This is a genomic window from Buchnera aphidicola (Kurisakia onigurumii) (genome assembly GCF_039394605.1).
In the GTDB taxonomy this organism is placed as follows: domain Bacteria; phylum Pseudomonadota; class Gammaproteobacteria; order Enterobacterales; family Enterobacteriaceae; genus Buchnera_I; species Buchnera_I aphidicola_B.
The window spans coordinates 403700-461370 of the sequence record NZ_CP135033.1 but is presented as its reverse complement, the minus strand read 5'-3'; the positions used below and the strand labels follow the sequence as shown (position 1 = coordinate 461370).

The following is a 57671-nucleotide window of genomic DNA, read 5'->3' as shown; positions in this document are numbered from 1 at the left end:
AATCTTATTAAATGTATGTTTTTTCAAAAAAAATCTTTTTAATTTTATAAAATTAGATTTATTTAAAAATAAATTATTATGAATAATTTCAAAAAAAATAAGAATTTACTAGAAGAAATACATAAAAGACGTACTTTTGCTATTATTTCTCATCCGGACTCAGGAAAAACTACCATTACAGAAAAAATATTATTTATTGGAAAAGTAATACATAATACTGGAAGTATTAAACCTAAAAAAAATAAAAAATATACTAAATCAGATTGGATGCATATAGAAAAAAAGCGAGGAATTTCTATTACTACTTCAGTAATGAGATTTATTTATAAAAATAAATTAATTAATTTATTAGATACTCCCGGACATTCGGATTTTTCTGAAGATACATATCGAATTTTAACAGCTGTAGATTGTTGTCTTATGATTATAGATGCTAGTAAAGGAGTTGAAGAACAAACACGTAAATTACTTTCCGTTGCTCGTATGTATAAAAAACCTATCATTACATTTATTAATAAAATTGATAGAGATTTTAAAAATCCAATTAAATTATTAGAAGAAATAGAAAGTGAATTCAACATTATTAGTTCTCCTATAACATGGCCCATTGGAACTGGTTCATTTTTACAAGGAATATATAATTTAAAATCTGAAGAAATTAATTTTTATTCTTCATTTTTTAATAATAGAAGTGATTTAAAAAAAATTACAGGTTTATTTCATCCTCATTTAAAAAATTTTTTTGATTATAATACTATATTAAATATAAGAAGAGAAGTACATTTTCTTAAAAAGAATTTTTTTATTTTTAATAAAAAAGAATTTTTACAAGGTAATTTAACACCAGTTTTTTTTGGAACAGCTTTAAAAAATTTTGGAATAGATCAAGTACTACAAGCTTTAGTAGAATGGGCTCCTAATCCATTATATAGAAGAACAAATATACGTAAAATTTATCCACAAGAATCTAAGTTTTCAGGTTTTATTTTTAAAATACAAGCTAATATGGATTTAAAACATCGAGATAGAATAGCATTTATGAGAATTGTATCAGGAAAATATTTTAAAGGAATAAAAATTAAACAAACTAGAACTTTAAAGAATTTAATCATCAGAGATGCATTTTATTTTTTAGCAGGAGAAAGATATTTTATACAAGAAGCATATCCAGGAGATATTATTGGAATTCATAATCATGGAAATATTCAGATAGGAGACACTTTTACTGAAGGAGAAAAAATAAAATTTTTAGGAATTCCTTATTTTTCTCCAGAAATATTTCGTAAAATTAGATTAAAAAATCCTTTACAACAAAAAAAATTGCTAAAAGGTTTATTTCAATTATCTGAAGAAGGATCTGTGCAGATATTCCGATCCATTCAAAATAATAGTTTAATAATAGGTGTAATTGGTATATTACAATTTGAAATTATTTCAGATCGATTAAGAATGGAATATAATATAGAACCAATTTATGAAAATATTAATATTTGTTGTATTAGATGGATAAGTTCTAAATATGTTGATAAATTAAATTTTTTTAAACAACAAAATGAATCTTATTTAGGTTTAGATAAAGATAATTTATTAATTTATTTTTTTCCAAGTATGATTAATTTAAAAATTATTACTGCTAGAAATAAAGATATTATTTTTTCTAAAACTAGAGAATATCAAATTATGTAGTTTTTAATTTTTATGTTTTTAAAGAATAGTATTTTGATATATTATAATATATTAAAATAAAAAAATAATTAAATAAATATATTATGAAAAAAGTAATTATATTAATACTAGATTCTTTTGGAATAGGATCAACAGAAGATTCTTATAAATTTAGTGATCATGGATCAAACACTTTTGGTCATATTTCTCAATTTTGTCATATGCAATATTTATATGGAAAAAGGAATAAATTGCATATTCCTAATTTAATTTCTCTAGGTTTAGGTTTGTCTTATAAATACATACATTCTGAATTTCCTACTGGAATAAATAATTGTAATAAAAACATTATCGGAAGTTATGGTTATGCAAGTGAAATTTCATCTGGTAAAGATACTATTTCTGGTCATTGGGAAATAGCAGGTGTTCCTGTTTTGTTCAATTGGGATTATTTTAAAAGCACAGAAAATAGTTTTCCTAAAGTTTTGTTAGAAAAAATATTATTTTCTGCAAAAATTAAGGGTATTTTAGGAAATTGTCATTCATCTGGAACGGAAATATTGGAATATTTAGGAGAAAAACACATAAAAACAAAATATCCTATTTTTTATACTTCCTCTGATTCTGTTTTTCAGATAGCATGTCATGAACATATCTTTGGTTTAAAAAATTTATATGAATTATGTTATTTGGTAAGAAAAATTTTAGATGAAAATAATTATAAAATAGCGCGTGTTATTGCTCGTCCTTTTATAGGATATGAAAAAAGAAATTTTATACGTACAAATAATAGAAAAGATTTTTCGATTCCTCCTAGTGATATTACTGTGATGGAAAAACTAATTACTGAACGTCAAGGTTCTGTTATTTCTGTAGGAAAAATATTTGATATTTATTCTGGTGTTGGTATCACAAAGAAAATACAAGCATATGGTAGTAAAAATCTTTTTAGTTCTACTATAAGTGCAATTAAATCATGTAATAAAGATTCAATTATTTTAACTAATTTTGTAGATTTTGATTCTGTATGGGGTCATAGACGTGATGTTTTAGGATATGCTAATGAATTAGAAAAATTTGATGAAATGTTGCCTAATTTATTAAAATTAATTACAAAACAAGATTTATTAATTATTACAGCTGATCATGGTTGTGATCCAACATGGATTGGAACAGATCATACCCGTGAATATATTCCTATATTAATATATAAAAAAAATAATTTGCCTATTTTTATAGGACATAGAAAAACTTTTGCAGATATTAGTCAAACTATTGCAAAATATTTTTGTTTAAGCAAAATGAATTATGGGAAAGAAATAATAATATAAAAAAATATAACATAAAAATAAATGTTTTTATTGTCAATAAATAAGAGAATTTTAATGTCTTCAAATCATATAAATGCTCAAAAAAAAGATATTTCTGATAAAATAATCATAGCAGGAGATCCTGTTAGAGTAAAAAATATAGCATATAATTATTTGCAAGATGTAATTAAAATAAATACAATACGTTATATGTTAGGGTATACTGGTTATTATAAAAATGTTCGAATATCTATTTTAAGTCATGGAATGGGGATCCCATCTGTATCAATTTATTTAACGGAATTAATAGAATTTTATAATGTAAAAAAGATTATTAGAATAGGAACATGTGGAAGTGTATTACATAATATACAATTAAATGATATTATAATTGCAATAGGGGCATGTACGGATTCTAATATAAATCGAATTAGATTTAATAATTATGATTTTTCTGCAGTAGCTAATTTTAAATTGGTTTTAGATGCATATAAGATATCAAAAAAATTAAATATACCTGTACATATAGGAAATGTGTTTACCACTGATTTATTTTATCAGAAAGATAAAAAAATTATAAATATAATTAAAGAACACCGTATTTTAGGTATTGAAATGGAAACTGCAGGAATTTATTTTTTATCATCTTTGTATAATATAGATTCTTTATCTGTTTGTACTGTTTCAGATCATATTGAAAGTGGTGAAAAATTGAGTTATAAAGAAAGGGAATCTATTTTAAATAAAAGTATACAAATAGTATTAGAAACAATTTGTAAATAATTTTTTTTTAAAAATATTTTAATGAATTTTATTTTTATTGTAAATTGGTGGTGAGAAAGGGATTCGAACCCTTGATACGAATTTTATTCGTATACACACTTTCCAGGCGTGCTCTTTCATCCTCTCAGACACCTCACCTGTTTACATATTTTAGTTTTAAATTAAAAAATAGCAATAATTTATATTTTTATATATACAGTAAATGTATTGTTTAGTCAAAACTTTCTTGAAATAATAATAAAAAAAATTTAAATATTTTTAATACATAAAGAATTAATTTTGCATATAGTTTATATATAAATTACGTTTTTAATTCAAAAATTTAATCACACATTGTATTGTATAAATAATAAATGAAAAAATATGATAGAAAAAAAAACATTTTTTTAATAGGTCCTATGGGAGCTGGAAAAAGTACTATTGGTCTTTATTTATCTAGAATTTTAAATATGGATTTTTATGATTCTGATAAAGTCATTGAGAAAAATACTGGTGTAGATATAAGTTGGGTGTTTGACATAGAAGGAGAATCTAAATTTAGATTACGAGAAGAAAAAATCATTAATGAGTTAACTCAAAAACAAGGAATTATTTTAGCAACAGGAGGAGGTTCGATACTATCTTATATCAGTAGAAAAAAATTATCTTCTAGAGGTTTAGTAATATATTTATCTACAAGCATTGAAAAACAATTTATACGTACTAAAAATGATAAAAAAAGACCTTTATTAAATTCAAAAAAATCTGTAAAAGATGTATTGAAATATTTATCTTTGGAAAGAAATCCATTATATGAAAGTATTGCTGATGTAACTTTTAGTACTGATTATAAGAACATAAAATCCATTATAAATGATATTTTGAACTATATTCAATATAAATAGTTTATTTGTAATCGAATAAATTAACTTTTTAAAATAGAAAGGTGAACAATATGATTCATAAATTACAGTTAAATTTAAAAAATAATACAGGTTATCCTATTTTTATAGGATCGGAAATATTAAATGATGATATTTTAATAAATTTTTTTACTAAAAAACAAGTATTTGTATTGATAACTAATACTACTATTTCTTCTTTATGGAAGAATAGTTTTGTTGATTTTTTTAAAAAAAATGAAATTAAATTATATGAAATTATTATAGAAGACGGAGAAAAATATAAAAATATAAATGAAGTAGAAAAAGTAATTACTTTTTTACTAAAAAATAATTGTAATAGAAATACTGTTTTAATAGCATTAGGAGGAGGGGTTATAGGAGATTTAACTGGATTTGTTGCTAGTATATATCAAAGAGGTATTAAATACGTTCAAATACCTACTACTTTATTATCTCAAGTAGATGCTTCTCTTGGAGGTAAAACCGGTGTAAATCATGTTTTAGGAAAGAATATGATAGGTTCGTTTTGGCATCCTATGGTTGTATTTTCAGATATTAAATTCTTAAATACTTTACCTCGTCATGAGTTAATTTCTGGAATAGCAGAAATAGTTAAATATGCAATATTATTTGATGAATCATTTTTTCAATGGATAGAAGAAAATTATTTAAAAATAATTAATTTAGATGCATATTATTTATCCTATTGTATTAAAAAATGTTGCGAATGGAAAATTAAGATTGTTTCAGAAGATGAAAGAGAAAATAACAATCGTGCTTTACTTAATTTAGGTCATACATATGGTCATGCTATTGAATCTTATATGAATTATAAAAAGTGGCTTCATGGAGAAGCGGTTTCAGTAGGTATGGTAATTGCAGCTCGTACTGCAGAAATTTTAGGTGTAATTACATCTAAGCATGTTAATAGAATTATATTTTTACTTAAAAATATTGGTCTTCCTGTAAGAGCTCCAAAAAGAATGAATATAGAAGATTATATGATGTATATGATTAATGATAAAAAATTATTGTCGAATAAAAAAATTAGATTAATTTTACCAACAGGAATAGGAGTAGCTAAAATTTTTAATGATGTAGATCATAATACTATATTTAAAGCAGTAGAATTATCTAAATTATAAAATTATAATTTTTAAATTATGGTAATATATTTTTATGTATAAATTGTATAAGTAAATTTTGTATAATTTAATATTTCATATTTTTAATAAGTACAATAATTATGGTGTTTCATAATATGAAAAAATTTTTAATAGCGCCTTCAATTTTATCTGCTGATTTTTTTAGGTTAGGACAAGAAATTCAATCTGTTTTAGATGCAGGTGCAGATATGATTCATTTTGATGTAATGGATGGTTTTTATGTTCCTAATTTAACATTTGGGCCTCTTGTTTTACATGCGTTAAGAAAAAATAATATTACTGCAATAATTGATGTACATTTAATGGCTAATCCTAGTGATAAATTAATTATGGATTTTATTTATTCCGGAGCAGATTATATTACTCTTCATGTAGATTCTACCAATCATCTTGATCAAAAAATTTCTCTTATAAAAGATAATGGATGTAAAGCAGGTATTGCTTTTAATCCAGCAACTTCTATTTTTTGTTTAGATTATATTATAGAAAAAATAGATTTAATATTATTAATGTCTGTTAATCCTGGTCTTGGAGGACAAAAGTTTATCAATTCTATTTTAAAAAAAATTGTATTAGTTAATAAAATTATTAAAAAATTCAATAAAAGAATATTATTACAAATAGATGGAGGAATAAATTTAAAAAACATTCAAGATATTGCTTTAGCAGGTGCAGATACGTTTGTGATAGGATCTTCTATTTTTAATTCATCTAATTATGTTAATATAATTCGTGAATTTCGAAAAAAATTAAATTTAATTTAGTTTTTTTATATTAATTATATATATTTTAAAGTTTTTAATATTAGGATAATGTTTATGGAGAATAAAAAAATAGTATTTAGTGCTATGCAACCTTCTGGAAAATTAACTCTTGCTAATTATATTGGAACTCTTAGGTATTGGAAAGGTATGCAAAAAATATACCAATGTATTTATTCTGTTGCTGATTTGCATGCTATTACAAATAGTGATAATAAAAATAATTTACACAATAATGTTTTAGATATATTAGCTTTTTATTTGTCTGTTGGTGTAGATCCTAATAAATCTATTATATTTGTGCAATCAAATATTCCTGAACATTGTCAACTATATTGGATATTAAATTGTAATACGACATATGGAGAATTAATTAGAATGAATCAATTTAAAAGTCGTATTAAAAATTCTAATACTAAAAAAATTAGTGCAGGAATTTTAAATTATCCTATATTAATGGCATCAGATATATTATTGTATAATACTAATATGGTTTTAATTGGAAGTGATCAAAAACAACATATAGAATTAACAAAGAAAATAGCTATACGTTTTAATTTTTTATGTAAAAAAAATATATTAAAGATTCCTAATTACTGGATTCCTACTTTTGGTTCCAAGATTATGTCTCTTGCAAATCCAATGGAAAAAATGTCTAAATCAGATAAAAAAAAATATGGTACAATTTTTCTATCTGATTCAAAAGATGTAGTATTTCGTAAAATCGGAAAGTCAATTACAGATTCAGATCAATCATCATCTATTTATTATGATAAAGAAAATAAACCAGGTATTTCTAATTTATTAGAAATTTGTTCTATATTGTCTAATATTTCTATTTCTAATTTGGAAAAAAAATTTTTAGGTTATTCATATAAAAATTTTAAAATATATATTGCTGAAATTGTTTCATCTTGTTTATGTAAATTACAACAAAAATATCAATATTATAGAAAAAATGAAAAATTATTATTAGAAATATCTAAAGAAGGTACTAGAAAAGCAAGATTAATTTCAAAAAATACTATTAAATTTGTACATAAAAACTTTTTTTAATAATAAAATTATTTATTTTTTATAAAAAATTTTTTTTGTGTAAACTAAAAAAACCGAATATGTAATTTAAAATTAATACTAGCAAATATAATAAATTAGAAAAAAATAAAGCATTTTCAATATTATAATGAACGACAATTGGTTTAGTAATTATAAAAGTTAATAATGTTCCAATTGTTCCTGCTATTAATACAGAATTTACTACTTTAGAAGAAGGTATTTTAGTTTGAAGTGAAGCTAAAGTAATTATATTTGTATAAATAGCGCTTGAAAAAAATCCTAACATTATAATAGAACAATACAATATTTTTATATTATTTGAGTGAATAAAAATATACATAGAAATAGAAGAAATTAATAATAAAAAATTTTGTAATTTTTGTATATTATAAAATTTTAAAAAAAAACTAAAAAACCACATTCCGATCATATAAAATGTCCAAAATGTACTAATTATATTTCCTGATCTCTCAAGAATTATTTTTTTATTTTTTAGTAAAAATTCAGGTGTCCAAGATATAAATGCTAATTGAGCCAAAATATAAAACATCGCACATATTGATAGTATTATCGTATTTAATTTGATTGGTATACTATTATACATGATTTTTTTTTCTATTTTTTTTGATATTTTTAATTGATAAAAATTGGTATTTAAAGTTAGAAAAAAAATAACTATATATATTGTACTAATTAAAATATATATCCAATACCATTTTATATTTAAAGATAACATTTTTATTGATAATATCGGTATAAATATTCCAGATAAACTAAAAAAAGAATCAGTAATAAGTAATTTTACACCTCTTTCTTTTCCATTATATAAATTAGTAATAATATATGTTCCAATAGACATAATAATACCGCTGACTATACCAATTAAGAACATATTAATAGAGAAATGTATTAAATTATTAGACAATATTAATCCTATTATAGAAATAAAAAATATAATAAATCCAAAAAATATTTGTTTTTTTATAGAAATTATTTCTATTATCCATAAGTTTGTAAATATTGCAGTTAAAACCCCTGCATTTAAAAAAGTAAAGGAGGTGCTTGTTTCTTCGATCGAAGAATTAAAGTATCGTGATACATTTCCTAATATTGTTCCTGTAACTATTATCAATGATCCAGTTAAAAAGTAAGATAAAAATCCAATCAATGTCAACTTATTTTTATTTTTTGTAAACATAAACTATTTTCCTAAAAAATAAAGTTTATACAGAATAAATAAAAAATTTTTTTATAATTATCTTTATATAATAATTTAATTTAATGCGTATTTAAAAATGTAATTAAATACAGTAATAAGAAGTTTATGAATATTTATTTAATAGAAAAAATGTAATTATATGTATTTAATGTAATATAAATTTTATTTTTAATAAAAATTTTTTAATTATTTTAAAAATTTTTAATTGTGTTAATAATACATAAAATTTTTACGAAAATATCATTTTATTAAATTGTTTATTCTTTAGTATTTTTCTTTATATTTAGTAGTATAATAATTAAAAATACTGAAATTAAAATTAATTATGTAAAATATAAATTTTATTGTTATTTTATTTTTTTATTGTAGTAAAAATTTTATACATTTTTCAAAATTATATTTTTATAATTTTTTTTATATTTTTTTAAGGTTTACATAAATGAAATTTACGATAATAGTTAGTAGTGGTATAGAAAAGCAAGGTTTAATCAGCGCGTATTTATTTTCTTATCATTTACTAAAATTAAAACATAAATTAATAAGTGTTTTTTTTTATTCAGAAGGAGTTTTAAATTCTAATTCTATGATTTTGAAAAAAGAAAAAAAATTAGATGTTATTTGTAAATGGGAATTTTTATCTAATAAATTTCATTTTCCTTTACATATTTGTAGTAATGCTGGATTAAGAAAAGGAATATTATCCAATGTTGATGCTGGTATTTTAGGTTTTCAAGAAGGTAATTTAAGAAATAGTTTTCAATATTCGGGTTTATCTGAATGGTTTGCGTTAGTTTCAAAATGCGATAGAATGATTCATTTTTAATATTAAAAACTTATTTTATAAAAATTATTATATGAAATCTTTTTGTGTTTTATTTGTACATCCTCCTTACGGTAGTAATATTGTACGAGAAGGATTAAATTTTTCTTTAAACATTTTTTCCTATACTTCTAATATCAATATATTTTTTTTAGGAGATGGTATATTCCAAATTATTAAAAATCAGTATTCTGAAAAAATTTATTGTAATAATAATTCTTTTAATTTTTCTTTTTTTGAAAAATATCATGTTAAAAATATTTATGTTTGTTCCAGATCTTTACATGAAAGAGGTTTTTTTAACAAAGATTGTTTTTTAATTAAAGTAAAAATTATTGATATAAATCGTATACGAAAAAAAATTAAAAAATGTAATTTTATTTTACGTTTTTAGGTTAAAAATATGTTACATGTATTAACACAATCTCCTTTCGTTAGTGATATTAATTTAATTATTAATATGATAGATAAAAATGATTATTTTTTAGCTATTCAAGATGGAGTAATTATTAGTTTAAAAGGAAATATTTTTATAAATTTATTAGATTCTACTCGTTGTTCGTTATTTGTTTTGCAAGAAGATCTTATTGCTCGAGGTATTATGCATTTAGTTTCTAAAAATTTTAAAATTATAAATTATACGGAATTTGTTCATTTAACTATACAAAAAAGAAAACAATTAAAATGGTGAAAATATTATATATCAATAATTAATATTGTAAATGTTTTATTTTTTATCTGATTTTAAAAAATAATTAAGGATAAAATAATGTCAACTGTTAATCAATTAGTTAGAAAAGCACGTGTTAAAAAAATTGTTAAAAATAATGTACCAGCTTTAAGTAAATCTCCGCAAAAAAGAGGAGTATGTATTAGAGTATATACTACAACACCAAAAAAGCCGAATTCAGCTTTAAGAAAAGTTTGTAGAGTGCGGTTAACAAATGGATTTGAAGTAACGGCATATATAGGAGGAGAAGGACATAATTTACAAGAACATTCTGTAATTTTAATTAGAGGAGGAAGAGTAAAAGATTTACCTGGTGTGCGATATCATGTTATTAGAGGTGCTTTGGATTGTGCAGGAGTAAAAAATAGAAAGCAAGGTAGATCTAAATACGGTATGAAAAAATCAAAAAATTAATTTTATCTAAATTTTTTTAAAAATATACAATGAATTTAAATTTTTTTATTAAAAAATTAAAAAAAAAGGAGAGTATATGCCTCGAAGACGTGTTATTGGATCTCGTAAAATTTTACCTGATCCAAAATTTTTATCGGAATTATTAGCAAAATTTATTAATATACTGATGGTTGATGGAAAAAAGTCGATTGCTGAAACGATTGTATATTCTGCATTATCAGAATTATCAAAAAAATTAGGTAAAAAAGAAATAGAATTATTTGAATTAGCTCTTGATAAAGTTAAACCAACAGTAGAAGTTAAGTCTAGACGTGTTGGTGGTTCAACATATCAAGTTCCAGTAGAAGTTAGACCTGTTCGTAGAAATGCTTTAGCAATGAGATGGATTATTGAAGCTGCTCGTAAAAGAACAGATAAATCTATGTCTTTACGGTTATCAAATGAATTACATGATGCTATAGAAAACAAGGGATTAGCTGTTAAAAAAAGAGAAGAAATTCATCGAATGGCAGAAGCAAATAAAGCTTTTGCACATTATAGATGGTAATTTTAAAAAAAATAATTTGATTTTTTTATTTTTTATTTTTCACAAATAAAAAATTATCATTCATAATTAAAAATAGAGAAATATAATGGTTCGAAAAACACCTATTACTCATTATCGAAATATTGGAATTAGTGCACATATTGATGCAGGTAAAACTACCACTACTGAGCGAATACTTTTTTATACTGGAATAAATCATAAAATAGGAGAAGTTCATGATGGTGCTGCAACAATGGATTGGATGGAGCAAGAACAAGAAAGAGGAATTACCATTACTTCCGCAGCTACTACTACTTTTTGGTCTGGAACAGATAAACAATTTGATCCACATAGAATTAATATTATCGATACTCCTGGTCATGTTGATTTTACTATAGAAGTAGAACGATCTATGAGAGTCTTAGATGGAGTAGTAATGGTTTATTGCGCTGTAGGAGGAGTACAACCACAATCCGAAACAGTGTGGAGGCAAGCTCAAAAATATTGTGTTCCTAGAATAGCTTTTATAAATAAAATGGATAGAATGGGAGCAAATTATTTAAAAGTGATTTCTCAAATACGAGATAGGTTAGGAATACATCCAGTTCCAATACAAATTCCTATTGGTTCAGAAGAGGGATTTCTTGGAGTGGTTGATTTAATAAAAATGAAAGCTATTTATTGGAATGACGAAGATCAAGGTTTAACTTGTGTGTATAAAAAAATACCCAAAAATATTGTTTCAGAAGCAAAAAAATGGCATTCAAATTTATTAGAATGTATATCTGAATTTGACGATTTTTTAATGAATAAATATTTATTAGGTGAATTATTTTCTGAAAAAGATATTAAAGAAGGATTAAGAAAATGTGTTTTACAAAACAAAATTTTATTAGTTACTTGTGGATCGGCATTTAAAAATAAAGGTATACAATCTTTATTAGACGCAATAGTAGATTATTTGCCATCTCCAGTTGATATTCCTTCTATTCAAGGAATTTCTTTGGAAAAACATGATAAAATAGAAATTAGACATACCAAGGATCAAGAATCTTTTTCTGCATTAGCGTTTAAAATTGCTAATGATCCATTTGTTGGTAATTTAACTTTTTTTAGAGTATATTCTGGTATAGTAAAAACAGGAGATGTAATCTTAAGTACAGGGAAATTAAAAAAGGAAAGATTAGGTAGAATTGTACAAATGCATGCAAATAAAAGAGAAGAAATAAAAGAAGTAAGATCTGGGGATATTGCTGCAGCTATTGGTTTAAAGGATGTTATTACAGGAGATACTTTATGTAATCCAGACAATCCTATTATTTTAGAAAAGATTATTTTTCCAGATCCTGTTATTTCAATTGCTGTTGAACCAAAAACTAAATCAGATCAAGAAAAAATGGGTTTAGCTCTTTCTCGTTTAGCTAAAGAAGATCCTTCTTTTAGAGTAAATATTGATCAAGAATCTAATCAAACAATAATTTCTGGTATGGGTGAGCTCCATTTAGAAATTATTGTAGATAGAATGAAAAGAGAATTCAATGTTGATGCGAATATAGGAAAGCCGCAGGTTGCATATCGTGAAACTATTAAAAATAGAATCAATAATGTTGAAGGTAAATATATTAAACAATCTGGAGGAAGAGGACAATATGGACATGTTGTAATTGATATTTTTCCATTAAATTCAAAAGATTCTTCATATACTTTTTTAAATGAAATTAAAGGAGGTGTGATTCCTGGAGAATATATTTCTTCTGTAGATAAAGGAATTCAAGAGCAATTAAAATCAGGTCCTTTGGCTGGATATCCAGTAGTAAATATTGGAATAAGATTGCATTTTGGATCTTATCATGATGTAGATTCTTCTGAGATTGCATTTAAATTAGCAGCTTCTTATGCTTTTAAAAACGGTTTTAAAAAAGCAAATCCAGTTTTGTTGGAACCTATTATGCAAGTTGAAGTGGAAACTCCAGAATCATATATGGGAGATGTAATTGGTGATTTAAGTCGTAGAAGAGGTATAATAGAAGGTATGAATGAAGTTTTAAATGTAAGAATGATTAAAGCAAATGTACCTTTATCAGAAATGTTTGGATATGCAACAGATTTACGATCAAAAACACAAGGTAGAGCTTCATATTCTATGGAATTTTTAAAATATGTAGAAGCTCCAGAAAATATATCAAATGATATAATTAAAAAAAGAATGTAATATAAAAACGATATTTTATGTATTTTATTTATTTTTTTTTGTAATTCTTTATTTATTTGAATTTATTAAAAATAAGCTAAATAAGAGGAATATATTGATGTCAAAAAAAATTTTTGAACGATCAAAAGTTCATATAAATGTTGGTACAATTGGTCACGTTGATCATGGAAAAACTACTTTAACAGCTGCAATTACTACAGTATTAGCAAAAAAATATGGAGGTTCAGCTCGTGCTTTTGATCAAATAGATAATGCTCCGGAGGAAAAAGCAAGAGGTATTACAATTAATACTTCGCATGTGGAATATGATACTGAAAATCGTCATTATGCACATGTAGATTGTCCCGGTCATGCTGATTATATAAAAAACATGATTACAGGTGCAGCTCAAATGGATGGAGCTATTTTAGTAGTAGCTGCTACAGATGGTCCTATGCCACAAACAAGAGAACATATTCTGTTAGGAAGACAAGTAGGAGTTCCATATATAATTGTTTTTTTGAATAAATGTGACATGGTGGATGATGAAGAATTGTTAGAATTAGTTGAAATGGAAGTTAGAGATTTATTAACTCAATATGATTTTCCAGGAGAAGATACTCCTATCATCAGAGGATCTGCTTTAAAAGCATTAGAAGGTGATTCTGCCTGGGAATCGAAAATTATTGAATTATCAAATTTTTTAGATACTTATATACCTGAACCTAAAAGAGCGATTAATAAACCTTTTTTATTGCCTATAGAAGATGTTTTTTCTATATCAGGTAGAGGTACAGTAGTAACTGGTCGTGTTGAACGAGGTATAATAAAAGTAGGTGAAGAAGTAGAAATTGTTGGTATTAAAAATACTACAAAAACAACATGTACTGGTGTTGAAATGTTTCGAAAATTGTTAGATGAAGGAAGAGCAGGAGAAAATGTAGGAGTATTATTACGAGGTACTAAACGTAATGAAATAGAACGAGGTCAAGTTTTATCACAACCAGGAACTATTCATCCACATACTAAGTTTGAATCTAAAGTATATGTTCTTTCAAAAGAAGAAGGAGGTAGACATACTCCTTTTTTCAAAGGTTATAGACCACAGTTTTATTTTCGAACAACAGATGTTACAGGTTCTATTGAATTTTTAGAAGATGTGGAAATGGTAATGCCTGGAGATAATATAGATATTATTGTTACATTAATTAATCCTATTGCTATGGAAGAAGGACTAAGATTTGCAATAAGAGAAGGTGGTCGTACTGTAGGGGCTGGAGTAGTTTCTAAAATTATTGATTAATATTAAATTTGTTTTTGTATTATTTTTTAATATATATAAAATATATTTTTTAAATTTAACATCATTTATTATCAAGAAGAGATTATTTATCTTTTCTTGATTTTTTTTAATTATAATCAATATAATTATTATCATTTGGATATAAATATATAAATTATGTTATTATACATCGTTTTATAAAAAATTTTTAAAATAATTAGCATAAAAAAAGGAAAAATATGTAAATAAAAAATTAATTTTATTTTTGTAACAATACTCTTTATTCAAGAGTTATAGATTATCATTTTACAATAGTTTGTACTGGTTAAGTACATCTTTTGTATTTATTTTTTTTATTTTTATATTATTGGAGTTTTGGTCTTATGCAGAACCAAAGAATTCGTATACGATTAAAAGCTTTCGATCATAGATTGATTGATCAATCTACTACTGAAATTGTAAATACAGCAAAAAGAACAGGAGCTCAAGTTAAAGGACCGATTCCTTTACCGACTCGTAAAGAAAGATTTACGATTTTAGTATCTCCTCATGTTAATAAAGATGCTCGTGATCAATATGAAATTCGTACACATAAACGATTAATTGATATTGTTGAACCAACAGAAAAAACTGTAGATGCATTAATGAGATTAGATCTTGCAGCAGGGGTAGATGTACAAATTAGTTTAGGTTAACTAAAAGATTTAAAAATAAGGAATAAGTGGTAAATATAGAGGTATAATATGATCGGATTAGTTGGAAAAAAAATTGGTATGACTCGAATTTTTAATTCAGAAGGTGTTTCCATACCTGTAAGTATTATTAACATTGAAAGTAATCGAATTACACAAATAAAAAAAAATTTAAATAATAAATTTACATCGGTACAATTAACAACAGGACGAAAGAAAATAAATAAATTGAATAAACCAGATTCAGGACATTTTTTAAAATCTGGAGTATCTCCTGGAATTGGTTTATGGGAATTTAAATCATATAAAAATAATATATTTTCTGTAGGAGATATATTAAAAATAGATTATTTTTCAAAAATAAAAAAAGTAGATATAACAGGTTTTTCTAAAGGTAAAGGTTTTTCAGGTACGGTAAAAAGATGGAATTTTCGTACTCAAGATGCTACGCATGGAAATTCTTTGTCTCACCGTGTTCCAGGTTCTATTGGTCAGAATCAAACTCCAGGAAGAGTATTTAAAGGAAAAAAAATGGCAGGTCATTTAGGAAATTGTAAAGTTACAATTCAAAATTTATCTGTTATTCAAATTGATTGTGATAAGAAAATAATGTTTGTAAAAGGTGGAGTTCCCGGTTCGATAAATAGCAACCTTATTATTAAACCAGCCATTAAGTTGTGATAGAATTAAGGAGATTATATTGTGGAATTAATACTACAAGACGTAAAAGATATTTTTACTGTATCTAACATAGTATTCGGAAGAGATTTTAATGAATCTTTGGTACACCAAGTTATTGTCGCTTATTCTGCAGGCGCTCGTCAAGGAAGTCGTGCGCATAAAAATAGATCTGAAGTTTCTGGTTCAGGAAAAAAACCATGGAGACAAAAAGGAACTGGTCGTGCTCGTGCAGGTTCAATAAGAAGTCCGATATGGAGATCAGGAGGGGTTACTTTTGCAGCTAAACCTCAAAATCATTCACATAAGGTTAATAAAAGAATGTATAAAGGTGCAATGCAAAGTATTTTTTCTGAATTAAATAGACAAAATAGAATTTTAGTGTTTAAAGACTTTTTTATAGATAAACCAAAAACTAAATTTTTATTAGATAAACTAAGACAAAATAATGTTAAAGAGGTATTAATTATTACAGATTGTATAAATAATAATTTACAACTTGCTTCTAGAAATTTACATAAAGTAGATGTAAAAGAAGTATTTTCTGTAGATCCTGTAAGTTTAATTTCTTTTGAAAAAGTAATTATAACGTTTAAGGCAATAAAAAAAATTGAGGAGATGTTATCATGACTTTAAAAGAAAAAATGTTAACAATATTAATAGCTTCTAAAGTATCGGAAAAATCTTCTTTATTTTTAGAAAAAAATAATACTATTGTTTTTAAAGTATTAAAAAATGCTACTAAATTTGAGATTAAAGAATCTATAAAAAAAATATTTTCTGTACAAGTAAAAAATGTTAATACATTAATAGTCAAAACTAAAAGAAAAAGAAATAAAGGTAAGTTGAGCAAAGTACATAAATGGAAAAAAGCATATATTACTTTAGCACCTAATCAAAAAATAGACTTTATAAAATAAAAATAATGAGAAAAGACATTTTTTTTAATTAGAAGGAGAATATATGTCAATCATTAAATGTAAACCAACATCTCCAGGTCGACGTCATGTAGTCAAAATAATTAATAAGAATTTATATAAAGGAAAGCCTTATCATTCTCTTATAGAAAAAAATAAAAGAACTGGAGGAAGAAATAATTTAGGTAGAATAACTACTCGTCATATAGGAAAAAGACATAAAAGATCTTTTAGAATTATTGATTTCAAACGTTCTAAAGATAATATTACTGCAGTTGTAGAAAGAATCGAATATGATCCAAATAGATCTTCTAATATTGCTTTAGTATTATATCAAGATGGAGTTAGAAAATATATACTAGCTTTTAAAAATATAAAAGTAGGTGATACAATTATTTCAGGTATTAATTCAGATATTAAGATCGGAAATTCTTTACCTATGTATAAGATACCAGTTGGTTCAAATATACATAATATAGAAATAAAACCTGGAAAAGGAGGTCAACTATCTCGATCAGCTGGAAGCTATTCTCAATTAGTAGCAAAAGAAGAAAATTATGTAACTATTAGATTACGTTCTGGAGAAATGAGAAAAATTGAATCTAAATGTCGTGCAACTATAGGTGAAGTTGGTAATTCGGAACATATGTTACAGGTTTTTGGTAAAGCAGGAGCTTCTAGATGGAGAGGTATTCGTCCTACAGTGAGAGGAACAGCTATGAATCCTGTTGATCATCCTCATGGTGGAGGTGAAGGAAGAAACTTTGGTAAACATCCAGTAAGTCCATGGGGTGTACAAACTAAAGGAAAAAAAACTAGAAATAATAAACGAACTGATAAATTTATTATAAATAGAAGAAAAAAATAAATAAATTTTTATAAAAAAGGTAATTTATATGCCAAGATCTCTTAAAAAAGGTCCTTTTATCGATTTTAAACTGTTTAAAAAGGTTGAAAAAGCTATTTCTACTCAAGAAAAAAAACCAATTCGAACATGGTCTCGTCGTTCTACTATTTTTCCAAACATGATAGGGTTGACAATTTCTGTCCATAATGGAAGAAAACATATTCCTATTTTTATTACTGAAGAAATGGTAGGTCATAAATTAGGAGAATTTTCTTTGACTAGAACATATAGAGGGCATACTTCAGATAAAAAGATTAAAAAAAAATAATTTTTATTAATGTGTAAATGAGAGATAAATATAATGAATACTGTATCCATTGAAAATAAAGAGGTACATGTTGTAGCTAGTGCTAAACAAGTTCGTTCTTCTCCTCAAAAAGTCAGAATTGTAGCTAATTTAATTCGTGGAAAAAAAGTTTCATATGCTTTAAATTTTTTAAATTTTTCAAATAAAAAAGCATCTTTATTAATTAAAAAAGTTCTTTATTCTGCTATTTCTAATGCAGACCATAATTATGGTATGGACGTTGAAATTCTTTTTATAAAATCTATTTTTGTAGATGCAGGGCAAAGTATGAAAAGAATGATGCCTAGAGCTAAAGGAAGATCTGATCGTATTTTAAAGAGAACAAGTCATATTACAATTGTTTTATCTAGTTAATAATAATATTTATAAATTTAAAAGTTAAATAAATAGGAATTTAATATGGGACAAAAAGTACATCCTAATGGTATGCGTTTAGGTATAGTAAAAAGTTGGAATTCTATTTGGTTTTCTAGTTCAAAAGATTTTTCAGACAATTTATATAGTGATTATCAAGTTCGTACTTTTTTAAAAAAAGAATTATCTAAAGCTTCTGTATCTAAAATTTATATTGAACGTCCATCAAAAAGTGTAAAAATTACTATTCATACGTCAAGACCTGGAATTGTAATAGGTAAAAAAGGGGAAGATGTAGAAAAATTAAGAAAAATTATAAATAAAATTACAGGTCTGCCTGCTCAAATTAATATTTTTGAAGTTAAAAAACCAGAATTAGATGCGCAATTGGTAGCAGATAATATTAGTTCTCAATTAGAAAGAAGAGTTATGTTTCGAAGAGCAATGAAAAGATCTGTGCAAAATGCTATGAGACAAGGAGCAGAAGGAATTAAAATAGAAGTTAGTGGTAGATTAGGTGGTGTAGAAATAGCAAGAAGAGAGTGGTATCGAGAAGGAAGAGTACCATTACATACTTTAAGAGCAGATATTGAATATGGAACTTCTCAAGCATATACTACATATGGAGTAGTTGGAGTAAAAGTATGGATTTTTAAAGGAGAAATTTTAGGAGGTATGCAAGAAGTAGAAAATAATAAAATTAAATCTATTCCAAATTCTAAAAGATATAATCGAAACAAACCAAGAAGGTAGAAAAGGAGTTAAATATTTTATGTTGCAACCCAAACGTACTAAATTTCGTAAAATGCACAAAGGTAGAAATAGAGGTATTGTATTTAATAGTACAGTTACATTTGGAACATTTGGTTTAAAAGCTATAGAAAGAGGACGTATTACTGCCAGACAGATAGAAGCAGCTAGAAGAGCGATGTCAAGATATGTAAAACGTCAAGGAAAAATATGGATTAGAATATTTCCTGACAAGCCTATTACTCAAAAACCTTTGGAAGTTAGGATGGGAAAAGGAAAAGGAAATGTTGAATATTGGGTTGCATTAGTACAACCTGGTAAAGTATTGTACGAGATAGAAGGAGTATCCGAATATTTATCTAGGGAAGCTTTTAAATTAGCTTCTTCAAAATTACCAATAAAAACTACTTTTGTATATAAAGAACTAAAAATATGAAAAAAAAAAATATTAATAATAGTTTAGATTTAAAATCTCAATTATCTAATTTTTTAAGAGAAAAATTTAATTTGCGAATGCAATTATCTTCTGGAAAGTTAAAAAAAACACATTTAATAAAAATTGTTAGAAGAAATATTGCTCGTGTTAATACATTACTTAAAATAGAGGAAAATAAATAAAATCAATGAATATGAATTCACGAATTTTGAAAGGTTATGTTATTAGTAATAAAATGCAAAAAACAGCTGTTGTTTCAATACAAAGAATAATAAAACATGATTTATATAAAAAATTTATAAAAAAGACAACTAAATTACATATTCATGATGAATTTAATAAATGTTCTATAGGAGATTTAGTAGAATTAGTTGAATGTAGACCAATTTCAAAAAAAAAATCTTGGAAATTATTTAGAATAGTAAAAAAATTATGTACAGAAAAATAAAATTTTATTCTAAATAAAATTTTGAAATTTATTTTCATATTATTATTTAAAGGATAAATAAAATTATGATTCAGGAACAAAGTTTATTACAAGTTGCAGATAATTCTGGTGCTCGTATTGCTATGTGTATAAAAGTTTTAGGTGGTTCTAAAAGAAGATATGCTGGTATCGGAGATGTTATTAAAGTTGCTATTAAGGAAGCAATACCTAGAGGTAAAGTAAAAAAAGGTGAAGTATTAAAAGCTGTAGTAGTACGTACTAAAAAAGGTATTCGAAGGTCTGATGGTTCTTTAATACGTTTTGATAATAATGCATGTGTTATATTAAATAACACAGAGCAACCTATAGGGACACGTATTTTTGGACCTATAACTAGAGAATTAAGAAATGATAAGTTTATGAAAATAATTTCGTTAGCTCCAGAAGTTCTGTAAATTAAAGGAAAATAAATGGCATCTAAAATTCGAAAAAATGATCAGGTATTGGTAATATCTGGAAAAGATAAAGGAAAAAAAGGTATAGTTTTACATATATTAAAAAAAAGCAAAGCAATTGTTTCTGGTATTAATATTGTAAAAAAACATCAAAAATCAGTTCCTGCGCAAAATAAAATAGGTGGTATTATAAAAAAAGAATCTCCTATATCAATATCGAATATAGGTATTTTTAACAAAGAAACTAAACGATCGGATAGAATTGGATTTAAATTTGAAAATGGTAAAAAAATTAGATTTTTTAAATCTAATAATAAAATTATTGAATAATTTGGAGTAGTTTAATATGTCGGATTTGCATAAATATTATAAGCGTATAATAATAAACAAAATGATTAAAAAATATAAATATCACTCTATAATGCAAGTTCCAAAAATTGAAAAAATTACTTTAAACATGGGTGTTGGTAGCACTACATCTGATAAAAAAATTTTAGAACATGCAATATCAGATTTAAAATTAATTTCTGGACAAAAACCACTTATTACGAAAGCAAGAAAATCGATTGCAGCTTTTAAAATTCGACAAGGATATCCTATTGGATGTAAAGTAACATTAAGAGGATTACGAAAATGGGATTTTTTAAAAAAGTTAGTATGTGTAGCTATTCCCAGAATTCGTGATTTTAGAGGTTTATCAAAAAAATCTTTTGATGGACGTGGAAACTATAGTTTAGGAATTAAAGAACAAATTATTTTTCCAGAAATTAATTATGAAAAAATAGATCGTATACGTGGATTAAATATAACAATTACGACTAATACTAATTCAGATAAAGAGTCTTTTGTATTATTAAAGTTGTTTAATTTTCCATTTAGAAAATAAATTTAAGGAAATCAAATGGCTAAAAAATCAATATTAGAACGTGAAAAAAAAAGAGTTAAATTATCTAGAAAATTTTTAGATAAAAGAAGTGATTTAAAATTAATTATTATTAATTCTAAATCTTCAGAACAAGAAAGATGGAATGCGATGTTAAAGTTACAAACTTTTCCTAGAGATTCTAGTATTTCTAGACAAAGAAATCGTTGTAGACAAACAGGTAGACCTCATGCGTTTTTAAGAAAATTTGGTTTAAGTCGAATTAAATTACGAGAATCTGCTATGAGGGGAGAAATACCAGGATTAAAAAAAGCAAGTTGGTAAAATTTTTTATAACATTTATTTATTAATAAGAGAAATAAAATGAGTATGCAAGATCCTGTATCAGACATGTTAACTAGAATTCGTAACGCACAAAAATCTAATAAGATATTTGTTTCTATGCCTTCATCTAATTTAAAGATATCTATTAGTAATGTATTGAAACAAGAAGGATATATTTTAAATTATGATGTTTGTAGAAATAATTTATCTATTTTAAAAATATATTTAAAATATTTTAATGCAAAACCAGTAATTGAAAATATTACAAGAATTAGTAGCCCTGGATTACGGGTTTATAGAAAAAAATATAATATTCCTAAAATTTTAGATGGTTTAGGAATTGCAATTATATCTACTTCTAAAGGAGTAATTACTGATAAAACAGCAAGAAAAATCGGTATAGGAGGTGAGATTATTTGTTATGTATCTTAAAATAAGGATAAAATATGTCTCGTATTGCTAAAAAACCTATTCTAGTACCTAAAGATATAAATATTTTTTTAAAAAAAAATAAAATTATTATTGAAGGTAATAGTAAAAAATTATTTTGTTACATACATAATTCTGTACAAATTACTCATGTTGATAACCATTTAATATTTTTAGGAAAAAAAAAATATTCTAATGCTTGGGCTCATGCAGGTACATTAAGATCTTTAGTATTTTCTATGATTATTGGAATTACTCATGGGTTCACAAAAAAATTATTTTTAACTGGAGTAGGATATCGTGTTTTTTTAAAAAATAACATAATTAATATGTCACTTGGTTTTTCACATACTATTGAATATATCATTCCTTCAGGAATAGATATTTCTGTACCTTCTCAAACAGAAATTATATTAAAAAGCGCAGATAAAAGATTGTTAGGTCAAGTAGCTGCTAATTTAAGAAGTTATAGAATTCCTGAACCGTATAAAGGAAAAGGTATTAGATATGAAAATGAAGTAATTCGTATTAAAGAGGCTAAGAAAAAATAAAATGATTTTATTTAAAAAGAATAAAAAAAAAATGATTCGTTTAAAAAGATCTATTTATTTACGTTCTAAATTAAAAAAAAATAGTTCTATACGTTTAGTTATACATCGAACTTCTCGGCATATTTATGCACAAATTATTTCTTCACATCCAAATTCTAAGGTGTTAGCGTCAGCATCTACATTAGAAAAAAATGTAAAAAGTGCTATTAAATATACCGGGAATAAATTTGCAGCAAAAAAAATTGGAAAATTAATTGCGAAAAGAGCAATTTTACAAGGAATAAAAAATGTTTCTTTTGATCGATCTGGATTTAAGTATCACGGAAGGATTAGTGAATTAGCAAAATCGGCGCGTGAAGAAGGTCTAATTTTTTAAAAATTTTAATATGAATTGGTGAAAATTGTGAAGAATGCTGGAAATAAAATAAATAATTCTGAATTACAAGAAAAATTAATTTCTGTTAATAGAGTATCAAAAACAGTAAAAGGAGGAAGAATTTTTTCTTTTACTGCACTTACAGTTGTAGGAAATGGTGCTGGAAAAATTGGTTTTGGGTATGGAAAAGCTAGAGAAGTTCCTTCTGCTATTCAAAAAGCAATGGAACAAGCGAGAAGAAATATCATTAATATTTGTTTAAAAAACAAAACGTTACAACATACTATAAAAAGTTCTTATACTGGATCAAATGTTTTTATGAAGCCGGCTTCAGAAGGAACTGGTATTATTGCTGGAGGAGCTATGAGATCTGTTTTAGAAGTTGCAGGAGTACAAAATGTATTAGCTAAAACATATGGATCTACCAACCCCATCAATGTAGTAAGAGCTACTATTTATGGATTAAAAAATATGAAATCTATAGAAATGATTGCAGCTAAAAGAAACAAAAAAATATCTGATATATTAGGATAAAAAAATGAAATTAATTAAAATTACACAAAAAAAAAGTTCTATTGGAAGATTACCTTCACATCGATCTACTTTATTAGGGTTAGGTTTACGTAGAATAAATCATTTTGTGATTAGAAATAATACTAAATCTATTTTAGGTATGGTAAAAAAAATTTCTTATATGATTACAGTTGAGGAGGTTTCTTAAAATGTATTTGAATACATTACATCCAAAAAAAGGATCAAAGAAAAATAAAACTAGATTAGGAAGAGGTATAGGAAGTGGTTTTGGTAAAACATCAGGAAGAGGTCATAAAGGTCAAAAATCTAGATCTGGAAGTAGTATTCGAAGAGGTTTTGAAGGAGGTCAAATGCCTTTGTATAGAAGAGTTCCTAAATTTGGATTTAATTCTTCTAATAAAAGAAAAACATCTGAAGTGAGATTATCTGATTTGAATTCTATTCCTAATGGAATAGTAAATTTAGATACACTAAAAATGATAGGTGTTATAAAAAAAAATATTTCTTTTGTAAGAATTATTTTATGTGGAAAAATTAAAATACCAGTCATAGTACAAGGATTACAAGTAACAAAAGGAGCTCGTATAGCAATAAAAAAATCAGGTGGTAAAATCCAAAAATAGATTTTGAATAGCCAATTATTATTATAAATTTATTAATATGAAAAAAAATATAAATAACTTCATAGAATTACAAAATAGGATTTTTTTTGTTATAGGATCAATAATAGTATTTCGATTTGGATCGTATATCCCTATTCCTGGAATTGATACAACCGTATTATCGAAAATAATAAGTAATAGTAAAGGTACAATATTAGAAATATTTAATATGTTTTCAGGAGGATCATTAAATAGAGCTTCTATTTTTACTTTAGGTATTATGCCATATATTTCTGCATCTATTATAATTCAATTATTAACTTTAATATATCCTTATTTTTCTAATATAAAAAAAGAAGGGGAATATGGAAATCGTATTCTTACAAAATATACTAGATGGTTAACTTTAATTTTATCTATATTTCAGTCTATAGGTATTTCTTTTGGATTACCTAATATACCAGGAATTAATAAATTAATTATTCATGTAGATACATCTTTTTATATTATATCTATTATAAGTTTGGTTTCTGGTACAATTTTTTTAATGTGGTTAAGTGAATTAATCAATGAATTTGGTTTAGGAAACGGAACTTCTTTGATTATATTTTCAGGAATAGTTTCTGGTTTACCTGTATCTTTATTAAATACTATTAATGAAGTACGTATAGGTAGTTTAAATTATTTTTCTATATCAATAATTTTTACAATAATATTTTTAGTTATTTATGTTGTTATTTTTATAGAAAAAAGTCAAAGAAATATCGGTATACATTACATACAAAAACAAAGAGGTAATAGGATATATTCTTCACAAATTACTTACCTTCCTATTAAATTAAATATTTCTGGTGTAATGCCTGCTATATTTGCTTCAAGTGTTATTTTATTTCCTGCTACAATAATATCTTGGTTTGTTAATTTTAAAAATTGGAATTGGTTAGTTTTTATTTCAAATTGTTTAGTACCTAACCATATTTTATATATAGTAATATATTCTTCAGCAATAGTATTTTTTTGTTTTTTTTATACTGGTTTAGTATTTAATCCTAAAGAAACATCTGAAAATTTAAAAAAAAATGGAGCATTTATTCCTGGTATTAGACCAGGAGAAAAAACAGCAAATTATATTAATTTAATTACCACCAGATTGACTTTTATTGGTGCAATTTATATTACTTTTATTTGTTTGCTTCCTGAAATTATGAGATTTTTTTTAAAAGTACCATTTTATTTTGGAGGAACTTCATTATTAATTGTAGTATTAGTAATTATTGAAATTATTTCTCAAATACAAACATTAATTATGTCTAACCAATATTCTTCTATTTTAAAAAAATCTAATTTGAATTTTTCAAAAAGTTAATTTTAAAAATTATAAAATAAGGATAATATGAAAGTTAAAACTTCTGTAAAAAAATTATGTAGAAACTGTAAAGTGGTAAAAAGAAGAAATGTAGTAAGAATTATTTGTACTCATGATGGAAAACATAAACAAAGACAAGGTTAAAAATTAAAAAAATATATGAAAAATATTTATACTTTGTATAAAAGTTTTTATAAATTCATATAAATCAAAAAAATTTTTCATAATATTAATTATATAGGATTAGAATTATGATTCGTATTGCAGGTATTAATATATCCGATAATAAGCATGTTAACGTTGCTTTAACTTCGATATATGGAATTGGACTATCAACAGCCAAAAAAATTTGTATGTGTTTAGGAATATCTACAAAATTGAAAATAAAAATGTTAAAAGAAGACCAAATTGAAGGATTAAGATTAGAAATTTCTAAAATAATTGTAGAAGGTGATTTAAGAAGAGAAAAAACTTTAAATATTAAAAGATTAATGGATTTAGGTTGTTATAGAGGACTTAGACATAGAAAAGGATTACCTGTAAGAGGGCAAAGAACTAAAACAAATGCTAGAACTAGAAAAGGACCAAGAAAGGCAATTAAAAAATAAATAAAAAAATCATTTTATTAAATTATGTTTTAAGGAATAATATAAAATTATGTCTAAGATAAAATCTATTCGTGTAAAAAAAAGAATTACTAAAAAAATTAATGATGGAATTGCGCATATACATGCTTCTTTTAATAATACAATTGTTACTATTACTGATAGAAAAGGAAATACTTTAGGATGGGCAACTGCAGGAGGTTCTGGTTTTAGAGGATCTAGAAAATCTACTCCTTTTGCTGCTCAAGTAGCTGCTGAAAAATGTGCTGAATATGTAAAAGATTATGGAATAAAAAATTTAGAAGTTATGGTAAAAGGTCCAGGTCCAGGTAGAGAATCGACTATTAGAGCATTAAATGCATCTGGTTTTAAAATTACTAATATAACAGATGTTACTCCTATACCTCATAATGGATGTAGACCTCCTAAAAAAAGAAGAGTATAAACATTTTTATAATAATATTTTTAAATAAAATAATAAAGAGATGAACATGGCAAAATATTTAGGTCCTAAATTAAAATTAAGTCGTAGAGAAGGAACAGATTTATTTTTAAAATCTGGAATTAGATCTATTGATACTAAATGTAAATTAGATAGATTACCTGGTCAACATGGATTACGTAAGTCTAGATTATCAGAATATGGAATTCAATTACGAGAAAAACAAAAGGTTCGTCGGTTATATGGGATTTTAGAGAAACAGTTTCGAAATTATTATGTAAAAGCAACTAAAAAAAAAGGAAATACAGGAGAAAATTTATTGTATTTCTTAGAAAATAGATTAGATAATATTGTATATAGAATGGGTTTTGGAAGTACTCGAATGGAATCTCGGCAATTAATTAGTCATAAATCTATTATGGTGAACAAAAAAATTGTAAATATTCCATCTTATCAAGTAATTTTAAATGATAAAATTTCCATATCTTCTAAATCTATGAATCAATATAGAATAAAAGCATCTTTAGAATTGTCCAAACAACGAGAAATAGTAGATTGGATAGAAGTTAATATTAAAAATATGGAAGGAATTGTAAAAAGATTACCAGAAAGATCTGATTTTTCTTCTGAGATAAATGAACATTTAATTGTTGAATTGTATTCAAAATAAAAGAAAAATTTTTAGAGAAAAATAAAAATGAACAATTTTTTTAATAATCTTTTAAAACCTCGGTTAGTTGATATTGAACAAATTGATGAATTTCATACAAAAGTTACATTAGAGCCTTTAGAAAGAGGTTTTGGTTATACTCTCGGTAATGCACTAAGAAGAATTTTATTATCTTCTATTCCTGGGTGTGCGGTAACAGAAGTTGAAATTGATGGAGTTTTACATGAGTATAGTACTAAAGAAGGAATTAGAGAAGATATACTTGAAATTCTTTTAAATTTAAAAGGATTATTTATAAAAATGTATGAAAAAAATGAATCAATTTTAGTTCTTTCAAAATCTGGAATTTCTCAAGTTAAAGCGTCAGATATTCAACATGATTCTGATGTAGAGATTGTAAACCGAAATCATATTATTTGTAATTTAACTTCAGATTTTGCAAGTATTAATATGAAAATTAAAGTAGAAAAGGGTAGAGGATATGCAGCAGCTTATTCAAGGTTGAATCAAAATAATAATTCTTCAGGACATACTATTGGAAGGTTATTATTAGATGCTTGTTATAGTCCAATAAATCGTATTTCATATAAAGTTGAAGCTGCTCGAGTAGCACAAAGAACTGATTTAGATAAGTTAATATTAGAAATGGAAACTAATGGAACAATTGATCCTGAAAAAGCTATTCGTACCGCCGCGACTATTTTATCAGAACAATTAGAAGCATTTGTAGATTTAAGAAATGTAGAATCTATAGAAGTTAAAGAGGAAAAACCAGAATTCGAACCTATTTTATTAAGACCGGTAGATGATTTAGAATTAACAGTACGATCTGCAAATTGTTTAAAAGCAGAATCAATACATTATATAGGAGATTTAGTACAAAAAAGTGAAGTAGAATTGTTAAAAACTCCTAATTTAGGAAAAAAATCTTTGACAGAAATAAAAGATATATTATCTTCTAGAAATTTAGCATTAGGAATGCGGTTAGATAATTGGCCTCCAAAAAATATTTTAGACAATTAATTCAGTTATTTTTTTTATTTTGTAAATTATATTATAACAAGGGAAAATAATGAGACATAGAAAAATTGGAAGAAAATTAAATAGAACTAGAAGTCATTTTAATTTGATGTTTAGAAATATGACTTGTTCCTTATTAAAATATGAATTAATAAAAACTACTTTATCTAAAGCAAAAGAATTACGAAGATTTATAGAGCCTATAATTACAAAATCTAAATTAGATAGTGTTTCTAACCGTCGTTTTATTTTTAGAAAAATTAAAGACAATGAGATTTTAAATAAATTATTTAAAGAAATAGGACCTCATTTTATCGACAGGCCTGGTGGATATACTCGTATTTTAAAGTGTGGATTTCGAAAAGGAGACAATTCTATTCAAGCTTTTATTCAATTAGTAGATCGAAAAAAAATTATTTTTAAAAAAAATACAAAAAAATAAATATTTTTGATTTTTTATTTGTTTAATTAATAAATAAAATAAAAAAAATGATATATTGTGAAATAAAATATATTCCATAATTTATCATTTTTATAAAATAAAAATTTTTACCATTAAACAATAATACTTCCAATAATAAAAAATTCTTTTTTTGAATTTAAAAAATCATAAAAATTGATTATTTTTTTTCCTGGAAATTGAATTTTTTCTATTCTAATACAAAAATTTTTTGTTTGTATTTTTAAACCGATTTTATCAGAGCAACAAATTTCTCCTATGGATGCACCAATGTAATTTTTTTTTTCTATACTACTTTTCCATACTTTTATGTTTATATTTTTGTAATTAAAATATGCTACTGGCCAAGGGTTATAAGCTCGAATAACTCTTTCTATTTCTATAGCAGTTTTATTCCACTTTATTTTTGCATCTTTTTTTTTAATTTTTTTTGTATATGTAACGTTTTTTATATTCTGAATTGTACAAATATTTTTTTGAATAAATATTTTTTTTAAAGAATATAATAAACATTTTTTTCCTATTTTAATTAATTTATTATTTAATTCCAAACTTGTCATTTTTTTTTTTATATTACATTCTATTGTATGAATAATAGGACCAGAATCCATTCCTTTGTCCATATAAATTGTTGTTACACCTGTTTTATTATCTCCGTGTAGTATTGCTGATTGTATTGGAGAAGGACCTCTCCATCTAGGTAGTATTGAAGTATGTAAATTGATACAACCTAATGGAAATATATCAAGAATTTTTTTTGGAAAAATTAATCCATATGACACTACAATCATCATATCTGCTTTCATTTTTTTTAAATTTATATAAATATCTTCAGATTTTAAATTTGTTGGATTGAATATTACAATATTGTATTTTTTAGATATTTTATATACAGGATTTTCTACAATTTTTTTACCTCTTCCAAATGGTTTATTTGGAGGAGTTAATACTGCAATTATTTTTATATTATTTTTTATTAAAAATTTTAAATGTTTTGCAGAAAATTCAGAAGAACCAGAAAAAATAATTTTTATTTTTTTATGCATGTTTTATCAATTATATTTTTGTAGATAGTTTTTGTAATTTAATAATTTTTTTGTTCAATATTTCTTTTTGTAAAGAAGATAAATAATCTATGAATAATATTCCATTTAAATGATCTATTTCATGTTGAATGCATATTGATAACAATGAATCAGTTTCTATTATTATAGTTTGTCCTAATATATTTAAAGCTTGCATTTTTATATATTTGTATCTTTTTATGAAAAATTCATAATTAGGTATCGATAAACAACCTTCTTTTGATCGAATAAATTCAGATTTTTCTATTATTTTTGGATTAATGAAAACCATAACTTTATTGTTATTTATATTTTCAGTTATAACTATAATTTTTAATGGAATATTTACTTGTGTAGCTGCTAATCCTATACCATTATTGAAGTGCATTGTTTTAATCATATCATGTATAATTTTTTTAATTTTTAAGTTTATTTCTTTGACTGGTTTTGCTATTTTTCTTAAATTTTTATTTGGATAAGTAAGTATTTTTAAAATAGTCATTATATTATTCTTATAATTATGAAAATTATATTTTTTAAATAAAAATATAATTTTTTTGAGTACAATTATGTAAAAAAATATTTTTCTATATATTTTAATTTTAAATTAAATATTTATAAAAATAAATTAATTAATTTTTGCAATATGAAAAAATATACTTTAATTTTACGGCAATATTATTTATTTTACTATTTTTAATAGTAGAAAAATTTATTTTTATATCTTAAAAAATTATTTTATATTTAATTTAATTTAATTATTTTTTAATAAAAATAATATTATCTACTTTTTTATTATGATAAAAAAATATATTTATTAAATTTATTATTAATAATTGAAATAGATTATACCGATTATTTAGAATAATATAAAAATATATAATTTTTTATAAAAATTTTAATTTAAAAATATAAAAAAATGTTTTTAAATTTAATTAAAAAAATTAAATTTTGAATATATTTATTGGAGAAATTATTGAAAATGATCGATACATCGTTTTATAATTATGCGTTGTTCGGTAATCCTATTAAAAATAGTTTATCACCTTTAGTACATAATTTTTTTAAAAATGAAACAGGTATCTTACATAATTATAAATCTATTCTTACTCCTTTAGATTCTTTTAAAAAAGAAGTAGATCTATTTTTTTTAAATCATGGTGTTGGAGCAAATGTTACATCACCTTTTAAGAAAAATGCATATTTATATGCTAATAAATTAACTAAAAAAGCTATAATTTCTAAATCAGTTAATACTTTATTTAAAAAAAATGATGTTATTATTGGAGATAATACTGATGGAATAGGATTATTGTATGATTTAATTCGATTGAAATATATTAATAAAAAAAATAATATATTAATATTAGGATCTGGAGGTGCTGCTAAAGGGATTATTCCTGCTTTAATAGATTTTGATTGTAATATATTTATTTATAACAGAACTGTTTTACATGCAATTAATTTAATTAATCAATTTAATTCTATAGGAAAAATAAAATTATTAAATATGTGTTATGAAAAAGATATTTTTTTTAATTTGGTAATTAATACTTGTCCTTATTCTTATTCTAAAAAATTAAATTGTATTCCAGAAAAATTTTTTTCCAATCGTTCTTTTTTTTATGATATTTGTTATTTATATAATAAAGATACTATTTTTATAGATTGGTGTAAAAAAAAAGGAGCAAAATATATTTCTAATGGTTTAGGAATGTTAGTAAGTCAAGCTGCTTATTCTTTTTTTTTATGGCATAAAATTTTTCCAAATATTGATCGTACAATAGAAAAATTATTAAACAATATACAGACAAAATAATATTTTATATAAAAATAAATTATTTAAAAAAATCGTTTTTAAAATAGTATTTATATTTTTTAAAAAATAAAAAACTTGACTATTGATTGTTTATATGAAAAGATTAATATAGTTAAAATAAAACTTATTTAAAAAATAAGTCCCCTTCGTCTAGAGGACTAGGACATCGCCCTTTCACGGCGGCAACAGGGGTTCAAATCCCCTAGGGGACAAAAATTTTAAAATTTAAAAAAAAAATAAATTATTTCTGTACTGTTTCGAATTATTATGTTATTGTTTATTTGTTAAAATAATTAAAAGATTACAAAAAAATGTTCTTTAAAAAATCGGAAAAACAAGTTAAAAATTTAATATTTTTAATATATAAAAATTTTATATAATAATTTATTTTATTTGAAACATCTGTGGTGTTGCAAGGTTAAGTAATTAAGCGTATACGGTGAATGCCTTGGCAGTCAGAGGCGATGAAGGACGTACTAATCTGCGAAAAGTATCGGTTAGCTGATAAGAAGCGTTTTAACCCGGTAATTTCCGAATGGGGAAACCCGATGAATATAAATTCATCATTTCTATTTGAATACATAGAATAGAAAAGCAAACCAAGAGAACTGAAACATCTAAGTACCTTGAGGAAAAGAAATCAATTGAGATTCCCTAAGTAGTGGCGAGCGAAAAGGGAACAGCCTAGAGATAAATTGTTTAATATTTTTTAGTAGAATGAATTGGAAAATTCAGCTATAAAAAGTGATAGCCTTGTATACGAAAAAAAATTTTTAACAATCTCAAAAAGTAAAACGGGACACGAGAAATCCTGTTTGAATATAGGGGGACCATCCTCTAAGGCTAAATACTCCTGACTGACCGATAGTGAACTAGTACCGTAAGGGAAAGGCGAAAAGAACCCCGGTTAGGGGAGTGAAATAGATCCTGAAACCGTATACGTACAAGCAGTAGGAGCTTCTTTTAATAGAGAAGTGACTGCGTACCTTTTGTATAATGGGTCAGCGACTTGTATCCTGTAGCAAGGTTAACCGAATAGGGGAGCCGAAGGGAAACCGAGTCTGAAACTGGCGTTTATTTTTAGTTTCAGGATACAGACCCGAAACCCGGTGATCTAGCCATGGACAGGTTGAAGGTTGGGTAAAACCAACTGGAGGACCGAACCGACTAATGTTGAAAAATTAGCGGATGATTTGTGGCTAGGGGTGAAAGGCCAATCAAACCGGGAGATATCTGGTTCTCCCCGAAAGCTATTTAGGTAGCGCCTCGTAAATTCATCTTTGGGGGTAGAGCACTGTTTTGGCTAGGGGATCATCCCGATCTACCAACCCAATGCAAACTCCGAATACCAAAGAATGTTATTACGGGAGACACACAGCGGGTGCTAACGTTCGTTGTGGAAAGGGAAACAACCCAGATCGCCAGCTAAGGTCCCAAAATCATAGTTAAGTGGTAAACGATGTGAGAAGTCATAAACAGCCAGGATGTTGGCTTAGAAGCAGCCATCATTTAAAGAAAGCGTAATAGCTCACTGGTCGAGTCGTCTTGCGCGGAAGATTTAACGGGGCTCAAACTATGTACCGAAGCTGCGACAATATTTAATTTTATTATTTAAAAAAATAAATACATTATATTTTTAAATTATTAAAAATAATGTTGGGTAGGGGAGCGTTCTGTAAGCTGTAGAAGATGTACTGTAAAGTACATTGGAGGTATCAGAAGTGCGAATGCTGACATGAGTAACGATAAAGCAGGTAAAAAACCTGCTCGCCGAAAAACCAAGGTTTCCTGTCCAACGTTAATCGAGGCAGGGTAAGCCGATACCTAAGGCGAGGCCGAAAGGCGTAGTCGATGGACAACAGGTTAATATTCCTGTGCTTAATATTACTGTGATGGGGGGACGAAGAAGGTTAAATCATCCAGGCGATGGTTGTCCTGGTTTAAGCGTGTAGGCATGAAGACTAGGAAAATCCGGTTTTCTTTAAACTGAGGCGTTATGACGAGTTATTAAAAATAATAACGAAGTGATCTATACCATACTTCCAAGAAAATCCTCTAAACTTTAAAATAATATTAAATCGTACCCAAAACCGACACAGGTGGTTAGGTAGAGTATACCAAGGCGCTTGAGAGAACCCAGGTGAAGGAACTAGGCAAAATAGTGCCGTAACTTCGGGAGAAGGCACGCTAACATGTAAGTGAGAAGATTTTCTCTTTTAGCTGAAGTTAGTCGAAGATACCAGCTGGCTGCAACTGTTTATTAAAAACACAGCACTGTGCAAACACGAAAGTGGACGTATACGGTGTGACGCCTGCCCGGTGCCGGAAGGTTAATCGAAGGGGTTAAGAATATTTCTTTCTAAAGCTCTGAACTGAAGCCCCGGTAAACGGCGGCCGTAACTATAACGGTCCTAAGGTAGCGAAATTCCTTGTCGGGTAAGTTCCGACCTGCACGAATGGCGTAATGATGGCCAGGCTGTCTCCATCTGGGACTCAGTGAAATTGAAATCGCTGTGAAGATGCAGCGTACCCGCGGCAAGACGGAAAGACCCCGTGAACCTTTACTATAGCTTGACATTGAGTATTGAAATTTAATGTGTAGGATAGGTGGGAGGCTGAGAATTTGATTCGCTAGTTTCAAAGGAGCCAACCTTGAAATACCACCCTTTAAATATTAGTATTCTAATCCAGTACCGTTATCCGGTACGGAAACAGTGTCTGGTGGGTAGTTTGACTGGGGCGGTCTCCTCCCAAAGAGTAACGGAGGAGTACAAAGATTGGCTAATTACGGTTGGAAATCGTAAGGTTAGTATAAAGGTATAAGCCAGTTTAACTGTGAGCGTGATAACGCGAACAGATGCGAAAGCAGGTCTTAGTGATCCGGTGGTTCTGTATGGAAGGGCCATCGCTCAACAAATAAAAGGTACTCCGGGGATAACAGGCTGATACCGCCCAAGAGTTCATATCGACGGCGGTGTTTGGCACCTCGATGTCGGCTCATCACATCCTGGGGCTGAAGCAGGTCCCAAGGGTATGGCTGTTCGCCATTTAAAGTGGTACGCGAGCTGGCCGGGGATAACAGGCTGATACCGCCCAAGAGTTCATATCGACGGCGGTGTTTGGCACCTCGATGTCGGCTCATCACATCCTGGGGCTGAAGCAGGTCCCAAGGGTATGGCTGTTCGCCATTTAAAGTGGTACGCGAGCTGGGTTTAGAACGTCGTGAGACAGTTCGGTCCCTATCTGCCGTGGGCGTTGGAAGATTGAGAGGATCTATTTCTAGTACGAGAGGACCGAAGTGGACGTATCACTGGTGTTCGGGTTGTTATGCCAATAGCATCGCCCGGTAGCTACATACGGAAAAGATAAGTGTTGAAAGCATCTAAACACGAAACTTACCTCAAGATTAATCTTCCCTGAAGCTTTTTAAAAAGTTTACTGTAGGGACGTTGGAGACTACGACGTTGATAGGCTGAATGTGTAAGCATAGCAATATGTTGAGCTAATCAGTACTAATGACCCGAGAGACTTAACCTTGCAACACCAGAGATGTTTTTAAAAATTAATTTTAAAAATATAAATTTATAATAAAAATATAATAAAATATATTGAATATAATAAATCGTTAACTTGATGAAAACCGATTTTTTTATTAAATATTAAAATATTTTATATTTTATAATTAAAATTTTACTCATAAAATAATAAAAATGTCTGGCAAAAATAGTGTAGTGGAACCACCTGAAACCATACCGAACTCAGAAGTGAAACGCTATAACGCCGATGGTATTACAGGGTCTCCCTGTGTGAGAGTAGGACATTGCCAGACAAAAAATTACTTTTAATTACAAAAATTATTTATTTAAAATAAATAAAATTATACTTAAAACATATAATATTATTTATTTTAAGTATTTTATTTTTTAATTAAAATATTAAACAATGTTTAATATATATTTTATAATGTTAAAGGTAATATAGATGTCCAAGATTAAAGGTAATGTTAAGTGGTTTAATGAGTCTAAAGGTTTTGGTTTTATTACTCCTGAAGATGGAAGTAAAGACGTTTTTGTACATTTTTCAGCTATCCAAAGCAATGGTTTTAAAACATTAGCAGAGGGTCAAAGCGTTGAGTTTGAAATCACTGAAGGGGTAAAAGGTCCATCCGCTACTAACGTTATCAGTTTATAATTAAAAGTTAGCTTCAGTTATATCTTATATAATCTCAATTTCATTTGATATAGACAAAACTGAGTCTATTTCAAATGAAAAAAAATAAATTAAAAAAAATCCCTATTAATCAATAATCTAATTAGAAAAATAAAATTATGTTTATAAAACTTTGTTTTTTAGTATATATAGTATGTAAATTACATGATTAAATGTAATGTTTTTACAATACTAACTTAACCATATTAATTTTACTTAACTCGAAATATAATTTTTCTATTTGAGTAAAATTTTTTGCAAAAATAGTAACAGAAATAGATATATAGTTACCTTTGTTGCTTAATTTAGTTTGTGGAGAGTAATCTCCCGGTATATATGTTTGAATTACTTTTATTACTTTGTTTACTAATTCAGGATTGGATAATCCAATTACTTTATATGTAAAAGAACATGGTAAAGTTAACATTTTTTCTAAATTAGTTTTCATAAAATTACCTCATTTTTTGATATTAAAATCATTTTATTTTAAAAAATTTATTTTTTATTAAAATTAATTAATAACATACTACTTTATTTTTTAATATAATTATAATAATAAAATTTTAGTTATAAAAATAAAAATTTTATTATAATATTATAATATATTATTTATAAAAATAAATAATTTATTTATTTTTGTTTTACAGTTAATATTTACGATTTAATTTATAAAGAGACATAGTATGTTAAAAATTTTTAATACATTAAATAATGTAATACAAACTTTCCACTCTTTTAAAAATAAAGTAGTTAATTTATATGTTTGTGGTATTACACCATATGATTTTTGTCATATAGGACATGCTCGAGTATTTATTTTTTTTGATATTGTAATCAGATATTTTAGATTTTTAGGATATAAAGTAATATATATAAGAAATATTACTGATATTGATGACAAAATTATACAAAAATCAATTCAAAAAAACACAACATGTCAGGATATTACCAATTCTATTATTTATCAAACTCTTTGTGATTTTAATAATTTAAACATAATACCTCCTAATAAAGAACCAAAAGTTACAGATAATATTGAAAATATTATTAAAATGATAAAAACTCTGTTATACAGAAATAATGCATATGTTTCTGATAATGGAGATGTTTGTTTTTCCGTAGATAGTTTTAATAAATACGGAAAACTTTCGAATCAAAAAATTAATAATTTAAAAAGTACTATTAATAATAACAAAAAATTAGATTTTGTTTTATGGAAAAAAGTTTCAAATAAAAACTATCCCTATTGGGAATCTCCATGGGGTATAGGAAGACCTGGATGGCATATAGAATGTTCAGCAATAAATTGTTTTTATTTTAAAGAAAATTGCGATATCCATGGTGGTGGCATAGATTTATTATTTCCTCACCATGAAAATGAAAAATCTCAATCGGATTCTTATTTAAAGAAAGTTCATGTAAACTATTGGATGCATGTAGGAATGGTTTTGATTAAAAATCAAAAAATGTCTAAATCATTAAATAATACTAAAAAGTTACATGATTTATTATTAAAATATGATTCGGAAGTTATACGATATTATATTTTATCTCGTCATTACAGAAAACCTTTATATTATCATGAATCTGATTTAATAAAATCAAAAAAATCTTTAATACGTTTATATAATTCTCTACAAGGTTTTAATTTATCTTTTTCTAAAAAATATATTTTAAAAAAAAATTTTTCTAGTTTATCATTTGAAAAATATATGAATTTAGATTTTAATACTCCGCATGTGTTTTTAATTTTATTTAAAATATCAAAAAAAATTAATATATTAAAAAATATAAATATAAAAAAAGCAAAAAAATTAGCGTATAAGTTAAAATTTTTAGGAAATATTTTAGGATTATTATTTTATCATCCTGAAGATTTTTTAAAAAAAGAATTAAATAAAAATGTTTTAAGCTTTAAAAAAATTAATCTATTAATTTATTATAGAAATATATATCGAAATTTAAAAAATTGGAGTAAATCTGATACAATAAGAAAAAAATTATTGGATTTAAATATAAAATTAAAAGATTCAAAATATACAACTAATTGGTATTATACCGATTAATTTATAAATTAATTTTTTAATTATAAATAATTTTTATAAAATTTATATTTTATTAATTATAAATAATTAATAATTTCTTTATTTTTTTCATATATTTGAATTGTATTTTTTAATAAAGCGGTAATTGTCATAGGTCCGACTCCTCCTGGAACAGGAGTAATTAAAGATGAATTATGTATAGCAGATTGAATATCTACATCTCCTACTATTTTTCCATTTTTATCTTTGTTTATACCAGCATCAATTACGATAGCTCCTTTTTTTATATATAAATTATTTATAAATTTTGGCTTTCCAATAGCAACAATTAATAAATCTGCTTTTTTAGTATGATCATATAAATTTTTAGTGAATCTATGTGTAACAGTAGTTGTACAACCAGCAAGCAGTAATTCTAAACTCATAGGCCTTCCTACTATATTGGATGCACCTAAAATAACAGCATTTAATCCATGAGTTTTTATTTTATATTTTTTTAAAATCATCATAATACCTTGAGGAGTACAAGGTCTTAATTTAGGTGTTTTTTGCAATAAACATCCAATATTGTAAGGATGAAATCCATCTACATCTTTTTTAGGAGAAATACTATTAAAAATTTTTTTAATAGAAATATTTTTAGGTAAAGGTAATTGTATTAAAATTGCATCTACAGAAGTATCATTATTTAATGTATGAATAATATTTATTAATTCTTTTTCTTGTATTGTTTCTTTGAATTTTAATATACGAGAAGTAATACCTATTTCTTTACATGCTTGTTTTTTATTTTTTACATATATTATAGAAGAAGGATCGTTTCCTACTAATAATACTACAATAGATGGTTTACGATTTCTATTAATAATTAACTTTTGTAATTTTTTTTTTATTTTTTTTCTTATTTTTTGAGAAATTTTATTTCCGTCGATTATTTTTTTTTTCATATTTTTATTTTTTTTAATATTTTTTGTTTTGTTTATATAGAAAATATAGTATAATTTAAAATCAATAAAATTTGTTTATTTATAAAAAAGAGCACTCTTAGCTCAGTTGGATAGAGCAACGGCCTTCTAAGCCGTATGTCACAAGTTCGAATCTTGTAGAGTGCACCAATAAAAACTATTTTATAAATACTTTTTTTATGAAATTAGATATTTTATTAATTTTATTATTTGCATTTATTTTAACTAATTTTATTTTTTTGTTTTTTTTAAAAAAATTTAAAATGGAAAGTTTATATTTTTCATATTCTTTAATTCTTTTTTTTGTAACTATTTCATTATCATCTTCTCTTTTAGATAACAATTCCTGCGTAATATCATCTTTTCCGTATTGTATTGGAGGTGAAAATGTTTTATGATATATCCTCCCGGAAGCAAGATGTATTCTTCGTCCTGTTATTCTTTTTAAAATATTTTCTTCTGATATAACAAATTCCAGTATATAATTTATTTCTATATTCGCAGATTCTATTGAATCTGCTTGTTTAATAGTTCTAGGAAATCCATCTAAAATAAATCCGTTGGTAACATTATTTTTTATTTTTTTTAATATCATTTTGGTAATAATTTCATCGGGAACTAATTTACCAGATTTGATATATGTTTGTATTTTTTTTTCTAAAATAGATTCATTTTTAGATTTTTTTTTTAGTAATTTACTAGCAGATATAATAGGTATTTTAAAAAGATTTTTTATAAAGTTAGCTTGTGTTCCTTTTCCACTTCCAGGAGGTCCTAGTAGAATAATTTTCATATCAATATTTCCATACATTTATATATATATTTTATAAAATAATTATAAGGTTAAAATTTTATTAATTCTTGTGATAAATTTGTTTGGGTTTTCCAAACTACCTTTTTCAATTAATAATGTCTGTTCAAAAAGAAATAATATCCATTCTTGTATTAATTGTTCATTTTTAATTAAAGATATTTTTTTTATGAGATCATGTTTAGGATTAATTTCTAATACATATTTTAATGGAGGTATTTTTTGTCCTGCAGAAGAAAATAATTTTGCCATTTGAGTAGTCATTTCATTAGAATCAGTTACTAGTACTGCTGGTGTATTAACTAATTTGTGTGTTATTTTAACATCAGTAATATCTTTTTTTAATAATAATTTTATTTTTTCTAATAAATTTATAATATTTTCATCAATTTTTTCTTTTTTATCTTTTTTTATTAAATTATCTATTGAATTATCTTGTTTATTTATTGATTGAAAATTTTTTCCATCAAATTCATGTATATAATTCATCATCCATTCATCTACTCGATCCGATAATAATAGAACATCTATAGATTTTTTTTTAAATAATTCTAAATGAGGACTATCTTTTGCAGATGTATAATTATCACTAGTAATAAAATATATTTTTTCTTGGTTAGGTAACATATTTTTTACATATTGACTTAAAGATATACTTTGTTCTATATTTTTATTATTAATAGATGTAAATCTTAAAAGATCAAGAATAATATTTTTATTTTCCATATCTTCAGCAGGTCCTTCTTTAAATATTATACCAAATTCATTCCAAAATTTTTGATATTTTTCTGGATTTTTTTTAGATATTTTTTGTAGTAAATTTAATGTTTTTTTAGTAATTGTTTTTTTTAGATTTTTAACAATTTTATTTTTTTGTAATACTTCTCTTGAAATGTTTAAAGGCAGTTCATTGGCATCTACTATACCTTTAACAAAACGTAAATAATTTGGTAATAACTGATTAGTATTTTCCATTATAAATACTTTTTTTATGTATAATTTTAATCCATATTTATTTTCTCTATTCCACATATCCCAAGGTGATTTTTTTGGTATATATAATAAACTTGTATATTCTATATTTCCTTCAACTTTATTGTGTATCCAAAATAAAGGTGGTTGTGTATCATTTGTAAATTCTTTATAAAAATTAATATACTCTTCTTTTTTTATTTCTGATTTGTTTAATGTCCATAATGCATTGGATTTATTTATTTGATTCCATATTATTTTTTTTTCTTTTTTTATTTTTTTTTCTTCATTTTTTTGTATTTCTTCATTTTTTTGTATTTCTTCATTTTTTTGTATTTCTTCATTTTTTTGTATTTCAACAGGAAAATTAATATGATCAGAATATTTTTTTACAATATTTTCGATTTTCCACAATTCTAAAAATTCTTTATCTTCTGTTTTTATATTTAAAGTTATTTTTGTACCAATGCTATTTTTTTCTTTTTTTTCAATAGAATAATTACCATGACCAGATGATTTCCATAATATACTATCTTGAGATTTTGCATGAATAGATCGTGTATGTACACAAACAGAATCAGATACTATAAAAGAAGAATAAAAACCCACTCCAAATTTTCCTATTAAAGATATATTTTCATTTTTGTTATTTTTCATTGATTCTAAAAATTTTTTAGTACCAGATTTAGCTATTGTACCTAAATTTTCAATTATTTCTTTTTCTGTCATTCCTATTCCATTATCATCAATAATTAATTCTTTATTTTTTGAATTAATAGAAATTCTAATTCGAAGAGGTTTGTGATTTTTTATATTTTTTTTAGATGTAATAGATAAAAAACGCAATTTATCTAAAGCATCAGATGCATTAGATATTAATTCTCTTAAAAAAATTTCTTTATTAGAATATAATGAATGAATCATTATATGTAATAGTTGTTTAATTTCCGATTGAAATTGATATTTTTTTATTTTTTTTGTTGTAGACATATTATTTCCTTAAATATATATATTTAATTTTTTTTTAAATTATATTCAATACTTTAAAATTTTTTTATGAAGAAGAATTAAAATTTGTAGGAAAATTTATTCCTGAAGAAATAGTAGACATTTTTTTATTTTTTTCTTCAGTAATTTTTCTTAATGCATCATTAAATGCAGCTACTACTAAATCCTCTAAAATATCTAATTCTTTTTTTATTAATAAACTTGGATCAATTTGAATTTTTTTACATTGATTATTTCCAAATAAAGTAACTTTTATTAACCCTGCTCCTGATTCACCTATTACTTCTAATTTTTCTATTTCTTTTTGCATAAATTGCATTTTTTCTTGCATATTTTTTGCTTGTTGCATTAAGTTTGTTAAATTATCAGATTTAAACATTATATACCTTATGAATAATTTTTATTAAAATATATTGATTTAAATATTGTTTTAAATATTTTTCAAGTAAATAGTATATTAAAAATAATTAATTTAGGTCTAAAAGTCTAAAAAATATCATTTCTATTCCTATTTTGGGATTTGGAGCTAATTTTAATTCTTTTTTTCCTATTATTAATATTTTATAATATAATTGAATTTTATCTATATGGCAATAATTAGATATTTCTTCTATTTTTTTTTGGTTTTCTGTATTCATATGCATAAAATTTTTTTTTGAATTATTAAAATTTTTTATTATAGCAATATGGTGTACTAATATAATCATTTCATTTAACAATTCTTCCCAATCTACATTTAAACTATCTATTTTTTTTATGCATTGAAATAATTTTTCTGTTTTTTTTAGAAAAATATTTTTAATAATAGAAATAATATTTTTTTTTTTTAACATACCAAATATATTTAGAACGTCAGCAGTAAAAATTTTTTCATTTCCCATAGAAATAGTTTGTTCTACAATACTTAATGCATCACGAATACTTCCTTCAGCTTTATCTGATATAATTTTTAATCCATTTTTTTCATATTCTATTTTTTCATGTCTTAAAACTTTTTTTAAATGTTGATATATTTCTTTTTTATTGATTTTTTTTAAATTAAAACATAAGCATCTAGAAATGATAGTATCCGGAACTTTTTTAATTATAGTAGTAGCTAATATAAATTTTACATGTTTTGGAGGTTCTTCTAAAATTTTTAATAATGCATTAAAACTATGATTAGATAACATATGCACTTCATCAATTAAGTATACTTTATAAATTCCTTTAGATGGAGAATATTGCATGTTTTCTAATATTTCTTTTATATCTTCAATTCTAGTGCGGGAAGCTGCATCTATTTCGATTAAATCAATAAAATTTCCTTTTTGTATTTCCATACAAGAAGAACAAATTTTACATGGATTTCCTGTTTTAATAAACTTACAGTTGAGCGATTTGGTTAATATTCTTGCTAAAGAAGTTTTACCTGTTCCTCTGGAACCATAGAATATCCAAGATTGATGAATTCGGAGAGAAGAAATACTATTTTTTAATGCTCGAACGATATATTTTTGTCCAACTATTTCGGAAAAAGATTGCGGTCTCCATTTTCTGGCAAGAATTTCATATTTCATAATTTATTAAATTTTTTATTTACAATTTTATTATAATATATTATTATGATAACATTAATAAAAAATAAAAAAATATTTTTTTAAATTTTAATAATTAATCTCTGTTAGTTCTTTAATTCTAATAATTTTGAAAAACAAGTCAGGTTCGGAAGAAAGCAGCTATTTCAAAAATTTTTTAGGTATTAAAAATTGCTAACAGAGATTTTTTTATATATACTATTTTTCTTCTTTTAATTGTAAATTATACATTTTCCAATATTTTTCCTTTTTTTTCATTAAATTAATATGATTACCTTCTTCTTTTATTTTCCCTTTATAGAAAAAAAATATTCTATCAGCATGTACTATAGTAGAAAGTCTATGTGCTATACTAATCAAAGTGGTTTTTTTACGAATTAAATCTAAAGTTTTTTGAATTTTTAATTCTGTTTCAGAATCAATATTTGAAGTAGCTTCATCTAATATTAATATCTTAGGTGGATTGACTAATACTCGTGCTAATGATAAAAGTTGTTTTTCTCCTGTCGATAAATTGTTTCCTTGTTCTTTTAAAATAGAATGTATTCCATTCGAATTTTCTTTAATAATAGGATCTAATTGTATTTTTTTTATAATTTCCCATATTTTTTTTTCTGAAATATTTCTTCCTAAATCTATATTATTATATATCGTATCAGCTAGAATTATAGGTTCTTGTTGAACTATAGATATACTTTTTCTTAGAGATTTTTTTGTAAGATTTTTAATAGAAATATCATCAATTAATATTTTTCCATTATAATTTAAATAATAACCCATTAATAAATGTGCTAAAGTAGTTTTTCCACTACCAGTACTTCCAACAAATGCAACAAATTCTTTTGGTTTAATATTTATATTAATATTTTTTAATATATTTGGATGATTTTTTTTATACGAAAAATTTAATTTTTTAATTTCTATTTTTCCATTTTTAATGTTATGATCAATTTTTCCATATTTTTGTTTTTTAGAATCAATAAGATTAAATACTCTTTCTCCTGATACAACAGATTGTTGTAATATAGATTGCTGATTTGTTATTGCAATTAACGGTTCGCTAAGACGTCCTAAATAATTTATAAAAGTGTATAAAATACTTATTTCGAACATATTTGTTGAATACAAACTAAGTAATGTCATTAAACCGCATAAAACTAAAGTAGTTAATAAACTTAATAAAGGTCTTAATAAAAATCCATCAAGTTTTAATATTTTCATGCGTAATAAATAATGTTGAAAGTTTATATTTTTAAGTTTTTTATAAAATTTTTTCTCTTGGTTAAATTGTTGAATAACATTCATTCCATTAATTATTTCATTAAAATTATTATTTATTTCAGCAAATAAAGATCTTGTTTGTCTTAATAAAGGAATACTATATTTTTGATAAATTATCATAACAATAATTACTATTGGAAACATACTAGATGCAATAATAGCCATTTTCCATTCTAGACTAAATATTGTAATGATCATTATAGCAATTAGTATTATACTTCTTATTAATGTTGGTACAACAGTATCATATAATTCTTTAATATTTTCAGTATCATTTGTTACCTTAGAAATAATTTGTCCTATAGATTTTTTATCAAAAGTATAAATAGGTTGGTTTAATGCTGCTTTCATGGTATCTGTACGAATAATTTGTATAATTCTTACTGATATTTTATTAATTATAATACTTTCGATAAAACTTAATATAGCAGCACTTATTTGAAAAATAATAAATCCGATTATTAAAAATAGCATCAGTGTTTTATTAATATTTTTAAAATTAATTATTTGTTTAATGAAAACACTAATTAGTAAAGGACATAATATTTCAAATACAGATGCAAAAGTTAATAATATTAACGCAAATATTAATGATTTTTTCCATACAATTCCATATTTTAATAATCTTTTTAGAGTATTCCAAAATTTTAAGGGTTTATTTTTTATATTATTTTTCATTTTTATTAATTTAAATTTTTCCTAATTCTATTTCTATTTTTTGGTTATTAAAGGTATGTTGATACCAATTTTTTTCTTGAATTAATTTGTCATGTATTCCTTTTTGAATTATCATACCATTTTTTATTACAATAATTTTATCTGAGATATGTAATGAAGATAATCTATGAGCAATAAAAATAATTGTTTTTTTATTATTTTTTTTCCATAAAATGATATTATTTAAAATTTTTTTCTCAGTTATTCCATCTACAGCAGAAAATGAATTATCCAATATTAGTATTTTAGAATTAAAAAGCAAAGCTCTGGCAATTGTAATTCTTTGTTTTTGACCTCCTGATAGCATAATTCCTTTTTCACCTACTTCGGTATAGTATCCTTTAGGAAATTTTATTATTTCTTCATGAATGTTAGCTATTTTAGATACTTTTTGAATTTCTTGATATGAAGCATTAGGATTTCCTAACGCAATATTATTATAGATAGTATCAGAAAATAAGAACGTATTCTGATTTACGATAGATAGAGAATTTCTCCATTCTTTTTCATCTATATCAAATATAGAAGTACAATCATATAAAATATTTCCCGTATATTTTTTATAATTATTTTGTATAATTTTTATAATAGATGTTTTTCCTGATCCAGTAGGTCCACATATTCCCAATATTTTTTCGTTTGTAATGTTAAAAAATATATTTTTTAATATTTTTTTAGATTTTATAGAATGTTTAAATTCTTTTATATTTACTGTAATTTTTTTAAAATTTTTAGGTATTTTTATTTTTTTATTATTATCATATTTTTTTTCATAAGATATTATTTTTTGTATTCTTTCCCATGCTGCACTGCCTCTTTCTACTATATTAAACATCCAAGCTAGCGCTAACATAGGCCATATCATTAATCCTAAATACATGATAAAACTAGTCAATTGACCAAAAGTTATTATTTTATTTGAAACTAACCATCCTCCATATATTATTGCAATTAAGTTAGATGCAGATATTGATATATGAATTACAGGATCAAATTTAGAATCTACATTTGCTACTTCTATATTTTTTGATCCTGCTTTTTCTGCTATAATTTTAAATTTTTTAAATTGATTGTTTTCTAAACCAAAAGATCGTATCATTCTAATACTGCTAAGACATTCTTGTGTATGATCATTTAACATAGAAAATGATTTTTGTGACGATAAAAATTTTTCGTATAGTTCTTTTCCAAATTTTTTAATAATTAACGCCATTATTGGCATAGGAATTAAAGAAATTAATGTTAATTTTAAACTTATTTGAGAACACATAACAAAAAAAACAGAAATTCCCATTATTAATGAATCAACTAATGTTAAAACACCTTCTCCTGCTGCGAAAACTACTTTATCTACATCATTTGTAGCTCTAGTAATTAAATCTCCTGTTCTATTTTTTAAATAAAATTTATTTGATTTTTTACTTAAAGCAGTAAAGAATCTCATTCTTAATTCAACTGCTAATTTATATGAAGCTCCAAATAGTAATACTCTCCATATGTAACGAAAAATATAAATATGTATTGCAATTATCAGCATTAATATAATATAAGGTATAACTGTATAGTTTTTAGATGTTTGATTTATGATTAAATCAACTATTTTTCCTATTATTTTTGGAGGAAATAATTGTAAAATCGCAATTATGAGTAATAATATTACAGATCCTAAATAACGTTTCCATTCTTTTAAGAAGTACCATTTTAATTGATTGAATAATTTCACATAACTCCTTATTTATAGTATATAAATTTTTTTATATATTTTTTTATATAAAAAAATATTTTTACTTAATATATAAAAATTATATTTTTATATATCAAATATTAAAAATATATTTTACAATTGATTTGTTAAAAATTTTTATAGTTTTTATTTAATTATTTTTCTGATATTCTATTAAAGATTTTTTATATAAAATATCAAATAAAATATTTAAAATATTTATTTTTTTATTTTTTAACAATATTTTGACAATTTTTTTGATTTTTTCTTCAGAAAATTTTTTATAGTCATTCTTATATAAAATTATAATTTTAATATTATTATTAATATTACTAGTAATTAAATATATAATTCTATTTTTTTTTGGAATAGGTTGTTGAAATACTAATGATTTAATTGGTTTATTATCATATCTATGTATAATTTTTTTTTTACTAAAATTAAAATAATTTTTATTTTTTTTACTAGATGATTTTAAAACATTAATTATTTTTAATGCGTATTTTTTAGATTTTTTCTCAGCTTGATAATATCTGATTATATTTTTAATGATTTTTTTTGATTCTAAAAATGTTTTATTTTTTTTGTTTTTGGTTTTATAAAATTCTAAAATATAATATTTTTTATTATTATTTAAAAATAAAAATTTATTTTTATTATTGTTTATTTTAAATATTTTATTTTTTTTGTTATTAAAATTGAATTTTTTATAAATTTGATTTTTGCTTAACCATTTTGTTTGTAAATAAGGTATTTTGGTTATTTTAGATAATTTATGTATATTATATGATTTTAAAAATAATAATTTTAATATTTTTTGTTTATATTTTTTAACATAATTTTTTAATTTTTTTTCTAAAATTTTATTTTTTATCATATAATTTTTTTGATTATTTTTTTTTATATTTTGATATTTTTTTCCATTTAGTTTAAAAACTAAAAAATTATTTTTATATTTAACAATGTGAATTTTTTTATTTTTTTCTTCTATGTTTACTTTTTTTATTTCTTCAGGAATATATCTTAATGGAAGCCATCCTAAATTACCTCCTTTTTTAGCAGAAATAAAGTCTATAGATTTTTTTTTTGCACAATCTTCAAACTTATTTCCATTATTAATTTTTTGTACAATTTGTTCTGATTCTTTTTTTGTTTTTAATTGAATAACAGAATAATTTCTTTTTTCTTGAACAAAAATTTTATTTTTTTTTTTTAAATATAATGGAATAATTTCTTTATTTATATATTTATAATTAAATAATTTCTTTTTTTGAATTTTTATAAATCGAATTTTATATTTTTTAGGATAATAAAAAATTTTTTTATATTTTAAATAAAAATTTATTAAATTTTTATTTTTTATTTTATTTTTTTTAAAAAAAGAAAAAATATTTATATTTTTAGTTCTAATTGTTCTTGTTTCAGATAATAATTTTAAAATTAAATTTTTTTCATAATTTAAAATATTAGTATTTTGAATCAAGTTATTCAAAAAACTATTTCGAATCAATTGTTTTTGTATAAAAGTTTCATATTCTTGTATATTTATTTTTTTTTTTTTTTAAAAAATTTAAGTAATTTTCATAATTAAAAATTTTGTTTTTAGAAAAATTAATATTATTAAGAATATTTTCTTGAATTTTATTTTTATTAATTGAAAAATTAATTTTTTTTAAATAATTATTTAAAATTATTTCATGAATTATTTTGGATAATATTTTTTTTTTATTTTGTTTTATATAATTTTTATTATTAATAATATTTTTAAATTGTTCTCCAAATATTTTTTTTCTTTCTATTTTTTGTATTTTATATAATTCTATAATTGTATTTTTTTTAATTTTAATATTATTTATTTTAGCAATTGTATTTTTATTCATATGTTTAAATAAAATAATAGTATTATCAATAATAATTGCAATTATTATTATAAATAATATCAATTTAATTATATTTTTTTTAGAACAAATTTTTAAATAATTCATTTTAATTTTTTTTATTCCATTTTTATTAAAAATATATTTTTATAAATAAAAATTTTTTAGTACTATAATAATTTTAAGAAATATTTAAAATATTTTTTAAATATTTCTTAAAATTTAAAATTATAAAAAATTATATTTTATTTTTATAGAATTGATAATAACATATTTTATAAATAAATATAAAGCTGGCAATATTCGATGCCAGCATCATTGATTATTATAATATACAAAATAAAAAATTATTGATCATAAGGATTTTTTTCTAATGAATATTTTAATACTTCCCTAATTGTTTTTACAGGGTATATATTTAAATGTTTTGTTATATTTTTAGGAATATCTTCAACATTTCTTAAATTATCATAAGGAATCAATACTGTTTTAATACCTCCCCTGTGAGCAGCTAGAATTTTTTCTTTTAATCCTCCAATATTTAAAATATGACCTATTAAAGTAATTTCTCCAGTCATAGCGACATCTGATCTAACAGGAATTTTAGTTAAAGAAGAAACTAATGCAGTACACATAGAAATTCCAGCACTTGGTCCATCTTTAGGAGTAGCTCCTTCTGGAACATGAACATGTATATCACATTTTTCATAGAAATCTTTTTTTATTCCTAATATTTTTGATTGTGATCGAACTACTGTTAAAGCAGCTTGTATAGATTCTTGCATAACTTTTCCCAAAGAACCTGTTAAAATTAATTTTCCTTTTCCTGAAATACATGCTGTTTCAATATTTAGTAATTCTCCACCAACTTCTGTCCATGCCAATCCAATAACTTGTCCTATTTTATTAATATTATTGGTTTTTCCATAGTCAAATTTTTTTGTTCCTAAATATTTTTTTAAATTTTTATTATCGATTACAATATTTTTTATTTTTTTATCTAAAAATATTTTTTTTACAACTTTTCTACATATTTTAGATATTTCTCGTTCTAAATTTCTAACTCCAGATTCACGAGTATAATATCTGATAATATTGGTTAATACTTCTTCATTTAAAGTTAATTCATTTTTTTTAATTGCATTTCTTTTTTTTTGTTTTTCAATTAAATAATTTTTAGAAATATTGATTTTTTCTTCTTCTGTATAACCAGAAATTTTAATAATTTCCATTCGATCTAATAATGGTGAAGGTATGTTAGTAGAATTGGAAGTAGCAATAAATAAAACATTGGATAAGTCAAAATCGAGCTCTAAGTAATGATCATTAAATGTAAAATTTTGTTCTGGATCTAATACTTCTAATAAAGCAGATGCTGGATCAACACGTATGTCATTAGACATTTTATCTATTTCATCTAATAAAAAAAGAGGATTTTTCACTTTTACTTTTGCCATTTTTTGAATAATTTTTCCTGGCATAGATCCAATATATGTACGTCTATGCCCTCTTATTTCTGCTTCATCTCTAATTCCTCCAAGTGCAATTCTAATATATTTTCTACCAGTAGCACGAGCTATCGATTTTCCTAAAGATGTTTTACCAACTCCTGGAGGTCCGACTAAACATAATATAGGACCTTTAGATTTTTTGGTTCTATTTTGAACTGCCAAATATTCTAAAATTCTTTCTTTAACTGTATTCAATCCAAAATGATCTTGATCTAGTATTTTTTTAGCTTTTGCAATATCCTTTTTTATTTTACTTGAATTATTCCATGGTACTTCTAAGATCCAATCTATATAACTTCTTATTACAGAAGCTTCTGCAGACATAGAAGACATCATTTTTAGTTTTTTAAATTCAGAATGTACTTTTTCTTTTGCTTCTTTTGTCATTTTTGTTTTTTTTATTTTATTTTTTAATTTTTCATATTCGTCAGGAATATCTTCAATATCTCCTAATTCTTTTTGAATGGCTTTGATTTGTTCATTTAAATAATACTCTCTTTGACTTTTTTCCATTTGTTGTTTAATACGTATTCTAATTTTTTTTTCTATTTCTAATAATTCTATTTCTGATTCTATTTTTTTTATTAAATATTCTAATTTTTTTTTTATATCAAAAGTTTCTAAAATAGATTGTTTTTCAGAAATTTGTAAAGGGATATTTGCTGCTATTATATCTGATATTTCTTCTGCTTGATTATTTTTTTTTAATGATTCGAGTATATCTACAGGTATTTTTTTATTAATTTTTGTAAATTTATCAAATTTTTCTATTGCGATTTTTATTAATACTTTTTGTTCTTGTGTTATTTCGGTAGGTGAATAATATATTTTTTTTATTGATGCAGTAAAATAATTTTTATCATCATTAATACTTTCAATAATTGTACGATTAATACCTTGTACTAATATTTTGATAGTTCCATCTGGTAATTGAAGCATTTGTAAAATTAAAGAAATTGTTCCAATATTAAATAAATCAGTTGAAAGGGGTTTATCTAATGAAGGATCTTTCTGTGTTACTAATATAATTTTTTTATCATTTTCCATAGATTTTTTAATACATTGAATAGACTTTTTTCTACCTACGAATAATGAAATAACCATTTTTGGATATACTACTATATCTCGCAATGGTAATACAGGTATTATAATTTTTTCAGGAGAATTAAGATTCATAGAAATTTCTCTTTAATTATTCTAATATTATTTAGTACTATTTTTCAATAAAATAAATAATATAATTTTTTTTTAAATAAAAAATTAAAAATATCAATTTTATACTGTTCAATAATTTTATTTTTATATATATAAAAATAATTTATTTATTTTGTATTATTGTATTTTATATCATTTATTTTATTTTTTTTAAAAGTGATTAAGGGATTTTTATTTTTATTTACCACAGATTTATCAATTAAAACTGAATCTACATTTTTTAATGACGGTAAATTATACATTGTTTCTAATAATATATTTTCTAAAATAGATCTTAATCCTCTTGCTCCTGTTTTTGTTTTAAGAGCTTTTTTTGCAATTGCTGTTATTCCTTCTTTATCAAATTTTAATTTTACACCATCTAATTGAAATAATTTTTTATATTGTTTAGTTAAAGAATTTTTTGGAAGACATAGAATGTCACTCAGATCTTTTTCTTTTAATTTTTGTAAAGTGGTAATAATTGGTAATCTTCCAATAAATTCTGGTATTAATCCAAATTTAATTAAATCGTCTGATTCTACATCTTGTAAAGTATTATTTTTTTTATTTTTATTTTTTCGTTTGTTTAAAATAGCGTTAAATCCAATTTTTGTGCCTTTCGATATTCTTTTTTCTATTATTTTTTCTATCCCTGTAAAAGCTCCTCCACATATAAAAAGTATATTATAAGTATTAATTTGAATAAATTCTTGATTAGGATGTTTTCTACCTCCTTGAGGAGGAACTGAAGCTGTAGTTCCTTCTATTAATTTTAATAATGCTTGTTGTACTCCTTCCCCTGATACATCTCTTGTAATAGAAATATTATCTGATTTTCTAGAAATTTTATCAATTTCATCTATATATATGATTCCTTTTTCTGCTTTTTTAATATTAAAATTACATTTTTGTAATAATTGATGTAAAATATTTTCAACATCTTCTCCTACATATCCTGCTTCTGTTAATGTTGTTGCATCAGATACAACAAATGGAACATTTAATATTTTTGCTAGTGTTTCTGCAAATAAAGTTTTTCCGCTACCTGTAGGTCCAATTAATAAAATATTACTTTTTCTTAATTCGATATCTTCTATTCCAGTATTATTATATTTAATATTTTTTTTATAATGATTATAAACTGCTACTGATAATATTTTTTTAGTTTTTTTATGACCGATTATATATTCATCTAGTTTTTCTTTTATTTTTTTTGGAGTTAAAAATTTTTTTGTTTTCTTATCTTTTTTTTCTTTATTTAATTCTGTAATAATTATACTGTTACATAATTTTACACATTCATTACATATAAATATAGAAGGTCCAGATATTAATTTTTGTACTTCTTTTTGGTTTTTTCCACAAAATGAACAAATTAAAACTTTTTTATTAATTTTATTATTTTCATCGTTCATTCTATCTAATCCTCTTTATTGTGAAATAAATATTTTTATAAACATTTTTAATATAATTAAAATTAAATTTTTTATTTATTTTTAATAAAATTAAAACAATTATTTTCTTTTAGTTAAGATAGCATCTATTAAACCGTATTTAATAGCTTTTTTTGCTGATAAAAAATGATCTCTTTCAGTATCTTTTTCAATTTCATTGATTGATTTTTTTGTATGAAATGAAATAAGTTTATTCATTTTCTTTTTTATTTTGATAATTTCTAAAGTATGGATTTCGATATCTGATACTTGTCCTTGAAATCCACCTATTGGTTGATGAATCATAATACGAGAATTTGGTAGAGAAAATCTTTTTCCCGGAGTTCCAGAACATAATAATACAGCTCCCATTGAACAGGCTTGTCCTATACAAATTGTACTAATAGGAGGTTTAATAAATTGCATAGTGTCATATATAGACATACCAGAACTAATTACACCTCCAGGAGAATTAATATACAAATAAATTTCTTTTTCAGGGTTTTCAGATTCTAAAAACAATAGTTGTGCAACAATAATGTTAGCCATATAATCTTCTATATTTCCAGAAATAAATATAATTCTTTCTTTTAATAGTCTAGAATATAAATCATAAGATCTTTCTCCTGAATGTGTATGCTCTATAACCATAGGTATCAAATTCATTTGATTTTTATTTTTTGTTAATGATGAATGATAATTCATATTATATTCCTAATTGAATTAGTTGAATTTAATATCAAATAATTAATTTTTAATTATTTGATATAACATATTAATTGTATTTTCTGAAAAAATAATTTTTTTATTTATGAATCCTATATTTTCATATAAATGATGTAATACTTGTTCTTTTAATATAAGTGAATTTAAATATTCATAAAATTTTTCAAAATTTTTTTTATTTTTTTGTAATTTTGTTTTTTCATGTAATATTTTTTTTATTTTTTGAAATAAATTTTCTGTTTTTTTTTTATCTATTTCAATAGAATTAACTTCAATAATATTTCTTATAAATAAATTTATTTTTATTTTTCTAATAGATTCTAATAAATTTGAATTTTCAGAATAATACGAAAATATATTATTAATATTTTGTTTATATTTTTCTTTGGATTTTTTTATTATGTTTTGTATTTCATTATTAACTAATTCGGATGGTACTAAAATTGGATTATGATATAGCAATTTTTGAAAAATTTGGAATTTTATATATTTTTTGTTTATTATTTTAAATTTTTTATTAATTGTATTAATTAAATTTTTATTATTTTGATTTTTATTTTTTATATCATGAAAAATATGATTTTTATTTTTTAAAAAATATAAATTTTTACCTTCATCTATTTTTTTTATTAATATTTCAATTATTACTTCTTTATTTTGTAGAATTTTTTCAGGATGTATTTTGGAGAATTTGAATTTTATTTTCAATTTTTTATTTTTTTGAATTCCTATAATATTTTTTTCAATCGCATAATCTATTTCTCCTAAACCAAATATAAATGAAAAATTTTTTTTTGAAAATTTTGTTAAAAGATTATTATTTAAAAAAATTTTATAATCTATTGTCACGTAAGAATTAAAATTAATAAAATTTTGAAAATTTTTTGTTTTATCATTTAATTTTTTTTGTATTTTATCTATTTTTTTTTTGTTTATATCTATTAATATTTTTTTTATTTTATATTTTTTAGAATATTTTAATTTAAAATTAGGATATTTTTCAAATTTGATTAAAAAAATTAAATTATTTTTTTGCATTTTTTTTTCGTAAAAAATATTTTTATGGTAAATAGGTTCAATATTTTTTTCTGTTATCAGTTTTTTAAATGATTTAGACAATAATGTGTCTATTAAATTTTTTTGAATTTTTTTAATATTAAAATTAGGTATAAGTTTAAGAGGAACTTTTCCTCTACGAAATCCATTTAATATAGTTTCACGTTTTAATATATTTATTTCTACATTAGTTAATTTTTCTAATTCTTGATTAGATATTTTTAACATGAATTGATATTGTAAATTATTAATTTTTTTTATAGTATTTTTCACATGATAACCTTATTAAATGATAAAATTTTTACTTTTTTTATTTAATTATTTATATGAATAATAGTAATTTTATTAAATTATATCTATATAAATTTTATGATTCGAGGATAATAGAATTGTATTTGGATAAAAAATTTTAAAATAGGTATTTTGAAATTTTATATAGAATTTTAAAAAAATATATTTTTTTATCATAAAAATATATTTTTAATTATATGTTTGATGAACAGATATTAATTTAATTTTTATTAATACATTTTTTTGATTGAAAAAATTTTTTTTTAATCCATTCAGAAGTGCAATAAGTGTATAAATCTAACGCATAAATTTTATTATAAAAATTTTTTTCTATTATTTTATGTATTATTTTGTGTCTTTCAATTAAAGAAATACCATAAAAAATTTTAGTAACTATTATAACTTTAACATGTAATTTATTTTTATTACGATGTAAATAACTTTCATCAAAAATCTGTATATGATCAACATCAATATTTTTTTTTAAAACTTTTATTATTTTATTTTTCATAAATTATAATCTTATATTGATTGATTTATTAAAATGAATGAATTTTTATTTTTAAATTATACAGTATAATTTGATATACTTAAATATTTTTTATATTTATACTATAATAGTTTATTAAAATAAAGAATTAATCAATTTAAAATTATAATTGATTATTTAATAATTATATTATAAAAAAATTAGCAAAAATTTATAAAATATTAATATAATAAATTTATTTTTTTTTTTAATCATTTATATTTAAAAAAAATAAAATTATTTTTATATTTTTAATTTATTTGTTAATGATTCATGTTTAAATTTTTTATTATTTTTTATTTTAAAACTTTATAAAATATAATTATTTTTAGGTAAATTTTATGAATTTAATAAGAATTATTAAAAAAATGAGATTGGTGATATTAATATCTTTATTAGTTTCTGGTTGTAATCCAGTAATATTATATCCTCAGGGAGAAATAGGTTTTAAAATTACCAATCTTATTAGAATTTCTTTTTTTATGATGTTATGTATAGTAATACCTGTTATTTTTATGACTATATTCTTTTCTTATAAATATAGTAAAAAATCTGAAAAAATACAATATAAACCAGAATGGTCTCATTCTAATAAAATAGAATCATTAATTTGGTTTTTTCCTATAGTTATTATAACTATATTAAGTATTTTATCTTGGAATACAACACATCAATTAGATCAAAAAAAAATAATACATTCACATAACAAAGCAATTAAAATTAATGTAATATCTTTAGATTGGCGTTGGCTATTTATTTATCCTGAAGAAAAAATTGCTACTATAAATGAAATAGTCATTCCAGTAAATACACCTGTTAATTTTAAAATTACTTCAAATACAGTTATGAATTCATTTTTTATTCCTGCTTTAGGAAGTCAAATTTATTCTATGCCTGGTATGCAGACTAATTTAAATTTGATAGCAAACCATTGTGGTAATTTTAAAGGAATATCTTCTAATTATAGTGGAGAAGGTTTTTCTAATATGAAATTTTCTGTATTAGTTACTAATAATAGAAATTCTTTTAATAAATGGGTTATGAATGTAAAAAGTTATCCTTATAAATTACAGGAAAATAAATCATTTATCAAATTATTGAAACCAAATAAAAAATATGAAGTAATATATTTTTCTACAGTAAATACAAATTTTTTTAATTTAGTAATAAAGAAATTCTCTATGCATCAAATACATTAAATTTAATAATTAAAAAATAATTCATCCAAAAATTTTTTATTAATAGAAATAATGATTTAATAATTATTAAAGAGAGTACATTATGTTTGGAAAATTAACTTGGCAATCTATTCCATTTAATGAACCTATTATTATGGTTACATGTTTTTTTATTTCTATTATAGGAATAATAACTGGTTTATATATTAGTTATATTAAAAAATGGAAACATATTTGGTTCAATTGGATTTCTTCTGTTGATCATAAAAAAATAGCAGTGATGTACCTTATTTTAGGTGTAATTATGTTATTCAGAGGTTTTGTAGATGCTGTTATGATGAGAACTCATCAATTTTTTGCATCTTCAAAAAATGGAATAGGTTTTTTACCTTCAAACCACTATGATCAAATATTTACCGCTCATGGTGTGATCATGATTTTTTTTGTCGCTATGCCTTTAGTAATTGGTTTGATGAATTTTGTTGTTCCTTTACAAATAGGAGCTAGAGATTTTGCTTTTCCATTTTTAAATAATTTAAGTTTCTGGATGACAGCTGCTGGAGCAATATTAATTAATATTTCTTTAGGGGTAGGGGAATTTGCTAAAACAGGTTGGTTGGCATATCCTCCTTTATCAGGTATTGATTATAGCCCTGGAGTAGGTGTAGATTATTGGATTTGGAGTTTACA

At 23.5% G+C, this 57671-nt stretch carries 65 protein-coding genes, 3 tRNA genes, 2 rRNA genes and 1 other RNA gene (1 of these 71 cut by a window edge); 52 read left to right on the top strand and 19 right to left on the bottom strand.

All coding sequences use genetic code 11. The features are described from left to right. Positions 1 to 78 precede the first annotated feature (78 nt). From RJU59_RS02145 to deoD, 3 genes are all read left to right on the top strand, one after another. On the top strand, positions 79 to 1686 hold the full coding sequence (locus tag RJU59_RS02145) for a peptide chain release factor 3 (RefSeq protein ID WP_343155120.1): 1608 nt from the start codon (positions 79 to 81) through the stop codon (positions 1684 to 1686). An 83-nt stretch (positions 1687 to 1769) separates the two neighbouring features. Next, the gene (locus RJU59_RS02140; RefSeq protein WP_343155119.1) at positions 1770 to 2996 is read left to right on the top strand and encodes a phosphopentomutase; all 1227 of its coding nucleotides are present in this window, start codon (positions 1770 to 1772) and stop codon (positions 2994 to 2996) included. A 54-nt stretch (positions 2997 to 3050) separates the two neighbouring features. After that, the gene (deoD, locus tag RJU59_RS02135; RefSeq protein ID WP_343155118.1) at positions 3051 to 3758 is read left to right on the top strand and encodes a purine-nucleoside phosphorylase; all 708 of its coding nucleotides are present in this window, start codon (positions 3051 to 3053) and stop codon (positions 3756 to 3758) included. A gap of 45 nt (positions 3759 to 3803) precedes the next feature. Here deoD and RJU59_RS02130 read toward each other — a convergent pair. Beyond that, a tRNA-Ser gene (locus RJU59_RS02130) sits at positions 3804 to 3896 on the bottom strand. A gap of 215 nt (positions 3897 to 4111) precedes the next feature. Between RJU59_RS02130 and aroK the strand changes: the two genes are divergently transcribed. The 4 genes from aroK to trpS all read left to right on the top strand — a co-directional run bounded on the left by aroK (position 4112) and on the right by trpS (position 7625). Then, positions 4112 to 4642, top strand: a complete 531-nt coding sequence (gene aroK / locus RJU59_RS02125) for a shikimate kinase AroK (RefSeq protein WP_343155117.1) — start codon at positions 4112 to 4114, stop codon at positions 4640 to 4642. A gap of 50 nt (positions 4643 to 4692) precedes the next feature. Then, on the top strand, positions 4693 to 5787 hold the full coding sequence (aroB, locus tag RJU59_RS02120; protein WP_343155116.1) for a 3-dehydroquinate synthase: 1095 nt from the start codon (positions 4693 to 4695) through the stop codon (positions 5785 to 5787). 116 nt (positions 5788 to 5903) lie between these two features. Next, positions 5904 to 6572 (top strand): ribulose-phosphate 3-epimerase, encoded by a 669-nt coding sequence (gene rpe, locus RJU59_RS02115; protein ID WP_343155115.1) that lies wholly within the window; start codon positions 5904 to 5906, stop codon positions 6570 to 6572. Between the two features lie 54 nt (positions 6573 to 6626). Then, on the top strand, positions 6627 to 7625 hold the full coding sequence (gene trpS, locus RJU59_RS02110) for a tryptophan--tRNA ligase (protein ID WP_343128557.1): 999 nt from the start codon (positions 6627 to 6629) through the stop codon (positions 7623 to 7625). A gap of 19 nt (positions 7626 to 7644) precedes the next feature. Here trpS and tsgA read toward each other — a convergent pair whose 3' ends face one another. Then, the gene (gene tsgA / locus RJU59_RS02105; protein WP_343155114.1) at positions 7645 to 8823 is read right to left on the bottom strand and encodes an MFS transporter TsgA; all 1179 of its coding nucleotides are present in this window, start codon (positions 8821 to 8823) and stop codon (positions 7645 to 7647) included. A 460-nt stretch (positions 8824 to 9283) separates the two neighbouring features. Between tsgA and tusD the strand changes: the two genes are divergently transcribed. The 35 genes from tusD (at position 9284) to rplQ (ending at position 28974) form a co-directional block, all read left to right on the top strand. Then, positions 9284 to 9667: a sulfurtransferase complex subunit TusD gene (gene tusD, locus RJU59_RS02100; RefSeq protein ID WP_343155113.1), complete on the top strand. Its 384-nt coding sequence runs from the start codon at positions 9284 to 9286 to the stop codon at positions 9665 to 9667. Between the two features lie 31 nt (positions 9668 to 9698). Beyond that, positions 9699 to 10058, top strand: a complete 360-nt coding sequence (tusC, locus tag RJU59_RS02095) for a sulfurtransferase complex subunit TusC (RefSeq protein WP_343128554.1) — start codon at positions 9699 to 9701, stop codon at positions 10056 to 10058. Between the two features lie 9 nt (positions 10059 to 10067). Further along, on the top strand, positions 10068 to 10355 hold the full coding sequence (tusB, locus tag RJU59_RS02090; protein WP_343155112.1) for a sulfurtransferase complex subunit TusB: 288 nt from the start codon (positions 10068 to 10070) through the stop codon (positions 10353 to 10355). A 78-nt stretch (positions 10356 to 10433) separates the two neighbouring features. Then, entirely contained in the window at positions 10434 to 10808 is a 375-nt protein-coding gene (gene rpsL / locus RJU59_RS02085) for a 30S ribosomal protein S12 (RefSeq protein WP_343128552.1), read from the top strand. 76 nt (positions 10809 to 10884) lie between these two features. Then, on the top strand, positions 10885 to 11355 hold the full coding sequence (gene rpsG / locus RJU59_RS02080; RefSeq protein WP_343128551.1) for a 30S ribosomal protein S7: 471 nt from the start codon (positions 10885 to 10887) through the stop codon (positions 11353 to 11355). An 85-nt stretch (positions 11356 to 11440) separates the two neighbouring features. After that, positions 11441 to 13546 (top strand): elongation factor G, encoded by a 2106-nt coding sequence (fusA, locus tag RJU59_RS02075; RefSeq protein ID WP_343128550.1) that lies wholly within the window; start codon positions 11441 to 11443, stop codon positions 13544 to 13546. A gap of 97 nt (positions 13547 to 13643) precedes the next feature. After that, positions 13644 to 14828, top strand: coding sequence for an elongation factor Tu (gene tuf / locus RJU59_RS02070; RefSeq protein ID WP_343128549.1), 1185 nt, complete (start codon positions 13644 to 13646; stop codon positions 14826 to 14828). 362 nt (positions 14829 to 15190) lie between these two features. Further along, positions 15191 to 15502, top strand: coding sequence for a 30S ribosomal protein S10 (gene rpsJ, locus RJU59_RS02065; protein ID WP_343128548.1), 312 nt, complete (start codon positions 15191 to 15193; stop codon positions 15500 to 15502). A 48-nt stretch (positions 15503 to 15550) separates the two neighbouring features. Next, positions 15551 to 16180, top strand: coding sequence for a 50S ribosomal protein L3 (gene rplC, locus RJU59_RS02060; RefSeq protein ID WP_343128547.1), 630 nt, complete (start codon positions 15551 to 15553; stop codon positions 16178 to 16180). A gap of 21 nt (positions 16181 to 16201) precedes the next feature. Then, on the top strand, positions 16202 to 16807 hold the full coding sequence (gene rplD / locus RJU59_RS02055; protein ID WP_343155111.1) for a 50S ribosomal protein L4: 606 nt from the start codon (positions 16202 to 16204) through the stop codon (positions 16805 to 16807). Further along, positions 16804 to 17097 (top strand): 50S ribosomal protein L23, encoded by a 294-nt coding sequence (rplW, locus tag RJU59_RS02050; protein WP_343128545.1) that lies wholly within the window; start codon positions 16804 to 16806, stop codon positions 17095 to 17097. Before rplD ends, rplW begins: the two co-directional genes overlap by 4 nt. A gap of 43 nt (positions 17098 to 17140) precedes the next feature. Next, entirely contained in the window at positions 17141 to 17962 is an 822-nt protein-coding gene (gene rplB / locus RJU59_RS02045; RefSeq protein ID WP_343128544.1) for a 50S ribosomal protein L2, read from the top strand. Positions 17963 to 17990: 28 nt separating this feature from the next. Further along, on the top strand, positions 17991 to 18269 hold the full coding sequence (gene rpsS / locus RJU59_RS02040; protein WP_343128543.1) for a 30S ribosomal protein S19: 279 nt from the start codon (positions 17991 to 17993) through the stop codon (positions 18267 to 18269). Positions 18270 to 18302: 33 nt separating this feature from the next. Beyond that, complete coding sequence (gene rplV / locus RJU59_RS02035) at positions 18303 to 18662, top strand: 50S ribosomal protein L22 (RefSeq protein WP_343155110.1); 360 nt, start codon at positions 18303 to 18305, stop codon at positions 18660 to 18662. 45 nt (positions 18663 to 18707) lie between these two features. Next, complete coding sequence (gene rpsC / locus RJU59_RS02030; RefSeq protein WP_343128541.1) at positions 18708 to 19415, top strand: 30S ribosomal protein S3; 708 nt, start codon at positions 18708 to 18710, stop codon at positions 19413 to 19415. Positions 19416 to 19434: 19 nt separating this feature from the next. Then, a complete protein-coding gene (rplP, locus tag RJU59_RS02025; RefSeq protein ID WP_343128540.1) occupies positions 19435 to 19848 on the top strand; it encodes a 50S ribosomal protein L16 in 414 nt (137 codons plus the stop codon). Then, positions 19845 to 20030: a 50S ribosomal protein L29 gene (gene rpmC / locus RJU59_RS02020; protein WP_343128539.1), complete on the top strand. Its 186-nt coding sequence runs from the start codon at positions 19845 to 19847 to the stop codon at positions 20028 to 20030. Before rplP ends, rpmC begins: the two co-directional genes overlap by 4 nt. Before the next feature lie 5 nt (positions 20031 to 20035). Next, positions 20036 to 20296, top strand: a complete 261-nt coding sequence (rpsQ, locus tag RJU59_RS02015; RefSeq protein ID WP_343128538.1) for a 30S ribosomal protein S17 — start codon at positions 20036 to 20038, stop codon at positions 20294 to 20296. 65 nt (positions 20297 to 20361) lie between these two features. Continuing rightward, positions 20362 to 20730 (top strand): 50S ribosomal protein L14, encoded by a 369-nt coding sequence (rplN, locus tag RJU59_RS02010; protein ID WP_343128537.1) that lies wholly within the window; start codon positions 20362 to 20364, stop codon positions 20728 to 20730. A 15-nt stretch (positions 20731 to 20745) separates the two neighbouring features. Next, positions 20746 to 21060 carry a 50S ribosomal protein L24 gene (rplX, locus tag RJU59_RS02005; protein ID WP_343128536.1) on the top strand — a complete coding sequence of 105 codons (315 nt, stop codon included), beginning with the start codon at positions 20746 to 20748 and terminating at the stop codon, positions 21058 to 21060. A 16-nt stretch (positions 21061 to 21076) separates the two neighbouring features. Then, positions 21077 to 21616 (top strand): 50S ribosomal protein L5, encoded by a 540-nt coding sequence (rplE, locus tag RJU59_RS02000; protein ID WP_343128535.1) that lies wholly within the window; start codon positions 21077 to 21079, stop codon positions 21614 to 21616. Positions 21617 to 21631: 15 nt separating this feature from the next. Continuing rightward, positions 21632 to 21937 (top strand): 30S ribosomal protein S14, encoded by a 306-nt coding sequence (rpsN, locus tag RJU59_RS01995; protein WP_343155109.1) that lies wholly within the window; start codon positions 21632 to 21634, stop codon positions 21935 to 21937. Between the two features lie 39 nt (positions 21938 to 21976). Further along, positions 21977 to 22369 carry a 30S ribosomal protein S8 gene (gene rpsH / locus RJU59_RS01990; RefSeq protein ID WP_343128533.1) on the top strand — a complete coding sequence of 131 codons (393 nt, stop codon included), beginning with the start codon at positions 21977 to 21979 and terminating at the stop codon, positions 22367 to 22369. 14 nt (positions 22370 to 22383) lie between these two features. Beyond that, positions 22384 to 22917 carry a 50S ribosomal protein L6 gene (gene rplF / locus RJU59_RS01985; RefSeq protein ID WP_343128532.1) on the top strand — a complete coding sequence of 178 codons (534 nt, stop codon included), beginning with the start codon at positions 22384 to 22386 and terminating at the stop codon, positions 22915 to 22917. Between the two features lie 4 nt (positions 22918 to 22921). Continuing rightward, the gene (rplR, locus tag RJU59_RS01980; protein WP_428994334.1) at positions 22922 to 23293 is read left to right on the top strand and encodes a 50S ribosomal protein L18; all 372 of its coding nucleotides are present in this window, start codon (positions 22922 to 22924) and stop codon (positions 23291 to 23293) included. A 15-nt stretch (positions 23294 to 23308) separates the two neighbouring features. Further along, the gene (gene rpsE / locus RJU59_RS01975; protein ID WP_428994236.1) at positions 23309 to 23827 is read left to right on the top strand and encodes a 30S ribosomal protein S5; all 519 of its coding nucleotides are present in this window, start codon (positions 23309 to 23311) and stop codon (positions 23825 to 23827) included. Between the two features lie 4 nt (positions 23828 to 23831). Further along, positions 23832 to 24014, top strand: coding sequence for a 50S ribosomal protein L30 (gene rpmD / locus RJU59_RS01970; protein WP_343128530.1), 183 nt, complete (start codon positions 23832 to 23834; stop codon positions 24012 to 24014). Position 24015: 1 nt separating this feature from the next. Next, positions 24016 to 24450 carry a 50S ribosomal protein L15 gene (rplO, locus tag RJU59_RS01965; RefSeq protein WP_343128529.1) on the top strand — a complete coding sequence of 145 codons (435 nt, stop codon included), beginning with the start codon at positions 24016 to 24018 and terminating at the stop codon, positions 24448 to 24450. A 37-nt stretch (positions 24451 to 24487) separates the two neighbouring features. Continuing rightward, on the top strand, positions 24488 to 25795 hold the full coding sequence (secY, locus tag RJU59_RS01960; protein ID WP_343155107.1) for a preprotein translocase subunit SecY: 1308 nt from the start codon (positions 24488 to 24490) through the stop codon (positions 25793 to 25795). 27 nt (positions 25796 to 25822) lie between these two features. Beyond that, on the top strand, positions 25823 to 25939 hold the full coding sequence (gene rpmJ / locus RJU59_RS01955) for a 50S ribosomal protein L36 (protein ID WP_343155106.1): 117 nt from the start codon (positions 25823 to 25825) through the stop codon (positions 25937 to 25939). 107 nt (positions 25940 to 26046) lie between these two features. Beyond that, complete coding sequence (rpsM, locus tag RJU59_RS01950; RefSeq protein WP_343155105.1) at positions 26047 to 26403, top strand: 30S ribosomal protein S13; 357 nt, start codon at positions 26047 to 26049, stop codon at positions 26401 to 26403. A gap of 49 nt (positions 26404 to 26452) precedes the next feature. Then, positions 26453 to 26845: a 30S ribosomal protein S11 gene (gene rpsK / locus RJU59_RS01945; protein ID WP_343155104.1), complete on the top strand. Its 393-nt coding sequence runs from the start codon at positions 26453 to 26455 to the stop codon at positions 26843 to 26845. Positions 26846 to 26891: 46 nt separating this feature from the next. Further along, complete coding sequence (gene rpsD, locus RJU59_RS01940) at positions 26892 to 27512, top strand: 30S ribosomal protein S4 (RefSeq protein ID WP_343128524.1); 621 nt, start codon at positions 26892 to 26894, stop codon at positions 27510 to 27512. A gap of 27 nt (positions 27513 to 27539) precedes the next feature. Then, positions 27540 to 28535: a DNA-directed RNA polymerase subunit alpha gene (locus RJU59_RS01935; protein ID WP_343128523.1), complete on the top strand. Its 996-nt coding sequence runs from the start codon at positions 27540 to 27542 to the stop codon at positions 28533 to 28535. Positions 28536 to 28584: 49 nt separating this feature from the next. Continuing rightward, positions 28585 to 28974 (top strand): 50S ribosomal protein L17, encoded by a 390-nt coding sequence (rplQ, locus tag RJU59_RS01930; RefSeq protein ID WP_343155103.1) that lies wholly within the window; start codon positions 28585 to 28587, stop codon positions 28972 to 28974. A 113-nt stretch (positions 28975 to 29087) separates the two neighbouring features. Here the strand turns inward: rplQ and fmt are convergent, their stop codons facing one another. Both fmt and def read right to left on the bottom strand, forming a co-directional pair. Beyond that, a complete protein-coding gene (gene fmt / locus RJU59_RS01925; RefSeq protein ID WP_343155102.1) occupies positions 29088 to 30038 on the bottom strand; it encodes a methionyl-tRNA formyltransferase in 951 nt (316 codons plus the stop codon). Between the two features lie 10 nt (positions 30039 to 30048). Continuing rightward, positions 30049 to 30558, bottom strand: a complete 510-nt coding sequence (def, locus tag RJU59_RS01920; protein ID WP_343128520.1) for a peptide deformylase — start codon at positions 30556 to 30558, stop codon at positions 30049 to 30051. A gap of 480 nt (positions 30559 to 31038) precedes the next feature. Between def and aroE the strand changes: the two genes are divergently transcribed. The 5 genes from aroE to cspE all read left to right on the top strand — a co-directional run bounded on the left by aroE (position 31039) and on the right by cspE (position 36066). Next, positions 31039 to 31875 carry a shikimate dehydrogenase gene (gene aroE, locus RJU59_RS01915; protein ID WP_343155101.1) on the top strand — a complete coding sequence of 279 codons (837 nt, stop codon included), beginning with the start codon at positions 31039 to 31041 and terminating at the stop codon, positions 31873 to 31875. A 139-nt stretch (positions 31876 to 32014) separates the two neighbouring features. Further along, positions 32015 to 32087, top strand: a tRNA-Glu gene (locus RJU59_RS01910). 204 nt (positions 32088 to 32291) lie between these two features. Beyond that, positions 32292 to 35412, top strand: a 23S ribosomal RNA gene (locus tag RJU59_RS01905). Between the two features lie 176 nt (positions 35413 to 35588). Further along, a 5S ribosomal RNA gene (gene rrf / locus RJU59_RS01900) occupies positions 35589 to 35704 on the top strand. A gap of 152 nt (positions 35705 to 35856) precedes the next feature. Next, positions 35857 to 36066, top strand: a complete 210-nt coding sequence (gene cspE / locus RJU59_RS01895) for a transcription antiterminator/RNA stability regulator CspE (protein WP_158353696.1) — start codon at positions 35857 to 35859, stop codon at positions 36064 to 36066. A gap of 202 nt (positions 36067 to 36268) precedes the next feature. On the opposite strand, the gene ybeD is transcribed toward cspE, so the two are convergent. Next, positions 36269 to 36532, bottom strand: a complete 264-nt coding sequence (ybeD, locus tag RJU59_RS01890) for a DUF493 family protein YbeD (protein WP_343128518.1) — start codon at positions 36530 to 36532, stop codon at positions 36269 to 36271. 235 nt (positions 36533 to 36767) lie between these two features. On the opposite strand from ybeD, the gene cysS reads away from it, so the two are divergent. After that, the gene (gene cysS, locus RJU59_RS01885; RefSeq protein ID WP_343155100.1) at positions 36768 to 38150 is read left to right on the top strand and encodes a cysteine--tRNA ligase; all 1383 of its coding nucleotides are present in this window, start codon (positions 36768 to 36770) and stop codon (positions 38148 to 38150) included. 56 nt (positions 38151 to 38206) lie between these two features. On the opposite strand, the gene folD is transcribed toward cysS, so the two are convergent. Further along, positions 38207 to 39076: a bifunctional methylenetetrahydrofolate dehydrogenase/methenyltetrahydrofolate cyclohydrolase FolD gene (folD, locus tag RJU59_RS01880; protein WP_343155099.1), complete on the bottom strand. Its 870-nt coding sequence runs from the start codon at positions 39074 to 39076 to the stop codon at positions 38207 to 38209. A 91-nt stretch (positions 39077 to 39167) separates the two neighbouring features. Between folD and RJU59_RS01875 the strand changes: the two genes are divergently transcribed. Next, positions 39168 to 39244 (top strand) — tRNA-Arg (locus RJU59_RS01875). Positions 39245 to 39251: 7 nt separating this feature from the next. On the opposite strand, the gene RJU59_RS01870 is transcribed toward RJU59_RS01875, so the two are convergent. The 4 genes from RJU59_RS01870 to dnaX all read right to left on the bottom strand — a co-directional run bounded on the left by RJU59_RS01870 (position 39252) and on the right by dnaX (position 43444). Next, a complete protein-coding gene (locus tag RJU59_RS01870) occupies positions 39252 to 39887 on the bottom strand; it encodes an adenylate kinase family protein (RefSeq protein WP_343155098.1) in 636 nt (211 codons plus the stop codon). Positions 39888 to 39929: 42 nt separating this feature from the next. Next, complete coding sequence (gene htpG / locus RJU59_RS01865; RefSeq protein WP_343155097.1) at positions 39930 to 41867, bottom strand: molecular chaperone HtpG; 1938 nt, start codon at positions 41865 to 41867, stop codon at positions 39930 to 39932. 64 nt (positions 41868 to 41931) lie between these two features. Further along, positions 41932 to 42264: a YbaB/EbfC family nucleoid-associated protein gene (locus RJU59_RS01860; protein ID WP_343128512.1), complete on the bottom strand. Its 333-nt coding sequence runs from the start codon at positions 42262 to 42264 to the stop codon at positions 41932 to 41934. A gap of 88 nt (positions 42265 to 42352) precedes the next feature. Then, on the bottom strand, positions 42353 to 43444 hold the full coding sequence (dnaX, locus tag RJU59_RS01855; protein ID WP_343155096.1) for a DNA polymerase III subunit gamma/tau: 1092 nt from the start codon (positions 43442 to 43444) through the stop codon (positions 42353 to 42355). A 102-nt stretch (positions 43445 to 43546) separates the two neighbouring features. On the opposite strand from dnaX, the gene ffs reads away from it, so the two are divergent. Next, positions 43547 to 43645: signal recognition particle sRNA small type (ffs, locus tag RJU59_RS01850), an RNA gene on the top strand. A 15-nt stretch (positions 43646 to 43660) separates the two neighbouring features. Here ffs and RJU59_RS01845 read toward each other — a convergent pair. The 9 genes from RJU59_RS01845 to RJU59_RS01805 form a co-directional block, all read right to left on the bottom strand. Continuing rightward, positions 43661 to 45421, bottom strand: coding sequence for a SmdB family multidrug efflux ABC transporter permease/ATP-binding protein (locus RJU59_RS01845; RefSeq protein WP_343155095.1), 1761 nt, complete (start codon positions 45419 to 45421; stop codon positions 43661 to 43663). A gap of 10 nt (positions 45422 to 45431) precedes the next feature. Next, positions 45432 to 47183, bottom strand: a complete 1752-nt coding sequence (locus tag RJU59_RS01840) for an ABC transporter transmembrane domain-containing protein (RefSeq protein ID WP_343155094.1) — start codon at positions 47181 to 47183, stop codon at positions 45432 to 45434. Between the two features lie 151 nt (positions 47184 to 47334). After that, positions 47335 to 48666, bottom strand: a complete 1332-nt coding sequence (locus RJU59_RS01835; protein WP_343155093.1) for a peptidylprolyl isomerase — start codon at positions 48664 to 48666, stop codon at positions 47335 to 47337. 46 nt (positions 48667 to 48712) lie between these two features. After that, a complete protein-coding gene (locus RJU59_RS01830; RefSeq protein ID WP_343155092.1) occupies positions 48713 to 49168 on the bottom strand; it encodes a SurA N-terminal domain-containing protein in 456 nt (151 codons plus the stop codon). A gap of 239 nt (positions 49169 to 49407) precedes the next feature. Further along, positions 49408 to 51747 (bottom strand): endopeptidase La, encoded by a 2340-nt coding sequence (gene lon / locus RJU59_RS01825; RefSeq protein ID WP_343155091.1) that lies wholly within the window; start codon positions 51745 to 51747, stop codon positions 49408 to 49410. Between the two features lie 146 nt (positions 51748 to 51893). Continuing rightward, complete coding sequence (gene clpX, locus RJU59_RS01820; RefSeq protein ID WP_343155090.1) at positions 51894 to 53183, bottom strand: ATP-dependent Clp protease ATP-binding subunit ClpX; 1290 nt, start codon at positions 53181 to 53183, stop codon at positions 51894 to 51896. A gap of 99 nt (positions 53184 to 53282) precedes the next feature. Then, positions 53283 to 53906 (bottom strand): ATP-dependent Clp endopeptidase proteolytic subunit ClpP, encoded by a 624-nt coding sequence (gene clpP / locus RJU59_RS01815; protein WP_343155089.1) that lies wholly within the window; start codon positions 53904 to 53906, stop codon positions 53283 to 53285. A gap of 42 nt (positions 53907 to 53948) precedes the next feature. Further along, positions 53949 to 55256, bottom strand: a complete 1308-nt coding sequence (locus RJU59_RS01810) for a trigger factor (protein ID WP_343155088.1) — start codon at positions 55254 to 55256, stop codon at positions 53949 to 53951. A 238-nt stretch (positions 55257 to 55494) separates the two neighbouring features. Further along, entirely contained in the window at positions 55495 to 55785 is a 291-nt protein-coding gene (locus tag RJU59_RS01805; protein WP_343155087.1) for a BolA family protein, read from the bottom strand. Positions 55786 to 56144: 359 nt separating this feature from the next. Between RJU59_RS01805 and cyoA the strand changes: the two genes are divergently transcribed. After that, positions 56145 to 57002 carry a ubiquinol oxidase subunit II gene (cyoA, locus tag RJU59_RS01800; protein WP_343155086.1) on the top strand — a complete coding sequence of 286 codons (858 nt, stop codon included), beginning with the start codon at positions 56145 to 56147 and terminating at the stop codon, positions 57000 to 57002. An 82-nt stretch (positions 57003 to 57084) separates the two neighbouring features. Beyond that, positions 57085 to 57671 carry the 5' portion of a cytochrome o ubiquinol oxidase subunit I gene (cyoB, locus tag RJU59_RS01795; RefSeq protein WP_343155085.1) on the top strand. It continues 1405 nt past the right edge of the window, so only the first 587 of its 1992 coding nucleotides appear in the window; the start codon lies at positions 57085 to 57087; the stop codon falls past the right edge of the window.

Bases quoted from the DNA above. Each gene is read 5' to 3' on its own strand.
- RJU59_RS02145 (WP_343155120.1), top strand. From the start codon at position 79: ATGAATAATTTCAAAAAAAATAAGAATTTACTAGAAGAAATACATAAA.
- RJU59_RS02140 (WP_343155119.1), top strand. From the start codon at position 1,770: ATGAAAAAAGTAATTATATTAATACTAGATTCTTTTGGAATAGGATCA.
- deoD (WP_343155118.1), top strand. From the start codon at position 3,051: ATGTCTTCAAATCATATAAATGCTCAAAAAAAAGATATTTCTGATAAA.
- aroK (WP_343155117.1), top strand. From the start codon at position 4,112: ATGAAAAAATATGATAGAAAAAAAAACATTTTTTTAATAGGTCCTATG.
- aroB (WP_343155116.1), top strand. From the start codon at position 4,693: ATGATTCATAAATTACAGTTAAATTTAAAAAATAATACAGGTTATCCT.
- rpe (WP_343155115.1), top strand. From the start codon at position 5,904: ATGAAAAAATTTTTAATAGCGCCTTCAATTTTATCTGCTGATTTTTTT.
- trpS (WP_343128557.1), top strand. From the start codon at position 6,627: ATGGAGAATAAAAAAATAGTATTTAGTGCTATGCAACCTTCTGGAAAA.
- tsgA (WP_343155114.1), bottom strand. From the start codon at position 8,823: ATGTTTACAAAAAATAAAAATAAGTTGACATTGATTGGATTTTTATCT.
- tusD (WP_343155113.1), top strand. From the start codon at position 9,284: ATGAAATTTACGATAATAGTTAGTAGTGGTATAGAAAAGCAAGGTTTA.
- tusC (WP_343128554.1), top strand. From the start codon at position 9,699: ATGAAATCTTTTTGTGTTTTATTTGTACATCCTCCTTACGGTAGTAAT.
- tusB (WP_343155112.1), top strand. From the start codon at position 10,068: ATGTTACATGTATTAACACAATCTCCTTTCGTTAGTGATATTAATTTA.
- rpsL (WP_343128552.1), top strand. From the start codon at position 10,434: ATGTCAACTGTTAATCAATTAGTTAGAAAAGCACGTGTTAAAAAAATT.
- rpsG (WP_343128551.1), top strand. From the start codon at position 10,885: ATGCCTCGAAGACGTGTTATTGGATCTCGTAAAATTTTACCTGATCCA.
- fusA (WP_343128550.1), top strand. From the start codon at position 11,441: ATGGTTCGAAAAACACCTATTACTCATTATCGAAATATTGGAATTAGT.
- tuf (WP_343128549.1), top strand. From the start codon at position 13,644: ATGTCAAAAAAAATTTTTGAACGATCAAAAGTTCATATAAATGTTGGT.
- rpsJ (WP_343128548.1), top strand. From the start codon at position 15,191: ATGCAGAACCAAAGAATTCGTATACGATTAAAAGCTTTCGATCATAGA.
- rplC (WP_343128547.1), top strand. From the start codon at position 15,551: ATGATCGGATTAGTTGGAAAAAAAATTGGTATGACTCGAATTTTTAAT.
- rplW (WP_343128545.1), top strand. From the start codon at position 16,804: ATGACTTTAAAAGAAAAAATGTTAACAATATTAATAGCTTCTAAAGTA.
- rplB (WP_343128544.1), top strand. From the start codon at position 17,141: ATGTCAATCATTAAATGTAAACCAACATCTCCAGGTCGACGTCATGTA.
- rpsS (WP_343128543.1), top strand. From the start codon at position 17,991: ATGCCAAGATCTCTTAAAAAAGGTCCTTTTATCGATTTTAAACTGTTT.
- rplV (WP_343155110.1), top strand. From the start codon at position 18,303: ATGAATACTGTATCCATTGAAAATAAAGAGGTACATGTTGTAGCTAGT.
- rpsC (WP_343128541.1), top strand. From the start codon at position 18,708: ATGGGACAAAAAGTACATCCTAATGGTATGCGTTTAGGTATAGTAAAA.
- rplP (WP_343128540.1), top strand. From the start codon at position 19,435: ATGTTGCAACCCAAACGTACTAAATTTCGTAAAATGCACAAAGGTAGA.
- rpmC (WP_343128539.1), top strand. From the start codon at position 19,845: ATGAAAAAAAAAAATATTAATAATAGTTTAGATTTAAAATCTCAATTA.
- rpsQ (WP_343128538.1), top strand. From the start codon at position 20,036: ATGAATATGAATTCACGAATTTTGAAAGGTTATGTTATTAGTAATAAA.
- rplN (WP_343128537.1), top strand. From the start codon at position 20,362: ATGATTCAGGAACAAAGTTTATTACAAGTTGCAGATAATTCTGGTGCT.
- rplX (WP_343128536.1), top strand. From the start codon at position 20,746: ATGGCATCTAAAATTCGAAAAAATGATCAGGTATTGGTAATATCTGGA.
- rplE (WP_343128535.1), top strand. From the start codon at position 21,077: ATGTCGGATTTGCATAAATATTATAAGCGTATAATAATAAACAAAATG.
- rpsN (WP_343155109.1), top strand. From the start codon at position 21,632: ATGGCTAAAAAATCAATATTAGAACGTGAAAAAAAAAGAGTTAAATTA.
- rpsH (WP_343128533.1), top strand. From the start codon at position 21,977: ATGAGTATGCAAGATCCTGTATCAGACATGTTAACTAGAATTCGTAAC.
- rplF (WP_343128532.1), top strand. From the start codon at position 22,384: ATGTCTCGTATTGCTAAAAAACCTATTCTAGTACCTAAAGATATAAAT.
- rpmD (WP_343128530.1), top strand. From the start codon at position 23,832: ATGAAATTAATTAAAATTACACAAAAAAAAAGTTCTATTGGAAGATTA.
- rplO (WP_343128529.1), top strand. From the start codon at position 24,016: ATGTATTTGAATACATTACATCCAAAAAAAGGATCAAAGAAAAATAAA.
- secY (WP_343155107.1), top strand. From the start codon at position 24,488: ATGAAAAAAAATATAAATAACTTCATAGAATTACAAAATAGGATTTTT.
- rpmJ (WP_343155106.1), top strand. From the start codon at position 25,823: ATGAAAGTTAAAACTTCTGTAAAAAAATTATGTAGAAACTGTAAAGTG.
- rpsM (WP_343155105.1), top strand. From the start codon at position 26,047: ATGATTCGTATTGCAGGTATTAATATATCCGATAATAAGCATGTTAAC.
- rpsK (WP_343155104.1), top strand. From the start codon at position 26,453: ATGTCTAAGATAAAATCTATTCGTGTAAAAAAAAGAATTACTAAAAAA.
- rpsD (WP_343128524.1), top strand. From the start codon at position 26,892: ATGGCAAAATATTTAGGTCCTAAATTAAAATTAAGTCGTAGAGAAGGA.
- RJU59_RS01935 (WP_343128523.1), top strand. From the start codon at position 27,540: ATGAACAATTTTTTTAATAATCTTTTAAAACCTCGGTTAGTTGATATT.
- rplQ (WP_343155103.1), top strand. From the start codon at position 28,585: ATGAGACATAGAAAAATTGGAAGAAAATTAAATAGAACTAGAAGTCAT.
- fmt (WP_343155102.1), bottom strand. From the start codon at position 30,038: ATGCATAAAAAAATAAAAATTATTTTTTCTGGTTCTTCTGAATTTTCT.
- def (WP_343128520.1), bottom strand. From the start codon at position 30,558: ATGACTATTTTAAAAATACTTACTTATCCAAATAAAAATTTAAGAAAA.
- aroE (WP_343155101.1), top strand. From the start codon at position 31,039: ATGATCGATACATCGTTTTATAATTATGCGTTGTTCGGTAATCCTATT.
- cspE (WP_158353696.1), top strand. From the start codon at position 35,857: ATGTCCAAGATTAAAGGTAATGTTAAGTGGTTTAATGAGTCTAAAGGT.
- ybeD (WP_343128518.1), bottom strand. From the start codon at position 36,532: ATGAAAACTAATTTAGAAAAAATGTTAACTTTACCATGTTCTTTTACA.
- cysS (WP_343155100.1), top strand. From the start codon at position 36,768: ATGTTAAAAATTTTTAATACATTAAATAATGTAATACAAACTTTCCAC.
- folD (WP_343155099.1), bottom strand. From the start codon at position 39,076: ATGAAAAAAAAAATAATCGACGGAAATAAAATTTCTCAAAAAATAAGA.
- RJU59_RS01870 (WP_343155098.1), bottom strand. From the start codon at position 39,887: ATGAAAATTATTCTACTAGGACCTCCTGGAAGTGGAAAAGGAACACAA.
- htpG (WP_343155097.1), bottom strand. From the start codon at position 41,867: ATGTCTACAACAAAAAAAATAAAAAAATATCAATTTCAATCGGAAATT.
- RJU59_RS01860 (WP_343128512.1), bottom strand. From the start codon at position 42,264: ATGTTTAAATCTGATAATTTAACAAACTTAATGCAACAAGCAAAAAAT.
- dnaX (WP_343155096.1), bottom strand. From the start codon at position 43,444: ATGAAATATGAAATTCTTGCCAGAAAATGGAGACCGCAATCTTTTTCC.
- RJU59_RS01845 (WP_343155095.1), bottom strand. From the start codon at position 45,421: ATGAAAAATAATATAAAAAATAAACCCTTAAAATTTTGGAATACTCTA.
- RJU59_RS01830 (WP_343155092.1), bottom strand. From the start codon at position 49,168: ATGAATTATTTAAAAATTTGTTCTAAAAAAAATATAATTAAATTGATA.
- lon (WP_343155091.1), bottom strand. From the start codon at position 51,747: ATGAATCTTAATTCTCCTGAAAAAATTATAATACCTGTATTACCATTG.
- clpX (WP_343155090.1), bottom strand. From the start codon at position 53,183: ATGAACGATGAAAATAATAAAATTAATAAAAAAGTTTTAATTTGTTCA.
- clpP (WP_343155089.1), bottom strand. From the start codon at position 53,906: ATGAATTATCATTCATCATTAACAAAAAATAAAAATCAAATGAATTTG.
- RJU59_RS01805 (WP_343155087.1), bottom strand. From the start codon at position 55,785: ATGAAAAATAAAATAATAAAAGTTTTAAAAAAAAATATTGATGTTGAT.
- cyoA (WP_343155086.1), top strand. From the start codon at position 56,145: ATGAATTTAATAAGAATTATTAAAAAAATGAGATTGGTGATATTAATA.